The following is a 57,671-nucleotide window of genomic DNA, read 5'->3' as shown; positions in this document are numbered from 1 at the left end:
GGCAAGAACTGTTTTAACACCCAGTCACGATGCAGCTGTAAATCGGGCAGACCAAATCGCAGTGCGGTGACCAGCACTGCCAGCAGCATCAGAACAACTGAAAGAAAAACAGCGCCACCACGCACTATGCCACGCCAGTTCACTTACATCATCACCACGTCGTACTGTTCCTGATTGTATAAAGGTTCAGCCTGTACTTTGACCTGCTTGCTGATGAACACCTCAAGCTCAGCCAGACTGTGCGACTCTTCGCCGCGTAACGCTTCCGCTACGGCCGGTGAGGCATACACCACAAACTGATCCGCATCATACGCCCGGTTGACGCGCAGAATTTCACGCAGAATTTCATAGCAGACCGATTCCACCGTTTTCACCCGGCCGCGCCCTTTACATGCCGGGCATTCGGAGCAGAGTACATGCTCCAGACTTTCGCGGGTACGTTTACGGGTCATCTCGACCAGCCCGAGTTGGGAGAAGCCGTTCACACCGGTCTTCGCCCGATCTTTTGCCAGTGCTTGCTCCAGACTCTGCAAGACACGGCGACGGTGATCTTCACTCTGCATATCAATAAAATCGATGATGATAATGCCGCCGAGATTACGCAACCGCAGCTGACGGGCGATCGCCGCAGTGGCTTCAATATTGGTATTGAAAATAGTCTCTTCCAGATTACGGTGTCCCACAAACGCGCCGGTATTGATATCAATCGTGGTCATGGCTTCCGTCTGATCGATGATCAGATAACCACCCGATTTCAGTTCAACCTTACGTTCAAGTGCCCGCTGGATCTCGTTTTCGACATCATACAAATCAAAGATCGGTGACTCGCCGGAGTAATAATCCAGTTTCCCGATCATCTCCGGAACAAATTCTTCGGTGAAATGGCTGAGTTGCTCATACGTCTGGCGGGAATCAACCCGGATTTTATCCAGGTCATCGCCGACAAAATCACGCAGAATACGGAACGCCAGACTCCACTCCGCATACAGCACATGGCTGGTCGGATATTTCTGGCGACGCTCCAGCACCTTGCGCCACAAGCGTTTCAGGAAGATAGTGTCCTGCTCCAGCTCTTTTTCGCCAATGCCTTCGGCTGCGGTGCGAATGATAAAGCCACCCAGTTCATCCACATTCCGGCTGACAATCTCTTTCAGGCGTTCCCGTTCTTCTTCACTATCAATGCGCTGTGAAACACCCACATGGGCACTGCCCGGCATGAATACCAGGTAGCGGGACGGCAACGTGATATCCGTGGTCAGACGGGCACCTTTGGTACCCATGGGATCTTTCACCACCTGCACCATGATGTCCTGCCCCTGACGGACCAGTTCGGCAATATTCCCGGCCTGAAAGTGCTCTTTTTCTTTTACATCGACACATTCGGTATGCGGCACAATATCGGACGCGTGCAGGAAAGCGGCTTTATCCATTCCGATATCAACAAAGGCCGCCTGCATACCCGGTAACACCCGGCTGATTTTACCTTTGTAAATATTACCGACGATCCCGCGTTTAGCCTGACGCTCAATGTGTACTTCCTGCAACATACCATGATCCACCAGTGCGACCCGGGTCTCTGATGGTGTTACGTTAACCAGCAATTCGGTTGACATAGTTCAGCCTTAGTAATCTGAAGTCATGAGTGGCGACAATATTTTTGCAGTAACAGATCTGTTTCCAGTAACGGCAACCCCACTACCGCAGAATAACTTCCGCTGAGGTGACTGACGAATTTCCCGCCGATGCCCTGAATGCCATAAGCACCGGCTTTATCCGCCGGTTCTCCGGTTTGCCAGTAACGGCTGATCTCTTCCGGCGTTAATTTGCGGAACGTCACCTGTGAGTTGACCAGAACAACTTCACAGCCCTGTTCCGAAGAAAGCGCAACCGCCGTCATCACGGTATGGGTGTTACCAGACAGTAACTGCAATATACGTTGAGCATCGGCGAAATCCCGTGGCTTTTCCAGCACTTCTTGCTCAAACACCACAATAGTATCCGCGCCTAATACCGGTTTTTGCCCCCGGCAGGCTAACCAGCCGGCCTGCGATTTATCGCGGGCCAGACGTTGCACATAATCAGCAGGAGTTTCATCAGGTTGCTGTTGCTCTTCAACATCAACTGACAGAACAGTAAAGGGGTAATCCAGCAGCGCTAACAGTTCCCGGCGACGGGGAGAAGCGGATGCCAGATAAAGCGCAGCACTGGCCGACATAATACTTACCTGATATTGAAACGACGGCGGATATACCGCAGAAAAAGATAGACCGAAGGCCAGAGCAATGTTGAGCTCAGTGACGCCCAGACAAAGCGGGTGTTGAGACGGGGAGATGCAAACAGGTGTTCAACCCAGAAAATCAGCAGTTGTCCGACAAAAATCAGCGATCCCATCACCAGCGCCTGTTGCCAGACGGAGAAGTTACGGATCTTCTGGTATTGTGCTGCAACGACACAGGAGATCACCGCCATACTCAGCGCATGGATGCCCAGCGTTGAACCCAGCAGGATGTCCATGATCAGACCGACAATCCAGGCACTGACGACATTCAGGTGATGCGGCAGCGCAATCACCCAATACAGCACCACTAACGCCACCCAGTCCGGGCGGAACATATCTATAGCCACCGGCAATGGCACCATCGTCAGAATAATCGCGACGATCAGGGTTAAATAGATCGAACCTTTACCATGGCCGGTCAATGAACCACTCATTGTCTGCCCTCCTGATGCGGCACTTCAGCGGATGCTGTTGCTGATTTATTTTTGTCGGTCGCAGACATTGCCGGCTGAGCAGCAGAAACAGTCGCCGCGGAACTCATCACCGGCAGCGGCCCCATGGATTTGGCATCTTGCCAAAGCAACAGCACATAACGCAGCCGATCCAGTGTCGCCAGTGGTTCAGCCTTGATCTCGGCGAAGGGGCTCTGTTCCTCATTGGCAAACCGGGTCACTTTAGCGACCGGATAGCCTTCAGGGAAATGCCCACCCATGCCAGACGTCACCAGAATATCGCCGTCTTTGATATCCACATTCCGGGGCAGATTCTTGAGCGTCAGCTCATTGATATTTCCGGTACCGGAGGCAATAGCACGTAAATCGTTACGCAGCACCCGCACCGGCAAGGCATGGCTGATATCCGTGATCAGTAATACCCGGCTTGAGGTTTTCCCGACACTGACCACCTGACCGATGACACCCTGATCATTGACGACCGGTTGTCCTTCATAGACATGATGTTCGACACCTTTATCGATCACGACCTGATAGACAAACGGGTCAGAGTCTACCGACAGAATACGGGCCACCAGCTTACGGGAATCCTGAGTCACCGGAGAGCCCAGCAGTTCGCGCAGACGGCGGTTTTCCTGACTCAGTTCGGCCATCCGCAGCAGATCACTGCGCAACAGGAAAAGTTGCTGCTGCAGTTGCTGATTATCTTTCAGCAATTGGCTGCGTGAGCTTAGTTGCAGACTGGCCTCTTCGACCACATCGCGGGGAACGCTCGCCAGATGTAATAACGGGCTGGCAAAGGTGTTGATATAAAGACGCATGCCGTCAAACAGATGAAAACGGGCATCAGAAACGATGCCCGCCAGAGACAGCAGCACAGTGATAAATAACCTGAGTTGCAGGGATGGTCCCCTGCCGAAAATAGTCCGCATGATGCTATCAGCCAGGGGTTACCGGAAAGGCAACCCGGGCAAGCTCAATTATTCGTAATGGAACAGGTCACCACCGTGCATGTCGATCAGCTCGAGAGCTCGACCACCACCACGGGCGACACAGGTCAGCGGATCTTCCGCCACGACAACCGGAATACCGGTATGTTCCATCAGCAGACGGTCCAGATTACGCAGCAGCGCACCACCACCGGTCAGCACCATCCCTTTTTCGGAGATATCGGAAGCCAGTTCCGGCGGAGATTGTTCCAGCGCCACCATGACCGCACTGACGATGCCGCTCAGCGGTTCCTGCAGTGCTTCCAGGATTTCGTTAGAATTCAGGGTGAAACTACGCGGTACACCTTCAGCCAGATTACGGCCACGAACTTCGATTTCACGCACTTCTTCGCCCGGGTAAGCAGAGCCGATTTCGTGCTTGATGCGTTCTGCGGTGGATTCACCAATCAGGCTGCCGTAGTTACGGCGCACATAGCTGATGATAGCTTCATCAAAACGGTCACCGCCGATACGGACGGAAGAAGAATACACCACACCGTTCAGAGAGATGATCGCCACTTCAGTGGTACCACCACCGATATCAACCACCATAGAACCGGTCGCTTCGGATACCGGCAAGCCGGCACCAATTGCTGCTGCCATAGGTTCTTCAATCAGATAAACTTCGCGGGCTCCGGCACCCTGAGCAGATTCTTTGATCGCACGGCGTTCAACCTGAGTCGCACCGCAAGGGATACATACCAGCACGCGCGGACTTGGACGCATCAGGTTATTTTCATGCACCTGTTTGATAAAATGCTGCAGCATTTTTTCGGTAACAGAAAAATCAGCAATAACACCATCTTTCATCGGACGGATCGCCGCGATATTACCCGGGGTACGCCCCAGCATCATTTTGGCGGCATGGCCAACAGCAGCGACAGATTTAGCGGTACCACCGCGTTCCTGACGGATGGCAACCACAGAAGGTTCGTTCAGTACAATACCTTTGCCTTTAACATAAATCAGTGTGTTGGCGGTACCCAAATCGATCGACAGATCGTTGGAAAACAAACCACGGAGCTTCTTGAACATGATGCGGGTGATCCTGATTAATTACGGGATATGCGAAAAACGGCCCACTTTACCAATCCCGGCCCTGATCAGCAAGCATCTGGCACAGAAGATAACCGGATTCCACCTGATCTTTGCATAATCCGGCTATTATTGATTCCGAAACGCATCCAGCCGATAAATGCAGCGATCCTTGCCGTGATATTAACCATCCCGCTGACGCAAAGAGGAATAAAACTTAACCGCATGAAAACGAACCACATCACGTTATACTGTGACTGATATCCGAAATTACCCTATCAGGAAGGGCTGAATGGAACTTAAACAGCGACATCTGCAGCAAGCCTGTAACCAGGGATTACTGACACCGGAACAAGTGACTCCGTTATGGAATTACCTGCAGAATTTACCGGCAGACAGTGCCACGTTCCGGGCGACACATATCTTGTTTTATCTGGGTGGGCTGATTGCGATTGCAGCGATGAGTCTGTTTATGACACTCGGCTGGGATGCCTTTGGTGGTATCGGCATTCTGCTGATTGCCTGTGGCTACGGCGTGGCAGCCTGTCTGGTGGCGGACTGGCTGCTGTGGCGGCAGCGACAACCGATCCCGGCAGGCTTACTGGCGGCTCTCGCCGTTACCATGGTGCCGCTGGCGATATACGGCCTGCAGGCACAGCTGGGTTACTGGGATGACGCTACCCATACCGAATACCGCGATTTTCACCGCTATATCGACTGGCGCTGGCTGATGATGGAGTTGGGTACGCTGTTGTTCGGTACGATCCTGCTGTGGCGATACCGGTTGCCATTTATGGTGATGCCGCTGGCGGTGGTGCTGTGGTATCTGAGCATGGATCTGACGCCGTTTCTGTTTCAGGAAGAGGATTACAGCTGGCTCCGCCGGCAACAGGTTTCGATGGTGGTCGGCCTGCTGATGCTGGGACTGGCGTTTTATATTGATCTGCGCACCCGTCATACCCTCGATTTTGCCTGGTGGCTGTATCTGTTCGGACTGATGGCCTTCTGGGGTGGTTTATCCATGCAGCATTCCGACAGTGAGCTGAGTAAACTGGGTTATTGTCTGATCAACCTGCTGTTGATCACGGTCGGCGGTATGATTGGCCGGCGGGTGTTTGTGATCTTTGGCGGCATGGGCGTTGCCGGTTATCTGGGTTATCTGGCGTGGGATTTGTTTGAAGACAGCCTGACATTCCCGTTTGTATTATCACTGATTGGCTTAGGCATTATCTGGCTTGGTTTGCTCTGGCAGCGTCATGAAGCACAAATTCAGCGACAGTTACAACGTCATCTGCCTGCCGCGTGGCGCGAGCTACTGGCTCAGCGGCGATAAATATCGCTCCGGTTCCGGACGTGATCACGGACGGAACCGTCATCCAGCTATATCTGTTTTTTGCATAATGATTTCTGATTTTAGACGTCTAAACATCCAAATGTCCGTTGACATACCTTATAATGCCTCGTAGCATGAACTCCTGACAGCGCACCGCTATTCAGTCTGATTTTCTGTGGCCACCCTATCCTGGTGGATATTTGAGTAAATTACGGTTCCCTTATGATTAAGTTATCTTCCCTGTCAAAAGCGTACGGCGAAGGAAAAAACGCCTTTTACGCCTTGAAAGGTATAGAACTCGATGTTCCCGCCGGCCAGATCGTCGGCGTGATTGGTGCATCCGGTGCAGGGAAAAGTACCCTGATCCGCTGTGTAAATCTGCTGGAACGTCCCACACAGGGCCGTGTGGAAGTCGATGGTGTGGATCTGACCGCCCTGGATGATCAGGCACTGACGCTGGCACGCCGCAATATCGGCATGATTTTCCAGCATTTCAACCTGCTCTCCTCGCGTACTGTATTTGAGAACGTGGCACTGCCACTGGAACTGGCCAACTGGCCGAAAGAGAAAATTACCGCCCGGGTCAACGAGCTGCTGGATCTGGTGGGCCTGACCCATCGTGCGAAAGCTTATCCGTCACAGCTTTCCGGGGGTCAGAAACAACGTGTCGCAATTGCGCGCGCCTTGGGTCCGGCACCAAAAGTGTTGTTGTGTGATGAAGCCACTTCGGCGCTCGATCCGCAGACCACACAATCGATCCTGGCATTACTGAAAGAGATCAATCAGAAACTCGGCATCACTATTTTGCTGATCACGCATGAAATGGGTGTGGTCAAGAGCATCTGTGATTCCGTGGCGCTGCTCGATCAGGGCACTATTATTGAACAGGGTGAAGTCGGCTGGTTCTTTGCACATGCGCAGGCACCACTGGCGAAGGAATTTATCCGTTCCAGCCTGCATCTGGAGATCCCGGCACCGTATCGCGAACGGCTGCAGAAAGCGCCGGCGGACGGTTTTATCCCGCTGCTGCGCCTGGGTTTCAGTGGTAACACCATTGATACGCCGGCGATTTCACATGCCAGCCGTCAGTTCGGGATTGATGTAAATATTTTAAGCGCCAGCATTGAGCAGATCGGACATTCCCGTTTTGGTTTCCTGCTGGTTGAACTGCTGGGTGATGCGGCGGCACAACAAACCACCATCGCTTACCTGCAACAGCAACAGATAGATGTCGAGGTATTGGGCTATGTTCAGCAGCATGCATGAGTTGTTATTGCTGGCGCTGGGTGAAACCCTGTGGATGGTGTTCGCTTCTGCGCTGTTCGGCACCATTTTAGGGGTACCGCTGGGTGTGGCACTGCACATCACCAAGCCCGGACAGATTGCCGCCCACCCGATCTTTAACAAGGTGCTGGGAACCGTGGTAAATGTGGGCCGTTCCGTACCCTTTATCATTCTGCTGGTCGCAATTATTCCGCTGACCCGTCTGATTGTGGGCACCAGTATCGGTACCAATGCCGCGATTGTGCCACTGGCGATCGGTGCTATTCCGTTTCTGGCTCGTCTGGTGGAAGGTGCGCTGATGGAAATCCCGGCCGGTCTGATTGAAGCAGCACAGGCTATGGGTGCCACTCATCGTCAGATCATCCGCAAGGTGATGTTACCGGAAGCACTGCCCGGCATTCTGAATGCCATTGTGATCACGCTGGTTGCGTTGGTGAACTACTCGGCGATGGCGGGAGCCATCGGTGGTGGTGGTCTGGGTGACGTCGGTATCCGCTATGGTTATCAACGGTTTGATCCGGCGATTATGCTGATCACCGTCGCGATTCTGGTTATTTTAGTGCAATTGATTCAAAGCATTGGTGAGCGTTTAGTGAAACGCGTTGACCATCGTTAAGAATGTAACAACGCTGTTGCCGGTGGTGGCGCAGTCAATGATGAAACAAGGAGTAAACGATGAATTTATTCAGTAAAGCGATTTTAAGTGCCGCCATTCTCGGGATTGCATTAACCGGTTGCGGTGAGAAAAAAGATAACCACCTGAAAGTAGGCGCGATTTCCGGTGCTGAAACTCAGGTAGCAGAAGAAGCAGCAAAAATCGCTAAAGAGAAATTTGGTCTGGAAGTGGAAATCGTGCAATTCAGCGATTTCGCGACTCCGAACGTAGCGCTGAACGATGGCAGCATCGACGTGAACGCGTTCCAGCATAAGCCTTATCTGGATTCTCAGATCAAGGATCGCGGTTTCAAACTGGTGGCTGTGGGTAATACCTTCGTTTACCCGATTGCCGGTTACTCCAAGAAGATCAAAAACATCAGCGAGCTGAAAGAGGGTACGCAGGTTGCAGTGCCAAACGATCCTACTAACCTGGGCCGTTCACTGCTGCTGCTGCAGCAACAAGGTCTGCTGAAACTGAAAGAGGGTTCTGGTCTGTCTGCAACGGTACTGGATATCGTTGAAAATCCGAAGAACCTGAAAATCGTGGAACTGGAAGCCGCACAACTGCCACGCGCACTGGAAGATGTGGAACTGGCAATCATCAACACCGTTTATGCTTCTCAGGTTGATCTGCAACCAACCCGTGATGGTCTGTTTGTGGAAGACAAAGAGTCACCTTACGTGAACCTGATCGTGGCTCGTGAAAACAACCAGAACGATGAAAACGTGAAGAACTTCGTGAAAGCGTATCAGGACGAAGCGGTATTCAAAAAAGCGTCTGAACTGTTTAACGGTGGCGTAGTGAAGGGCTGGTAATTCCCTCCTTTCCGGATAGATACGACGGTCGGCATTCGCCGGCCGTTTTCTTTTCTGCAAACAGTTTCTCTCTGCCCCATAGGCAATAGCCGAAAGTTACCTATAATCCCTATAAACTTATTGTGCACAATTCATTATGACCGACGACAACATGCCGGATTTGTTACGACTGGATAACCAGCTTTGCTTTGCGCTCTACAGCGCCAGCAACGCAATTGTGCGGGCCTATCGCCCATTGCTGGACAAGCTGGATATTACCTATCCGCAATATCTGGTCTTGCTGGTGTTATGGCAGCAGGATGAGATCAGTCTGAAGCAGCTGGGGGAACAGCTGTTCCTCGATTCCGGTACGCTGACCCCATTACTGAAACGGCTGGAAAGCAAAGGACTGATCCGTCGCGAACGCAACGAGCGGGATGAGCGCTTGCGGGTACTGAAGTTAACCGCTGAAGGAAACGCACTGAAAAAACTAGCGGCGAACATCCCGGTACAGATGCGCGACCAGCTCAGATTGTCCGATACGCAATTGCAGTTGCTGAAAGCCCACTGTGAGCTGGTACAAAAGCAACTGCACGAGCAGGATGATTGCTAAACCAGCAAAACCTGAATGCCTCGTTGTTCCAGCGCCGCCTGATCGGCTTCACTGATACCATGATCGGTGATCACGATGTCGATCTTGTCAATCGGCACCACCACGTTCGGCGTTTTACGGCCAAATTTGCTGGAATCCGTCACCACAATGATCTGCTTCGCCGCCTGACACATGGCCTGACTGACCTGATAGGCCTCATTGAAGGTGGTCGTGCCCTGTTCGATGTCAAAACCGTCTGCGCCGATAAACAGTTTATCGAAAGTAAACGCGCGGAAAGCCTGTTCAGCCAGACCGCCATGAAACGAGGATGAACGTTTACGGTAGGTGCCACCCGGCATCAGCAGATTCATATTACAGTCACGGGAAACCGCTTCATTGATAATCAGCAGGCTATTGGTCATCACCGTTAAGGCTACCCGCTCAACCAGCCAGGGCACCATCTGCAGGGTGGTGCTGCCGTTATCCAGAATGATCGATTCGCCATCGTGCACCAGCGAAGCCGCCTTGGCACCGATACGCTGTTTGATATTCTGATTCAGCGCCGTCTTCTCATCCATGGTGCGATCTTCCGCGACCGGATGTGAAACGGCTTCAGCCCCGCCATAACGACGCGTAACCAGACTGGCCTGCTCCAGATACCGTAAGTCACTGCGCACTGTCGCGCCGGTGATATTGAAATGGCTGGCCAAATCATTAACGGTGGTGCGGCCATGTTCCCGCAAGTAGCGGACTAACATTTCCCGACGAATTCCGACGCTCATATCAGGCTCTCTGTATAAATAAACTACTTACAAAATACATGGAGATTTTCAAAATGAAAGAATTAAAATAATTACATTATCATTTTGTTGACAGCGCACAAATTATTGCCTCTCTTGTTGAAGGCTCCAGCTCAGATAGTATCTTTTCTGACAAAGGGATGCGGGCATGAATAACCGCAGATAATTTTTTTGGTCTGGCGAAAATAGTCAATCCTTTCATGATACTGGCATCAACGATCACATTATTAGCATCATGCGCTAAGACAACTAACGTTTTGGGTTTCCAGCGGGAGGACGTTTTGCCGATTTTCACCACACCTTTCAGACTCATCTCCTGCAGCATCCGGTTGAAGGCGCGCATCTGCAGAAAACCGGTTGCGATCTGTAAACTCCAGGCGATAACCGCACAAACAATCAGTATGTATGTCGCATCCATCTTTCACCTCGTATATGGAAAAAAGGCAGTGTAAAAACACTGCCAACATAACAGGCATCCTCAGGAGCTAAACCGGGACCCTATTTACCCTGAACGCAATAAAACTTAGAACATCACCTGGCCGCCAGTGATATTGATCATTTGGCCGGTGCAGTAGCTGGCTTCTTCGCTGGCGTAGAATTTCAGTACGTTCAGCACATCCTGATAATCGCAACCGCGTTTCAACGGTACTTTATCGATATAGGTTTGTTCAACCTGATCTTCCGGGATACCCAGTTTCTTCGCATATTGCGGCAGCAGAGACTGGAACATCGGGCTCTTCAGCAGGTTACCCAACATCAGGGAATGCACGGTGATGTTGTAGTCCGCCAGATCCAGCGCCAGGGATTGCGTTAAGCCAACACCACCGAATTTTGCGGCAGAATAACCGGAGTTATGTTTTGAGCCGACTTTGCCGGATTTGGAGTTGATCTGGATGATACGGCCAAAGTTCTGACGCATCATGATTTTCGACACGGCACGGGCACACAGGAAGTAACCGGTCAGGTTCACTTCGATAGACCGTTTCCAGGCATCCAGTGGGAAACTGTCAATTCTGGCCGCCTGAGCGACACCGGCGTTATACACCATGACATCGATACGACCGAAACGATCTTCGATCGCGCCGACCATACGCGCTACATCGGCTTCATCTGTGGAATTTGCCTGCACAGCCATGACATTGTCTGCCCCGAACTGTTCAGCAATCGCGGTCGCTGTCTCTTGTGCACTCTGTCCGTCCAGATCCGCTACCGCCACTTTGTAACCGGCTGCCGCCAGGCCGTTGCACAAAAAAGCACCAAGGTTACGACCGCCACCAACTACCAATGCCACTTTTGACATGTTAATCTCCTCAATTGCTAGTCTCGCTCCCCCCTGCAACGAGCGCCAACTCATGTGTTGCAGAGGGGGCAGTGAGTTTTAATTATTCAGTTTGAAAAATAAGTTCGGTTCCCAGCACCAGTGCCTCAGGGCATTGCCCTGCAACATGGACGGTGCCCGGGTATTCGGCTTCTGCGCCACCGTCAAAACGGATCGTGATATGGCCAAGTTCTGCAAGGTTCTGATTGACCACATCACCGACCGCGGTGATCGGATAGCGTGATGCGCCGAGCACAAACTGACCACCTGTCTTGATCTCACCTGTTAAATCCGCCGCCGGATGGATGAAGCAATAATCAGCAACATCAGCAGGGGCATTATCGTTAAACAGGATCATCATATTGTCATCCAGGGCATCTGCCGCATACTCACCGATATGAGTCACTTGGGTACGGTACAACATCGTCATTTCAAACCTCGACAAGTCTTACTGGTAAATAAAGAAGGATACAAACCAGGCCAGCAGTACGGTTGGAGCACCGGTTAAGAACCGTGAGTACAACACTGACGGTACGCCGATCTGGACAGTTTTAGGTTTCGCTTCGGCCAGACTCAACCCCACAGGGATGAAGTCACAGGCAGCCTGGGCGTTAATCGCAAACAGTGCCGGTAAAGCCAGTTGTGGCGGGATGTTCCCCATACCAATCTGTGTACCGACCAGAACCCCGATAACTTGCGCAATAACGGCGCCCGGGCCAAGGAACGGTGACAGGAATGGGAAGGAACAAATCAACGCCAGCGTGATCAGACCAATCGGACTTTTTGCCAATGGGATCAAGGCGTGTGCAATCACATCACCGATACCAGACGCAATAATCACCCCAATCAGCATCGAAACGAAAGCCATAAATGGCAGGATTGATTTCAATACCGTATCAATGGTTTCACGACCAGACTGGAAGAAGGTCGCCATCACCGAACCCATGCCGATGCCGATCTTGGCCAGCAGGCCATCACTCTGCTCACTCAGTTTTTTCGAGCTGTCATACTGACGGTACTCTTCCTGTGCCGGCGCTGCAGCAGGACGGGATGGCGCCACACCAGCCTGATCCTGCAGTTGAATGTTGTCAGGACGAACACCGGAAACATAAATGTCTTCCATAATATAGTCAGCCATCGGGCCGCTTTTACCGGTGGAATGAATATTCACCGTTGGGATCCGTTTTTTCGGGTACAGACCGCAGCGCAGTGTGCCGCCACAATCGATGATCGCAACCGCAGTTTCGGTATCCGGTACGGAGGATTTAAAGCCGTCCACCGCTTCCATGCCGGTCAGTTCAACCATGCGGTCCACGATGTCAGGACGCGTACCGGCGGTGATGTAAATGATCTTTTTGTTTTTATCGACCGGGATAGTCAGCGGGCCGCCCCAGCCACCATTGCCTTTGGTGATAACTAATGAATTTGCCATGATGTCTGCTCCTGAGCCTGATTAGTTAGCGTGCATGTGTACTTCGGTACTGAGACGGATGTTCTGCTGTCTTTCCACAAAGGCGGTCGTAAGGTCAGTCACCCAGCCACGGAAGAAGTTAGAGATCATACCGACAAACAGGTAGCTGATAGCCAGTGGTGCCAGTGGCAGACCCAGCGTTGTCAGACCATTGGCAATACCTAAGTAAACAAACAACTCACCCGGGTTGATGTGCGGGAACAGACCATTCATCGAATGGCAGCTGTAAGACGCCGCCGCATAATAAGACGGTTTGTAACGTTCCGGCATGAAGCGACCCAGACTCAGTGTCATCGGGTTCATAAATACGAAGGTACCGACCACCGGTAAGATCAGGTAACGGGAAACCGGGTTACCTGCACATTTCTGTGCCAGACGTTCCACACGTTCCTGTCCGATAAAGCGGATCAGCGCGTTCATTGCCACCATCAGCGAGATCAACAGCGGGAGAATGCCTGTCACCATGCTGACAAACACCTCGCCTCCTTTCTGGAATAGTCCGATAAACCATTCCGCTGCATGAATCACTAAATCCATGACGTATTCCTCAATTTGATTCCATCAGTGAAGGGACACACCAAACAGCGTAAGGATCATGATGTGTAGTTCAGTACAGGCCGTGATGATGAACGGGGTGTATCACGTAACCTGTATATTTATATTTTCACAATGAACGAACATTTGCATCTTTTGGTTTTCACATTGTGATGCAAGTAGCGTTTTTAGTTTGAAAGACATTGGCTATGAAATCCGGATGCGTCCCTTTGTCAGCCAACAGAACAGATTTAACTTTCGTTACTTAAATTAAAAGCCCACAAATAGCTTCTTACGAAACTTATTTCGTTTTATCTGACCGGAACAACCGTCAGACAGCGCATAAAAAATTAAGAACGCTGATTGTCTTAGTCACTATTATGAAAATAAAAAATGAAAACTGAATTTTCATTTTGAAAGAATATTTATGAATACCGAATCGCTACGATTTGCCCCACGCAAAGCCTCTTGCTAATATCTGGATAAATTCACAGTATCAGAGGCGTCCATGGAACTCTCTGCGATCCCGGTTTCAATGCTTAAAGGTGTCGGCAGCAAGTTAGCGGAAAAGCTGGCCCACCTGCGGCTGCACACCGTGCAGGATCTGCTGTTCCATCTGCCTCTGCGTTATGAAGATCGCACCCGCCTCTACCCGATTGCGGAATTAAGTGCGGATCACGCCTGTACTACCGAGGGGGTGATCCAGAGTTGTGATATTCAGCAGGGCAAACGGCGGATGCTGCTCTGCCGTATCAGTGACGGAAACGGCTCACTCACCTTGCGGTTCTTCCATTTCACCGCCGGACAAAAAAACGCTCTGGCTATCGGTCGGCGTATCCGCTGTTTTGGTGAAATCAAACGCGGCCTGCACGGGTTTGAAATTGTACATCCGGAATATAAGCTGCTGGATGACGATGCCCCGCTGGATACCGATGCCACGCTGACACCGGTTTACCCCACCACTGAAGGCTTGCGTCAGGCGTCATTACGCAATCTGACCGATCAGGCGCTGCAATTACTGAAAGAAAACGGCGTGAAAGAATTATTGCCGGAAGGTCTGTATCCGCGGCAGCTCAGCCTGAGTGATGCCTTGCTGTTATTGCATCGTCCGCCACCGGATATCTCGCTGGCACAATTAGAAAATGGTCAACATCCGGCGCAGCAACGGCTGGCACTGGAAGAGCTGATTGCCCACCACCTGACCGTACTGCAGTTGCGTTACAGCGTGCAACAACACCAGGCTCGCCCCCTGGCCACCGACTGGTCGCTGTGCGAACAACTGCTGGCGCATCTGCCGTTCAAGCCGACCGGCGCGCAGCAACGGGTGGTCAGTGAAATCAGCCATGATCTGACCCTGCCCCACCCGATGATGCGGCTGGTACAGGGCGATGTCGGCTCAGGGAAAACCCTGGTTGCGGCATTGGCGGCATTACAGGTGATCGCGCACGGCGGACAGGTGGTGCTGATGGCACCAACAGAGCTGCTGGCCGAACAACACGCCAATAACTTCAGTAACTGGCTGACACCGCTGGGTATCGAAACCGGCTGGCTGGCCGGAAAAATCAAAGGCAAAGCCCGCGAAAAACAGCTGGAAGCCATCCGCAGCGGACAGGTGAAAATGGTGGTCGGTACCCACGCCGTATTTCAGGATCAGGTGGAATTCCAGCAGTTGTTACTGGTGATTGTCGATGAACAGCACCGTTTTGGCGTGCACCAGCGCCTCGCTCTGCGGGAAAAAGGGGCGCAGGACGGCGTTTATCCGCATCAGCTGATCATGACCGCCACCCCGATCCCCCGCACTCTGGCGATGACCATCTATGCCGATCTCGATACCTCGATCATTGATGAGTTACCGCCGGGACGAACCCCGATCACCACTGTCGCGCTGCCCGATACCCGCCGCGAAACCGTGATTGAACGGGTGCGGCAGGCTTGTCTCGAAGGGCGTCAGGCTTACTGGGTCTGCACCCTGATAGAAGAATCCGAGGTACTGGAATGTCAGGCGGCAGAAAATACCGCCGAAGAATTACAACTGCTGTTGCCGGAACTGCATATCGGGCTGGTACACGGCCGCATGAAACCGGCTGAAAAACAACGCGTGATGCAGGAGTTTAAAGAGGGAATTCTGCATCTGCTGGTTGCAACCACCGTCATTGAAGTGGGGGTGGATGTACCCAATGCCAGCCTGATGATCATCGAAAACCCGGAACGTCTGGGTTTAGCCCAGCTGCATCAGCTGCGTGGCCGGGTCGGCCGGGGTTCGGTCGCATCACACTGCGTGTTGCTCTATCACGCCCCGCTGTCAAAAACAGCGCAGCAACGATTGGGCGTATTGCGTGACAGTAACGATGGTTTTGTCATTGCACAGAAAGATCTGGAATTGCGCGGCCCCGGCGAAATGCTCGGTGCCAAACAGACCGGGCTGGCCGATCTGAAAATCGCTGACCTGATCCGCGATCAGGCGTTGATCCCGCAAGTACAGCAGCTGGCCCAGCGAATTTTTCAGCAATATCCGGCTTGTGTCACACCACTGATCCGTCGCTGGTTCGGTGAACGCGATGATTATTCTCAAGCCTGATGTCATCCGTTACACTAAAAGACAAATCTGCCTTAGTTGTGTGTTCTGAATGGCTTTTTTCATGCATCGTGCATTCCGCTGGTTTCTCTATACCATTCTGGCGCTGGTCGCGGCGATCTGGCTGACCCTGGGTTTGCTGAAACCGGAACATCTGAAAGGACCGTTTGTCGCCTGGGTGCAACAGCAAACCGGTCTGCCACTGGAAATCGGCAAGCTCAATTATAACCCGCTGTATCCGAATATCGTGCTGGCAGAGAATGTCACACTGGGCCCTGACATCAAGATAGGAAAGATCTATCTGGAAATTGCCGGAGGCTCATGGTGGCAACGTCAGCTGCATATTGCCCATCTCGATATTATTAATCCGCAGATCACATGGCGGCCCGGCTTAACCCTGCCGCAACCGTTACGGCAACTGCAGGTTGATGATCTGACTATCGACAAGCTGCAATTCAGCTGGCCGAACGGTTCACTGGAAGGGGGCAGTCTGCATCTGACCAACTGGCAACCGATCCGTAATGGCGTGGTAATACCCCTGACCGAGGTTAACTTCGACGCCCGCGCTGATCGTCTGCAATATGCCTCATTATCGTTGGGCAAGACCCGGATAGAGGGAACCCTGACCGCAGAAAAACTCAGCGTCAGCGATCTGCAAAGCGATCTTTTCCATGGTGGAATGGCCGCCGAACTGACCTGGGATCTGAAAAATAACCGGATTGATTTTCAGCAACTGGCCCTGGCTAACTGGCAGCTCGATCTGCAGACTTTCCCGGCACTTCCGCTGGCACTACCTCAGATTTTTGCCGATCAGGTCACGCTGGAAAATGTCAGTGCGATTGATTTGTCAAAACGATTCGCCCTGAATCAGGCAACCGGGACCCTGGAAAAACTGCAGTGGCAGCCCGGACAATTACCGGCATTTGAATATCAGGGCAAACTGGGCGAATACACCAATGGTCTGTTCCAGCTGGCCGAGATGCAGGGCGAAGGACGGCTACGCGCCGAAGACTGGCAGGTACAGCTGACGGGCGAAGCTTATGCCGGCAAATTCTCCGCCGAACTGGAAGGTACCCGGCAGCCGGCAACATTGACCATCCACGAGTTACAGCTGAGTGATATGCAACCGGAGCTGCACCCCGGCTGGCGCGAATGGCTGGCGACACAACCGTTCCAGCAGGTCAATTTACGCCGGCTGGATATCAGTCACCTTTCACTGATCTCGTTTGATGACAGTGTGCCGCTCACCATGAAATGGCTCGACTTGTTTCTGACTGATCTGCGCTGGACACCGCAAGGCATACAAAGCAGCAATCATAAAGCCCGGCTGGAAGGCAGCTGGCTGGAGCTGGTCTGGCAAACGCTGGTCAGCCGTAAAACCGAATTTCAGGCGGAACTGGCAGAAAATAAAATTCAGCTGGAACACTTTAATACGCAACTGGAAGAGTCTGATTTTAATATCAGCGGACAATGGGGACTGGATGCTGACACCCCGCATCAGCTGAAACTGTCGCTGAAAAAATTCGATCTGGAACAACTCAGTGACATGCTCGGCCCGCGTTATCCTTTCGCTGGCAAATCGGATCTGACGCTGGATCTGCAGGCGAAAGGCAAAGATCTGACGACGATCCGGCAAAGCTTGCAAGGTAACGCCACACTGGATGTCCTGGATCTGTTTGTCGATGGCCTGAAACTGGACACTTATCTGGATGAACAACTCACACCGAAAGCCCCTGCGCCGCAAAGCTTTGAGCAACTGATTGGCAAATTACGGGGGGGTGATACCGCCTTTAATCACGTACATCTGCAATTACGGGCGGATAAAGGCGCACTGGATTTCAGTGGTTCTGCTTTTGAATCCATCACGCATTTGATTGGTGTCAAGCAGGGCTTTGATCTCGGTAAACAGCAATGGCAGTTACAGCTTGGCTTGCTCAACGAGCAAAATAAACCTGAGCTGTTAGGCAGCATGAGCGGCGAACTTACCACCCCGCAATTACGCTTCCGCCTGCCGGCGAATACCGTGGCAAGCTGGCCGACCAAGCCGATTAGTTATCCGCCGCAAGGCCGGCAAGGGTCATTGCGCGAATGAGCAACATTCCATTTGAAGAATTTGATGTTGCCGCGGCAACCAGTACCGGCGCGCTGATTTACTGGGAGCGGAACGGGGAACAATTACTGGAGATCAGGGCAGACAGACACTTTCGCTGGCTGTTACTGGATGGCGTGGTGCAATCCGTATTGCAACAGGCCACGCCCGGTGAGTTATGTTTGCCACATCAACGTATATTGCAGGCGTTGATGCCGGCACAGGCCGCGCAGGTGCTGCATCTGGGATTAGGTGGTGGTGACCTGCTGCGCTGGCTGCATCATCGCTATCCCGGCGTACAACAGACTGCGATTGATCTGAACGCACAGGTGATCGATATCTATCAGCGGTTTTTCCAGCAGGAAGAACAGCCGCATCTGCATTGTCAGGATGCGTTTGCCTGGCTCGGCAGCGGCCACCAGCAATATGATTTGATCCTGATCGATCTGTTCAGTGACGATGGTAGCCCGGCCGCACTGTTTCAGTCCGCGACCTATGAACATCTGCAGCAACATATCGCGCCGGATGGCAGGGTGATCGTCAATCTGCTGCCACGGACAGAGCAGGAGTGGCAGCAGGTACAACATTTGCTGGCGGGTTGCGGCAAGGTACACAGCCTGCGCATTGCCAATTACCGCAATTACCTCATCTGGACTGAGCCTAAACCTGCAGCCAGAAAGTCACCGGTCCGTCATTCACCAGACTGACCTGCATATCGGCCGCAAAGCGCCCGCTGGCAACCGGGATCTCTTTTCCCGCGATCTGAGCAATGAAATGCTCATACAAAGCTTCTGCCACAGCCGGATCGGCATTGCGTTCAGCAAAACTGGCGCGCATCCCCTTGCGGGTATCAGCGGCCAGCGTGAACTGTGAGACCACCAGAATGCTGCCGTTAACCTGCTGCACATTCAGATTCATTTTTCCATCCGCGTCACTGAACACCCGGTAGCCCGCCACCCGGTGTGCCAGTTTATCGGCTTTAGCCACATCATCATCACGTTCAACACCAAGCAACACCAGCAAGCCATTACTGATTTCCCCGGTTACTGCGCCATCGACCACCACACGGGCCTCACTGACACGCTGGATCAAAGCAATCATGCAAAATACCTCAGTTTCATTTTTGCTGTAGCTTAACGGAAATTTTCCGGAACAGAAAAAAAGAGCGGCGAGAGGAGACTTCTCGCCGCTAAAGGTCCGCTTAATTAAGCGTTTCTACAAAGGAACTCAGTGATGGACAGGATGATGGTGTGAATGCCAATCATCGCTGGCAGGAACGGTATCCCGGGCATGTCGGGTCAGATATAACAGCACCGAACTCCCCAGTAAGATCACCATTCCCAGACCCAGAATCGACGTGATGCCAAGGCTGACCAGCAGCGCAGAGCTGAAAGAAGCAATCAGCATCTGGCTGGCACCGGCCAGTGCAGTGGCCGTACCCGCGGTACGTTTATACGGCTCCAGCAAACTGGAGAGTGCATTCGGAAATGCCACCCCATTGCCGAAGGCAAACAGTGACAATCCCAGCATCATCAACAGCGCCGTATGCGGCAGCAGCAACATGCTTAAACCGGATATCAGTTGCAGCGCCGCTGCAGCCTGCAAGACGCTCTCTTTAGAAAAATAGTGACGGGTTTTACTGGCCAGCACACCACCCAGCACCAGCGAAACAGCGGGCAGCAAAGTCCAGCGGCCATAGGTATCCGCACTCATGCCCACCATGATCTGCATGATGAATGGCATGACAGAGATAGAAAATATGTTCAGCGCATACTGGATGCTCACCACACCGGAGTAACAGCGAAAGTGATCACTCTTCAGTAACAGCCAGTACTGGTGCACAAAATCAGCCGCATGCGCACGATCTTCTGCCGGTTCAGGTGCATGCGTCTCTTCAAAACGATAAAACAGCAAGACCCACAACAGCCCCAGATAACCGGCCATGGTGAAAAAGATACTGATCCAGCTGAAATGCGTGGTCAGGTAACCCCCGGCCAGCGGCGTGATAGTCGGCACAAATGCCATCACAATGCCGAAATACGCCATCGCCTGCCGCAGATGCGCACCTTCATAACGATCACGCAGCGACACACGGGCAATAACAGAGGTGCAGCCGGCACCAATACCTTGCAAAACGCGACCGAGAATAATCAGCGTGGCGCTTTCATGAGCAAACAAACACAGTAGAATACCGGAGAAGGTAATCATCAGACCGGCCAGTAATACCGGACGGCGACCATACATATCTGATAACGGGCCATAGAACAGCTGCGACGGGCCAAAACCCAGCAAATAAGCAGAGACCAGCCATTGTGTCATTTGTGAAGAGACATGCAGATCCTGCTGCATCGCAGGTAACGCGGGCAACAACAAGCTCATCCCGGTCTGACCAACAGCAATCAGCAGGCACGCATAAATCACGGGGATCCATTTCTCGCGGCGGCTTAATGCTTTTTGCTGAATGATCGGCGGTTGTTGAATGGTTAACGTATCTTTATAGTATGCGCTGCTACTACTGTCACTGCTCATGATTGTTCTCTGGTTCTTAGCGGGAATACATAGCCCGAACCATGAAAGTATATTTTCATGGTGAAAAACTCTGCGAATACTGAGATTGGCGGTGTTTTTTATAATTATCCGTAACAAAGTAGAAAACTGTCTAACGACTAATTTTCATAGCCAGTGATAAGAAAAACTTTTCACCAGATTTGGCGCAAATTATGCAGCACTCGTCTGAAGGCAGGCGGTATAAGCATCGGCGTTTCAAGGGGTTAATGTGAACGTTCGTTTTCTGGAAACATTTTTGTGGGTTGCCCGACTGAATAGCTTCCGTCTGACTGCGGAAAAATTGTTCACTACCCAGGCTTCTATTTCCAACCGGATAGCCGTCCTGGAAGAAGAACTGGACGTCAAACTGTTCGTGCGTGACAGCAAAGGGGTACGCCTGACACCGGATGGTGAAAAGGTGCGGGAATATGCCGAGCAGATAGTCGGCAAAGCTCATGCCCTGCGCATGTCACTCAGTCAGGCCAACGGCTATGAAGGCAAAGTCCGTATCGGTGCGATCGATTCCGTCGTACATACCTGGTTTATCGAATTGATATCCTGGATCACCGAGCATTATCCGCATCTGGAAGTGGAAATCAGCGTTGACGGCGCGCGCGGGCTGGCAAACCAGCTACAGAAAGGCTATCTGGATATCGCGTTTCAGGCCGACCAGATTCGTTTGGAGTCTATTCGTAATCTGGAACTGGCCCGCTATCCGATGCGCTGGATTGTGGCAGCCAACTCTCCCTATAACCGTCAGTTCACGTCACTGCAGGAGCTGGCAAAAGAGCGGCTCATCACCTTTGTCGCCAACTCTCGTCCGCATCAGGATATTCTGAGTCTGCTGCATGTGAATGGCATCACCTCCCCCCGGGTCAGCTGTGTAAACTCCTTCGCGGCCATGATCCGGCTGATCGAAGATGGATTCGGTATCGGAGTGATCCCGCCGGCGCTGGTACGTGAACAACTGGCGAACGGCTCGCTGATCATCCTGAACATAGACAACACTCAGCCGGGTTCGCTGTCAATGCTGACGCAGGCCGCCTCGTGGCGTACCGGTCCGGGCTTGGATCACTGCGAAGCCATTGTCCGGCAGGCCCAGCATATCGTGCAGCGCTTCTGTAAGATCATCGGACCGGAACGGGGTATCGCGGCAAACAATTCCGCCCCGACCTGAGAAGCAGATAGTCTGCCGGTCGCAAATGGGGTTACCATAGATTGATATTCATCTCCGGAGCCCGCCATGCAGTTTTTCCGTCGTTTACAGGACATTCGCGCCATCAGCTTTGATCTTGATGACACGCTCTACGACAACCGTCCGGTAATAGAAAATGCTGAGCAGTGGATGGTGGAGCATATGCGCGACCAGTATCTCGCCAGTGCCATGTACGACCGGGCATGGTGGCTGCAGTTAAAACATGAACTGCAGAAAGCCGATCCGTCACTGCACGATGATGTCAGCCGCTGTCGTCTGATGATGCTGGAAGTCGGTCTGCAACGGGGCGGTATGCCAATCGAAGAAGCACAGGCTGAAGCCAAACGCTGTTTTGCCGAATTTCTCGAAGTGCGCTCCCGGGTCACCGTACCTGACGCATCTATTGAAGTGCTGAAGCAGCTCAGCCGCCATTTCCCACTGGTGGTGATCACCAACGGGAACGTCCTGCTGGAACGGATCGGACTGGATGGTCACTTTAAGCATGTGCTGAAAGCGGGTAATGGCCGGAAGATGAAACCGGCACCGGATATGTTCCGCATGATGGCCGCCCAGCTTAAATTAAAACCGCAGCAGATCCTGCATGTCGGTGATGACGTCACTACCGATGTATTCGGGGCGATAAGAAACGGCTATCAGGCTGCCTGGGTTAACGCACAGGGACAGGACTGGCGTACATTACACACGCTGCCACACCTGATGCTGCAGGACATCCGCGATCTGTTAAAGCTGCTGCCAGAAGCAAAATAACTGATGAATCAATCTGACTATCTGACCGGCTTGCTGCTGGCAATTCTGGCCGCGACCGGTTTTGCCTGCAAGGCGATTTTCGTCAAGCTCGCCTACCGCTATGGTGTTGATGGCACCACGCTGGTGACCATCCGCCTGTTATTGGTCTTACCATTAATCGCCACCATGCGTCTGCTGCGAAAGTCACCGGCCACTGCCTTATCATGGCATGACCGCGGCATGATCATTCTGCTGGGCTTACTCGGTTATTACTTATCCAGTCTGCTGGATTTTCTCGGGCTGGAAACCGTCAGTGCCAGTATCGAACGCCTGATCTTGTGTTTATACCCCACGCTGACCGTGTTGCTTTCCGCCTGGCTGATGAAAACCAGCATCAGCCGTCGTATGTGGTCGGCAATGGCGCTGACCTATTGCGGCATGGTGCTGGTGCTGACGCCTGATTTTGCCGGTGCACGGCTGGATCTGCTCGGAATATTCTTTGTGGTCGCCAGTACGGTCACCTATGCGTTTTATCTGACCTGGAGCCCTGCTGTCATCAGGCGGATTGGCGCCATGCGTTTTGCCGAGCTCGGCCTGACCATCTCGGCACTGGCGATGTTTGTACATTATCTGCTGACCCGCCCTGTAGAGACATTGCTCCATCAACCCTTACCCGTCTGGGGTTATGGCATGATCATGGCGCTGGTCGCCACCGTGTTACCTATTTATGCGCTGGCGGCGGCGATGGCGCGCATCGGCGCGGGGAAAACCGCGCTGATAGGCAGCGTTGGCCCCATCCTCACCATCTTCCTGAGTATCGGTATTCTGGATGAACACCTGAGCCCGGTTCAGTGGGCAGGTGTCTGTGTGGTGTTAACCGGGATCTGGCTAGTCGGACAGCGAAAAACCTGACGGACCGCGCAACGACACCATCAATTTCGCAAACCCCCGCGCATATTCACGATGGGTCAGCTGGTCGATCTGCGGCCAGCGTTCCATCGGCAGAAAAGCATATTCCCGACTGGTCTGTACCTCACTGCCATGCAACGCGACCCAGCGCGGGTTGTAGCGCCGCTGAGCAGTTTTATCCCAGCGCAACGCCTGCACCATCGCACGTTCCATTTCGGCCGGATGACTGAGCGCATACGCGGAAATGCCGGTGCCAAACTGTTCGCTGAGTTTGGTTACCCCTTGCTGCACCGACGGATCCAGCGACTTGTTAGCATCGCTGCGGGCACGCAATTGCGCGGTATAGAACCAGAACATCGCATCGTGATAGTGCTGTTGCTGATACAGCTGATAGGCCAGCGCAAACAATACCGGCGGTGTCACCTCATTCGGCTTGGTCTGCACAGCAATTACCGTCTCCGGCTTTCCCTGCAGCAGCTCATCGACCTGCCGCCGCGTGGTTTCCAGCGGTAATAACCGATATTCCCCCTGCGGTTGCAACACCGGAGAGGCGGCTTCTTGTGCACATCCGGCCAGAAGACTGACCAGCAATAATCCACCTGCTTTCTGCCACATAATACGTTCCTGTTCTGCCAGCAAAGAGTAATACATGACTCCCGGATCCGGCGCCAATTACCGGGAAATGTGTCCGAAGGCTTTGCCCTGCCGGATCAGGCTTGTTAGACTGCGGACATGCGGCCGCCGGGAGCGGGCGACCCACCAGCCAATTGTAAAGGATATTAAGATGAAACACCTTCACGTACTGCTGCTGTGCGGCGGTGGCGGCAGTGAGCATGAGATTTCTCTGCTGAGTGCTAACTATCTGGAAAGCCAGCTGAAAGAGCTGGCCGAAGTCAGCGTGACCCGCGTTGAACTATTCCCGGATCACTGGCAGACCAACGATGGCCGTTCCTGCCATCTGGGTATGGATCGTCAGCTGCATTTCGCCAACGAAGCCAAACCCGTTGATTTCGTGGTGCCTTGTATTCACGGCTTCCCTGGTGAAACCGGTGATATTCAGTCGATGCTGGAATTGATCGGCCTGCCTTATCTGGGCTGTGGCTCCGAAGGCAGCAAACTTTGCTTTAACAAAGTCAGTACCAAGCTGTGGTTATCCGCGCTGGATATTCCGAACACGCCGTTTCTGTTCCTGTCTGATAACAATGAAGCCGCACATGCGCAGGCACATACCGCATTCCGTAACTGGGGCGCCGTATTTGTTAAGGCCGCCAGTCAGGGCTCTTCCGTGGGTTGCTATAAAGTAACCGATGCCGCCAAACTGTCTGAAGCGGTGAATGCCGCCTTTGGTTATTCCGATCAGGTGCTGGTTGAAAAAGCCGTTCGCCCACGCGAGCTGGAAGTCGCCGTTTACCGTTATAACGACCAGCTGGTCGCAACCCGTCCGGGTGAAATCGCCACACCAAGCGACAGCTTCTACAGCTATGAAGAAAAATACAGTTCAGGCAGTAATTCAACGACTTATCTGGAAGCGCCGGGTCTGAGCGATGCACAGATCAGCACCATTCGTGAATATGCACTGAAAGCCTTCACTCAGCTGGGCTTAAAAGATCTGTCGCGTATCGATTTCTTCCTGACCGAAGATAACGAGATCCTGCTGAACGAAATCAACACCTTCCCGGGGATGACCCCGATCTCCATGTTCCCGAAACTGCTGGAACATCATGGTGATAACTTCAAACAATTCCTGGAAGGCATTATTCGCAGCACAGTGAAATAATTTCGCCGGATACAGAAAGACAAAGGGCCGGTTATGACACCGGCCCTTTTTATTGCGCTTTTTTATTATGCCCGGTCGCGTTCCAGCAGCGGTTTCAGGAAACGGGCAGTATGCGATTCGGCACACTCAGCGACCTGTTCCGGTGTGCCTTCCGTGAGGATCATCCCGCCACCCGAGCCGCCTTCCGGTCCCAGATCGACAATCCAGTCCGCGGTTTTAATCACATCCAGATTGTGTTCGATGATCACAATGGTATTACCATTATCACGCAGTTTTTCCAGTACATTCAGCAACTGTTGAATATCGTGGAAATGCAGACCCGTGGTTGGTTCATCCAGAATATACAAGGTCTGGCCGGTATCGCGTTTCGACAACTCTTTTGCCAGTTTGACGCGCTGCGCTTCACCACCGGAGAGTGTTGTCGCCGACTGACCGAGGCGAATATAAGACAGCCCCACCTCCATCAGCGTCTGTAACTTCCGCGCCAGCGCCGGTACCGCATCAAAGAATGCCCGCGCATCCTCGACCGTCATATCCAGCACTTCGTGAATGGTCTTACCTTTATATGTTACTTCCAGTGTTTCACGGTTATAGCGTTTGCCCTTACAGACATCACAGGGTACATACACATCCGGCAGGAAGTGCATCTCCACCTTGATCACGCCGTCACCCTGACAAGCCTCGCAACGCCCACCTTTGACGTTAAACGAGAAACGCCCCGGCGCATAACCCCGCGAACGCGCTTCCTGCGTCGCCGCAAACAACTCACGGATCGGTGTAAACAGCCCGGTATAGGTTGCCGGATTCGAACGCGGCGTCCGACCAATCGGGCTCTGGTCGATATCCACAACCTTGTCCAGATAGTCCATCCCCTGAATATCCAGATACGGCGCTGGCTTCTCAACCGTGGCACCGTTCAAATCACGGTGCGCAATACGGAACAAAGTATCGTTGATCAACGTCGATTTACCGGAACCGGACACCCCGGTGACACAGGTCATCACGCCGACAGGAATATGCAAATCGACTTTTTTCAGGTTGTTACCACTGGCACCCAGCAGCTTCAGCCATTTGTCACCGGTGGGACGACGCTCTGCCGGGATCGCAATCTTCTTGCGTCCGGAGAGATATTCACCGGTCACTGAATCCGGATTTGCCATGACCTCAGCCGGTGTGCCCTGCGCCACAATCACACCGCCATGCACCCCTGCCCCCGGACCGATATCGACCACGTAGTCCGCATGACGAATGGCATCTTCGTCATGTTCAACCACGATTACGGTGTTACCGAGATTACGCAGATGGAACAGAGTACCCAGCAAGCGTTCATTGTCACGCTGATGCAGACCGATGGACGGTTCATCCAGCACATACATCACCCCGACCAGGCCGGCCCCAATCTGGCTCGCCAGACGAATACGCTGTGCTTCACCACCGGAGAGTGTTTCCGCGGAACGGGACAAGGAAAGGTAGTTCAGGCCGACATTCACCAGAAAACCGAGACGTTCAATAATCTCTTTCAGGATTTTCTCGGCAATTTGCGCCCGCTGACCGTCCAGCTGCAGGTTCCGGAAGAAGTTCAGGGCTTCCCCGATCGACATTTCGGAAACCTGCGGCAACGTCACGCCCGTCACATACACATGACGCGCTTCCTGACGCAAACGGCTGCCCTGACAGCTCGGACAGGGCTGATTGGCGATATATTTCGCCAGCTCTTCGCGCACACTGTTGGATTCGGTTTCGCGGTAGCGACGCTCCATATTATGCAGCACGCCTTCAAACGGGTGATTGCGCACCACCACATCACCACGATCGTTCATGTAACGGAATTCTATCGCGGTGTGGCCACTGCCGTGCAGCACCACTTTTTTCGCTTGCGGACTCAGCGCATCAAACGGTTCATCCAGATCAAACTTGTAATGATCAGCGACCGATTTCAGCATCTGGAAGTAATAAAAACTGCGTTTATCCCAGCCACGGATCGCGCCGCCGGTCAGACTCAGTTCCGGATTGGTCACCACTTTATGCGGATCAAAATATTGCTGCACACCCAAGCCATCACAGCTCGGACAGGCACCGGCCGGGTTGTTGAACGAGAACAGCCGCGGTTCCAGTTCACTCAGGGAATAGCCGCATTCCGGACAGGCGAAGTTCGCGGAGAAAATCAGCGGTTGCGCTTTGTCATCGTCCATATCCGCAACATAAACCAGTCCGCCGGATAAATGCAGTGCCGTTTCAAAGGATTCAGCCAGACGCAGTTGCAGATCCGGCCGGACTTTGAAGCGATCGACCACCACTTCGATGGTATGTTTCTTCTGCAGTTCCAGTGTTGGCGGGTCAGAAAGATCACAGACCTCACCATCAATGCGGGCGCGGATATAACCCTGCGCGGCCAGACTTTCCAGCAGCTGCTTATGCTCCCCTTTACGGTTACGCACCACCGGCGCCAGAATCATCATCTTGCGGTTTTCCGGCTCCGCCAGCACCCGATCCACCATCTGGCTGATCGTTTGTGCTGCCAGCGGCAAGTCGTGTTCCGGGCAACGAGGTTCACCTACGCGGGCATACAGCAAGCGCAGGTAATCGTAGATTTCGGTGATAGTGCCGACGGTGGAACGCGGGTTATGCGAAGTGGATTTCTGTTCGATGGAGATCGCCGGCGATAAGCCTTCGATATGATCCACATCGGGTTTTTCCATCAGGCTTAAGAACTGACGTGCGTAGGCAGAAAGGGATTCAACATAACGGCGCTGCCCCTCCGCATATAATGTGTCGAAAGCCAGCGATGATTTGCCAGAACCGGAAAGACCGGTGATTACAATCAACTTGTCACGCGGCAGCGTCAGATTGATATTTTTCAGATTATGGGTACGTGCGCCCCGTATCTCGATCTTGTCCATAGAATGCCAGCTGTGAACCATATCAAAACTTAAGTATGGCATAGCCAGCACTGGATGAATAGCCAGTATTGCTGCAAATATGTTAATGTCCGGCCCGCAAACTATTTACGGCCTGTCATAGCTGTCGATCTGACTTTAGGGACGATTATTGCTAAGATAGGTAGCTATAGAATTCGAATTTTTACGGAGCAGATCATGGCCAGAGGCGTAAATAAAGTCATCATCGTTGGCAATCTGGGTCAGGACCCGGAAGTGCGCTATATGCCAAACGGCAATGCGGTAGCCAATATCACTGTTGCCACCAGCGAAAGCTGGAAAGACCAGCAAGGTCAAATGCAGGAACGCACTGAATGGCATCGGATCGTGCTGTACCGTCGTCTGGCTGAAATCGCTGGTGAATATCTGCGTAAAGGCTCGAAAGTTTATCTGGAAGGTCGTCTGCAAACCCGTGAATGGCAGGATCCGCAAGGCCAGAAACGCTACACCACCGAAATCATCGCCAATGAAATGCAGATGCTGGATGGTCGTGGCGCAGGTGCTCCACAACAAGGTGGCAATATGGGTGCTCCGGCACAGCAACCACAACAAGGTAACTGGGGCCGTCCATCCGCTCCGGCAGCAGCAGCTCCACAGGGCGGCGCAACCCCGGGTTACGCACCGCAGCAAGCCGCACCACAAGGTAGCTATACTCCGGCACCAGCACCGGCACAGCAGCAGCCAACCTATAACGAACCGCCAATGGATTTCGATGACGATATTCCGTTCTGACGAATACCTTAGAGTTAATTTGTAAAGATTAGATATAAATAATATTTTATTTCAGTAACTTATAACAAAGTTTACCGTTTTTCACATTGAAGTTCTGTAAACTTTTTTAGTTATACTTAGGTTATGTCATACCTGTAGAAGGTGCGAACAAGTACTCTATTCCCTGAACCGATGACTTGTTCGCATATTTCTTAGCGCCTTAAACTATTTACTAGCTCCACAGCTTTTTGGGTCAATTCGGTAATGGTTGCCCAATCGCCCGTATTGATGGCATCGGCTGGCAACATCCAGGTGCCACCCACAGTAGCAACACAACCTAAAGCAACATAATCTGCTACGTTTTTCGGGCTCACGCCACCTGTGGGGCAGAATTTCACTTGTGCCAAGGGGGCTGCAATTGCTTTCAGTGCAGCAGCGCCGCCATTCGCTTCCGCTGGGAAGAACTTCAGGTGATCATAACCCAGCTCTAAGGCGGTCATGATTTCCGAGGGTGTCGCCACACCCGGAATCAACGGGGACGGACCTTTTTTCGCATGCTCCATCAGCGTACGGGTATAGCCGGGAGAGATGATAAACTTCGCCCCCGCTTCAACCGCTGCATCATATTGTTCCGGTGTCAGTACCGTTCCAGCGCCAACCTGCGTTTCAGGTAATGCGGCCGCAATGGCACGGATTGCATCGAGTGCAGCCGGGGTCCGCAGGGTAATTTCAAACACGGTGATCCCACCTTCTGCCAGTGCTTTTGCCATCGGCACTGCATCTTCCACACGTTTGATCACCATTACCGGAACCACCGGGGAAGCAGCGAATACCGCTGCTGGTTCAACTTGCCAGCTCATACAGGCTCCTGTCTGTTAGCCCAAATAATTAAAAATCGTTGCGCCTTGCTCCGCACCGGAAACAACCTGACGGAATACGGAAAACAGTTCGCGGCCTGAACCAAAATGCTCACGGGTTAAGTCCACCTGAGCCGGTGCACGCGCCTGAATGTCGGTCAATACATCGATTTTGCCATTGGCAGCATCCACTCGAATGACATCACCGGTAGCAATTTTAGCTAATGGTCCGCCACGTTGTGCTTCCGGTGACATATGGATCACTGCCGGTACTTTCCCTGACGCACCAGAAAGGCGACCATCAGTGACTAAAGCTACCTTTAAGCCGGCTTTCATCAGGTTACCCAGAACAGGCATCAGTTTATGTAACTCCGGCATCCCGTTCGCAGCCGGGCCGTTGAAACGCACGACAATCACCACATCAGAAGTAAATTCACCTGCGTGATAGGCTTTCTCCACATCGTGTTGAGACTCAAACACACGGGCAGGCGCTTCAATAAAGTGATGTTCCGGTGCAACCGCACTGATTTTAATGACGCCACGACCGAGGTTTCCGTCGACGACTTTCAGACCACCCTGCGCACTAAAGAAGGTGCCCGGCAAAGCAATGACTTCCGGATTTTTGGAATCCGTTGCTGGTCGATAGACCACTGCACCACCATTCAGATGCGGCGTCTTGAGGTAATCTTCCATACAACCAAACACAGGGGTGGCATCCATATTCAGCAAACCCCGTTCCGCCAACCCTTTCATGAGAGTCGGCACACCACCTGCGTTTTGGAAATCGTTGATATCTGCCGGTCCATTTGGGTACATTTTTGCCAACAGTGGAACGACCTGCGAAAGCGTATCGATGTCATCCCAAGTCAGGATATAACCAGCCGCTGCGGCAACAGCAACCAGATGCATGGAATGGTTGGTACTGCCACCAGATGCCAGCAACACAACCAGACCATTGACGATAGATTTCTCATCCATCACCTGCCAGAGCGGACGATACAGCGTACCACTGTCTGCTTGTGATGTGATATGCAATACAATTTGTTCAGTAAGTGCGGCTCGTAACTCAACACTTGGCGGCAGGAACGCAGAGCCAGGGAGCATCAGCCCCATCGCTTCAAACACCAGTTGGTTGGTATTCGCGGTACCATAGAACGTACAAGTCCCTGAGGAATGGTAGGCACCACATTCCATTTTTTGCAGCGCGTCCTTGCCAACTTCTCCCGCGGCATATTTCTGACGGACTTTCACTTTCTCATCGTTACTGATACCGGTTGGCATCGGACCGGCCGGGACAAATGCCGTTGGCAGATGACCAAACGACAACGCGCCCATGAGTTGGCCCGGAGCAATCTTATCGCAAATCCCTAACAGTAGCGTGGCATCAAACGTATTGTGACTGAGCGAAACCGCGGTCGCCTGTGCAATGACTTCACGGGAAAACAGCGATACATCCATCCCCTCCTGACCTTGCGTCACACCATCACACATCGCAGGCACACCACCGGCAACCTGGGCACTGTGACCGACGTTGCGAAGAGCGTCCTTAATGAACTGCGGATAGACATCATAAGGCTCATGTGCACTCAGCATGTCGTTATACGCAGTGATGATGCCGACGTTCACCTTGGTGAAATCCAGAATGGTGCTCTTTTGCATTGAAGAACATGCCGCCACGGTATGCGCCAGATTCCCGCAAGAAAGATGTGTCCGGGTTTTCCCGTTTTCTGCCTGCGCTTTCATACGCGCAACATAACGACTGCGGGTTTCATGACTCCGTTCGGCGATCCGGCGGGTCACCTGCTCAATCACATTTTTCATACTGCCCTCTCAAAAATCTTATTCGCCACGTTGATGGATTGCTGTCACACAACGGTCCACCACTTCATCAAAATTGCCATCGATATCAATATGGATCACATCCGGTTCGGAAGCGTCCGGGGATTCCAGTGTTTCAAATTGGTTCTTTAACAGTTCAACCGGCATGAAATGTCCTTTGCGGGCCTGCATCCGAGCCAGCACCAACTCGAAATCACCCGCCAGATGCAGGAACGCGACATGTTCATTGCCTTCTCGGATCAGATCTCGATATTTCTTTTTCAGTGCAGAACAAACGATGATCCCAGTTTCATTCTTCTTCTCAAGACTGAATGCGGCATCACGGATACGTTCTAACCAAGGAGAGCGGTCATCATCGTTTAATGGCTGTTTATTGGACATTTTCAAAATATTATTACGAGGGTGAAGATCATCACCATCGATAAATTTTGCGCCGATAACTTTCGCCAATGCCGCACCAACGGATGATTTACCCGTACTGGATACACCCATCAAGATGATTCCGTTTGCTTTAAAAAAATCATTCATATTTACACCCTTTAAACTAAATGGTTTCACCTAAATAAATTTGATAACCTAACTCGATAGAGTGCGAATTAAAATTTTCATTTGTGATCTTATTTAGAAGAATCTCTGCTGCGGTTTTACCAACTTGAAATCTTGGTGTCACGACACTTGCAATACTAGGTATCATTCTTCTACCAATTTCTAGACCATTAAAACCAGCAATTGAAAATTCATCAGGAACGGAAATTTTATTTTTTTTGCAATAAAGAAGAACACCGACAGCAATATCATCATTAGTACATATAGCTCCATCCATGCCAGGATATTTTTCAAATGCTTCCTTACAAAGATATTCACCAATTTCAATAGATGAAATCGTTTTTGGAGATATAATATAAGGCTTCAGGCCATATTCTCTAACACCCAAAGTATATCCTTGAAACCTAAGCTCATCCCTTCTATCATCTTGCGATCCAAAATAAACAACTTGCTTTCTTTTTTTGTTTTCAATCATTGTTTTGGTCATATCAAAAGATGCTTTTTTGTTATCATAACCGACTTCCATATCTAAACATGGACCTTCAGAATCCATAACCTCAACGATTGGTATATTAGATGAACGTAAGTATTTGACAGCTTTGATACTATGATTCTTTTCGCATAAAATAATTCCATCTATATTGTACGATAGTAGATTTATTATCTTCTCCTCTTCTTCCTCAGGTGAATAGTTATAATTCGCTATTAGGGTTTGATATTGTTTTGGTGTGGTAACTGATTCAATCCCAGCTAATAAATCAGAAAACAAATGGTTCCTAAATGATGGAATAAGAACACCTATCGTATAACTTTTTGTATTCAACAACATAGATGGTGCTCTATTAGGAATATAGTTTATTTCCTCCATGATTTCAGATATTCGTTTTCTAGTTTCTGGAGCAACCAAATTAGGTGATTTAATATAGCGACTTACTGTCATTTTTGTGACATCTGCCAGATTTGCAATATCTTGTAGAGTTATTCTATGATTTTTCATTACATCACCAAAACAGGAAGTACTACTAAACCTTCCTCTTCAAATAGTTTTTAGTGTAAAAAAGAGTTTAAAGATAAGACACCGATTAAACCCAAGACTGATATCAGTGTTTCCATAACAGTCCAAACACGAATTGTTTCACCAACACTTAAATTGAAATAACCTTTAAATAACCAGAAACCAGGATCATTAACATGCGACGCAATCACACTACCAGCACCTGTGGCAAGAACCATCAGAGCAGGATCTGCATGGGTTAAAGGAATTAAAGGTAGAACGATACCAGCAGTTGTAATTGCAGCGACCGTTGCAGAGCCAAGAGCAATACGAAGCATTGCTGCAACACACCAACACATCAATAGAGGTGATAATGATGAGCCACGCATAATGTCTGCAATGTAAGTACCGACGCCACTATCAACTAATACTTGCTTAAACGCACCACCGCCAGCGATTATGAACATAATCATAGATATAGCGCCGATAGAGTCGCTGATAATATCCATTACAGAATCAATTTTTTTGCCATTTCTCATACCGAGGAAAAATATAGCAAGAATAATTGCAACGAATAAAGCAACAGCAGGATGACCAACAAACTCTAGAGATTGTCTTAATAGATTATCTTTCGGTAACGTCATTTCACAGATGGCTGCGGCACCCATTAAAACCACAGGAATAATTGCAACTAATAGGCTGATCCCAAAACTTGGCATTTCTTCTTCAGTAAATACTCGAGGATTGAACAAACCCTTCGGTGGTTCTTTCTCAAAATTCTTAAGAAATTTAGAAAATAATGGACCTGCAATAATTACTGTTGGAATTGTAATTATTAAGCCATAAAGAAGCGTTGTTCCTAGATTTGCGCCAAAGATAGTTGCAATTGCTGTAGGACCTGGATGTGGAGGTAAGAAACAGTGCGTAACAGATAGCGCTGCGACCATTGGAATACCAACATATAAAAGAGGCATGCCTGCTGCGGCTACAATAGTGAAGACTAATGGAAGCAATAAGACAAAACCAACTTCATAGAACATGGCTAAGCCAACAGCTAGCCCAGTGATGACTAATGCCCACTGAACATATTTTTCACCGAATGTCTCAATTAAAGTCGTTGCGATTCTCTGTGCAGCACCAGTATCTGAAATCAACCTCCCGACCATTGCTCCAAACCCAAGGATCATGGCCAATCCCCCTAAGGTTCCACCAATTCCTGTTTGGATTGATTTCACAACTGTAAGCGGCGTCATTCCTTCACCAATGCCGACTAATCCAGCCACTAAGATCAAAGCGATGAAACCATTTACTTTGAACTTAATCATTAGTAAAAGTAACAAACAGACACCAATTCCAATTACAACTAAAGGCATAATATTCTCCTTAATAGGGCAGTTATAAAATAACTGCCCTGCAACTTTTAAACTGCGACGAGCATTCCACCGTCAACAAATAACAAATGTCCGTTCACGAAATCTGAAGCCTTAGAGGATAAAAATACTGCTGCACCAATTAATTCTTCAGGATCACCCCAACGAGCAGCAGGTGTTCTTTTGGTTAACCAAGAAGTAAATTCTTCATTCTCAACTAATGCTTTAGTCATTTCAGTTTTGAAATAACCAGGAGCAATACCATTGATTTGAATATTATATCTTGCTAATTCAACACACATACCTCTTGTCAACATCTTTACAGCGCCTTTAGATGCAGCATAAGGAGTAATTGTATCTCTACCTAATTCACTTTGCATGGAGCAAATATTAATGATTTTACCTTCTTTTCTGTTAATCATTTTTTTCGCAACTGCTTGTGAAACCAGAAAAACTGCTGTTTGGTTAACAGAAATAACATCATTCCATTCTTGTTCAGGGAATTCAGTAAACGGATGGCGTCTCTGAATTCCAGCATTATTAATTAATACATCAATAGCACCAATATCAGATTCAATTTTATCAATTGCTTTGTCTACTTCATTTTTCTTGGTTACATCAAACGCCATTGGATATGCGGTATAACCTAAATCACGCAACTTGCTTACAGCTGTTTCAGCTTTTTCGTGTGTTACATCATTTACAATAATTTCGGCACCTTGATCTGCAAGACCTGTTGCCAACAGAAAACCAATTCCTTGTGCTGAACCAGTTATTAAAACCTTTTTATTTGAAAGTGAAAATAAATTTTTCATCCTAAGCTCCTTTAAAAATTAATTGTACTTTCGCTGCCAAAGATTTATTTGATGCAAAATCCAATGCAGTCTCTAATTCTTGAAATGGGAATTCACCGCTTAATAGTGGAAGTGGATTTATTTTATTTGAATCTAACCATGATACTGACGTGTAAAATTCCTCATTAAAACGAAATGCACCAACAAGCTTAATTTCTTTTGCAATCAATTGCATGATAGGGAATTCAGGAATATCCCCCCCCATACCTACTTGAACAATGGTTCCCTTGGCCCGGGTAACTGAGAGGCAGTTTTTTAAAGAATCAGGATGTCCGGAAACTTCAAATGCAATATCAAAGAAACCCTTTTCATTTTTATACTCATCTAAATTACTATTTACAGTATTAATGAATTTTGTACCCCCCATTTTTTTTGCAAGTGATAATGATTTTTCACTAACATCGACGCATACAATTTCTTTTGCACCTAACACTTTAAGTGCTGATACCAGCAAACATCCAATTGGGCCGACACCAGAAACAATTATATTTTTATTTTCTACATTTCCGGCTTGTTTAGCTGCATGAATAGCAACAGCAAGGGGCTCAGCAAATGCCATACGTCTTTCATCAGATTTTTCGCCAAATGGTACGCATTGACTAGAATCAACTATTTTATATTGAGTAAAACCACCGTTTACATGTGGAAAATACATTGCGCTTCCAAAAAACCTCATATTGACACATTGATTTTCATTGTGCTCTTTACAATATTTACATTTACCACATGGCTTACTTGGATTAATGGCAACTCTCTGATTTAATTTCAAACCATTAGAATCTGTTTCTTTAATAATCCCAATAACTTCATGACCTAATATCATTGGTTGTTTAACTTCAAAATTACCAACTTTCCCATTGTGATAATAGTGAAGATCAGAACCGCAAATGCCACCTCGAGTCACCTCGACTAATGTTCCATCCTTTTCATAAATAACATCCTGAGATACTACGCTTACATTTTTTTTACCATTAACAACGCATGAATTTGTTTTTAACATCTTTAAAGCCCCACTCACATCAAGAAAGTGATGCCATATAACGATAAAATTTGACTCATTTTTGTGAGATGAATCACTAAAATTTGTGTTACGTAACATATGTTACGCATAACGTGATGTGACATAGTGCTTGTTACAAAAAATGTTACCGTTGGCGTTTAGATATTATTTTCAACATCAAAAAAAATGTATTCATCTAGTATAATCGATGCCCTAGATAATTTAAGAGCAGTGAAATCATCAGCGACAGATAATGATTTTTTATCCTTTATATCGAATTAGATTACTAGTGGGAGTCACTATCCGTTGCACTGAAAAGCCGAAACCAGGAGAGAAGAGCTCCCCCTTTCTGGTTCTATTCCACATAGCGACACCAAAAAAAATTCTGGTACTTTTTACTGGGCCATCAATGCCTGTTTACAAAGCAAGAAAACTCATTTTTAAATAATCTGACGATTTCAAAATATAAGCTGAACAAGCTGGGTTCATAAACGAAAAGATGATCTTATGAAGGTAAGTCCATTCATTGTTAGACATGCCATTCGGTGACGATTACTGACCTGAACGTTCTAATTTGCTTCAAGGGCCGGATGCGTCTAAAACAGTTCAGATCTCATACTAATCTATCCAAAATATGTAAAAAAATCTTGCATAAAAACCTTTAAACTTTACAAAAATCATTACATGAAATTAGATAACTAAACATAGTTAATTGAAATATAATAATATTTTTAGATAAATAAATTATCAGGTGAATTTAACCGTTCTAAGGTTTAGCCAAAACAATCGTCTATATACCGCAAACAAGGCCCTGATCATTCAGGGCCTTGTTTTTTTCGGCCTTTTTCTCATCCGTTTCTGTGATTCATCACACAACAATTCAGAATAATCGGGATACCATTTATATAGTTCACCAAGTAAACTATATAGGCAGTAACGTTAGATTACCTGCACATAATTAGACAGAACTCACACACAAGGGGCTACGTAAATGGCAAAGAAACAGCAGAAAAAGTCATATAAACATAAGTACCTGGCAGGCAGTCTGATCCTGGGGATGATGTCAGCCAGTATCATTTCTTCGAGCGTCAGTGCAGCAGAAAACATTGATATGTATTCCGGCCACCCCCGCATGTTTGTCCTGACGGATATGGGGAACGAACCGGATGATCAAATGTCGATGGTCCGCTTACTGACCTACTCCAACGAGATTGATCTTGAAGGGTTAGTCGCAACGACTTCGACATGGCAGCGCTCAAAGCGTGAAACCGGGACGATTAAGGGCATTATCTCAGCCTATGACGAAGTCAGACCCAATCTGATGAAGCACGCGGCAAACTGGCCAACGAAGTCTTATCTGGAAAGTCTGGTTACTAATGGTCAGCCGGGCTATGGCATGGCTGATGTGGGCAAAGGCAAGTCGTCTCCCGGCTCTCAGGCTTTGATTGCTGCAGTCGACAAGGCAGACGAGCGCCCGGTATGGGTAACAGTCTGGGGCGGTGCGAACACACTTGCTCAGGCGCTGTATGATGTAAAAGCGACCCGTTCTGCGGAACAGCTGAAGCAGTTCGAAGCCAAGCTTCGCGTCTATTCGATCTCAGATCAGGATGATGCCGGTCCCTGGATCCGCAAAGAATTTCCAAACGTATCCTATATCGTTAAACCCTCTTCACCCGATGGCGGTGAATATGCGTCCGCAACCTGGACGGGTATAGCCGGGGACGAATATTACAAAAACGGCGCCGGAGCCGATTTCAGCAAGGTCGCCAACGAATGGCTGGATGTGAATATCCGCAGCAAGGGTCCGCTCGGCAAACACTATCTGAAATATGCCTTCATTATGGAAGGTGATACACCGGCTTATCTCGGTCTTACTGATAACGGCCTGAATAGTTTCCGTAGCCCAAGCTGGGGTGGTTGGGGTGGCCGTTATATCTACCGTCAGCCATATGGTGAAAGCCGTTCTATCTGGACTCAGGGGGGTGACTGGTTCCCTCGTGTAACATCTGCCGATACCGTTGTGGGTGCCGATGGAAAAGAATATACCTCTGACCAGGCGACAATCTGGCGCTGGCGTGATCAGTTCCAGAATGATTTTGCGGCCCGCATGGACTGGACCATCAAATCTTTCGACGATGCCAACCACCACCCGGTACTGAGTGTGAATGGCAACGAAGGAAAAGAGGTTATCTATATCAATGCCAAGCCGGGCGACAGCATTTCGCTTGATGCGTCCGCCAGCCACGATCCCGATAAGAACGCACTGACTTATAGCTGGTTCCATTATAAGGAAGCGGGATATAGCGGCGAAGTCGGTAAACCGGGTCTGGCCGACATTACCGTGCTTTCTGCGGATCAGAGCAAGACAACGGTCAAAGTGAACAAGACTTGCCGGGATGTCTGGCTTCCAGACGCAAAAGCGCCTTGCGATGAGGGCGGCGAGGCTCACGTTATTCTGGCGGTGACCGATAATGGACAGCCAGCGCTGACCAGTTATCGTCGGGTTGTCATCAAAGTGAAAAACTAAAAGCAAGTAACACGACGCCTGCACAAAGAGCTCTTTTTTGTGCAGGCGTCGTCTGTTTCATACCAGATAGGATTCGTTGGTCAGTTCAATCAGCCCCTGAAAAGCCACATTATCATCAGGTTCCCGCAGAATATGGGTAGATCCCGCACCATAGCGATAATCACTGTGCCCGGCCAGATAAGTGTCAATCTCTTCCTTGAGTAATGGATAGAAGACGCTGATTTCACCGTTCAGAATGACAGTCTTGATATTAAAAATAGTAATCAACTGACTCAAGACATGTCCCAATACCCTTCCCACTTCCCGAATAATCTGTTCGCACAAAATGTTATGCCGACTCAATTCCTGATTAATGTGCTCAAGCTGTTTCGCTATGGTGTCACGCGGAAAATTCTGCGGATCCGATTTGTTGATCTTGCCAATAATGGCGTGATAGGTCAGATAGGTTTCAGCACAACCCCGGGCACCACAGTAACAAAGCGGCCCATGTTCAGAATAAGTAACGTGACTGATTTCAGGTGCAGTCCCTTGAGGCCCCAGAATAATCTGTTTATCAATGACAATACCAACGCCGACACCATAACCGAGAAGAACGGTAATAAAGCTGTCATGCTGCGGATATAGCTGCTGGATGCGATGAGATGAGCAATAAGCGATATTAAAAATTTTGCTTTCAATACCGGTTGCTGCAGTAATCGCTGCGGTCAGATTAAAATGCTTATCTTTAAATAGTTGACTGTAAAATACTGTCCCGGATGCCTGGGCCAGCTTTCCTTGCGTGGCGACAGTAATAATTTTAATTTCTGTTAGTGAAAGCTGATTCTGCTCACAGAGCCGAATGGAAATTTTTTTTATCAGATCAACAAAAAACTCTACTGATAATGCGCTCTCTGGCCGGGTTAAATCCCAGATCTGTTGATAGTTATCGATAATAGTATTGGTTTGATCGATCAGATTTCCGCAGATATTTTCTGTGGAGACGTAAAAACAGATGCTGTGATTAACCCGGGGCTTTAACTGTAATAGTGTCTGTGGCCGTCCATCTGATCTGTGCCGAGATTTGGGCTGGAGAACATCTATTTCTTCTATAATTCCATCATTCAGCAATTGCTGCGTTATTTTGGTTAAGGATGACTTTACCAGCCCCGTTTTTTTTGCGAGTTCCACTCTGGAATGAGAATGCTGTCTCAGCAGATTGACTACTCTGTTTTTTCCATTGATATCCATTTTCACATCTCTTGGCACAGCATCTGACCTGCATTGAACACATAATTCAGACAAAAGAGCTTAACATGGTATGTTGTTGGAAATCCTAGGCCTTAAATTTTTAACTTCAAATATCAGAGAAATGATCATGACCTATCCGCTATCCCCTGAAGAATTTCAAACCACCCTGGCTCAGGATGCAGAGCAACGTTACCACCATTTTTTACAGCAGGCTGTGCTGCACAATGAAGTTTGGATCCTCAAAGATGATGAGGGCTGTGTGTCACTATCAACTGATGATGAGGAATGTATTCCTGTCTGGCCGCATCCTGATTATGCCAAAGCCTGGGCTGGCAATGACTTTGCAGCGTGTGAACCTTATGCTGTTCCACTGAAAACCTGGCTGGATCGCTGGGTAAAGGGGATGAGTGAAGATGGGGTTGCGGTTGCGGTCTTTCCATTAGCGGATGCCGATGGTGTCGTCGAAGATCCGGCAACCATGGCCGATGATTTGCTGCGCAAGATGGCAAAACTGAATCGCAAGAAGTAATACGTCCGACAGTTCTGTTGACAGTCGCACCGGCTGACCGCCAGAATGAAGATTAACCGTGACCGGGGTGCTGCCTGGCAGCTGAGAAATACCCGTTGCACCTGATCTGGATCATGCCAGCGTAGGGAGTTCACGACGGGTATCTCCGTCCTCCTTTTGCTGCGCATTTTGTCTGCCATTTTGAAGGAGGACTTATGCCGCAAGCTCTGCCCGCAACGATTGTTGCTACCCATCTCGAACGAATTCGCCGATCTGTACCCCTCACCCATGTCATCACCAACGATGTCGTGACCGGTTTTACCGCCAATGTATTACTGGCTCTGGGTGCGGCTCCCGCCATGATCACCGCCCCCGAAGAAGCTGGCAGCTTTGCGGCTATCGCGTCTGTACTTTCTGTTAATGTGGGCACGCTGACATCCGCTCAGGCCGCGACCATCCGCATCGCCGTTCAGTCGGCGAATCAAGCTGGCACACCATGGGTGCTGGATCCCGTTGCAGCAGGTGTTTTGCCTTACAGAACTGAATTATGCCGTGAACTGCTGCAACAACACCCGGCAGCCATTCGTGGTAACGCTTCAGAAATCATGGCGCTGGCGGGTCAGGCTGCTGCAGGTAAAGGTGTCGATAGCGCCAACCAGAGCGATCAGGCCATTGAGGCGGCACAGGTACTGGCCAAAAGCAGCGGTGCCATTGTCGCCGTCACAGGTGAAATTGATTACATCACCGATGGTGAGCGTGTCGTCAGTATCAAAGCCGGTGACCCGCTGATGACCCGCGTGACCGGCACCGGCTGTGCGCTTTCCAGCGTCGTCGCGGCTTTTATCGCCGGGTGTGAAGAAAAAGACCGGTTAGATGCTGTCGCCAGTGCGTGTGCGGTTATGGCAATTGCCGGACAACGTGCCGCAGCGAAAGCAAAAGGTCCGGGAAGTTTTGTACCGGCGTTTCTGGATAACCTTTATCTGCTGGATGCCGTGACCATCGCCGAGGCACTGGCATGAAACTGGATTTATCCCTTTATCTGGTGCTGGACCCGGTGATGTGTGGCGGTTTTGACGCCACCATCAAGCTGACACAGCAAGTGCTGGATGCGGGTGTTACCGTTATCCAGTTACGGGCACCGCAGTGGAAAAAACGTGACTGGCTGCGATTATCACAGCAGATCCTGCCGATGAGCCGTGAAGCGCGGGTGCCGTTTCTGATCAATGATCATATCGATATTGCCCTGGCCTGTGATGCGGATGGCGTACACCTGGGACAAGGCGATCTGCCTCTGGCAATGGCGCGTCAGTTATTAGGACCCGACAAAATTCTGGGTCTTTCCATATCCAAAGCGCACCATCTGCAGGGTGATGATTGCCTGCTGGCTGATTATTTAGGTATCGGCCCGGTATTTCCGACCGGCACCAAGCAGGATGCGGATCCTGCTATCGGTTTAGCGACCTTCCGTGACTGGATGACCCAAATCCACCAGCCGGTGGTTGCAATCGGCGGGATCGGCGCCAGCGAAACTTCCGATATCATCCGGGCCGGAGCAGACGGGATTGCGGTGGTCTCCGCGATCTGTGCCGTAGCAGATCCGGCGCTGGCAACCCGCACATTAGGACAACTTATTCACGAGGCCAGACCATGATCCCCCATACTTTAACCATTGCCGGCTCAGACTGCAGTGGCGGTGCCGGCATTCAGGCCGATTTGAAAACTTTTTCCGCACTCGGCACTTATGGCATGAGTGTGATCACCGCCCTCACCGCGCAAAATACACAAGGCGTACAAGCGGTACACGCCGTACCGGCAGCCTTTGTCACGGCACAATGTCAGGCGGTGTTCAGCGATATCCGGGTTGATGCAGTGAAAATAGGCATGCTGGCAGATACCGCCATTATTGCCGCAGTTGCAGAAGCTCTGCGAGAATGGCGACCGGCTTGTGTGGTGCTGGATCCGGTCATGGTGTCCAAAAACGGGCATCGTCTGCTGGCTGACTCTGCGATAGATGCACTGCGCCGGCACCTGCTGCCGCAAGCCAGTATTGTTACTCCGAATCTGCCGGAAGCGGCCGCCTTGCTCGGCTGTGACGAGGCGACAACAGAAACAGAAATGGTGGAACAGGGACGCAATTTACTCAAGGCGGGATGTCAGGCGGTGCTGATGAAAGGCGGTCATCTGAGTGGCAGCAACAGCCCCGACTGGCTGATCACACCACAAGAGGCAATTCCGTTTACAGCGCCACGGATTCAGACCAAGAATACGCATGGCACTGGCTGCACATTGTCCTCTGCAATTGCCGCTTTATATCCGCGCTATAAAAACTGGCCGGAAACCATATCTCACGCCAAGACATGGCTTTCCGGTGCATTAGCGCAGGCTGATCAGCTGGATGTCGGACACGGCATCGGCCCGGTGCACCATTTCTATCAGTGGTGGCAGTAACCGGCCTGGCAGATCCGGTGGAATACCGGATCTGCTGTCTATCAGGCAGCAGCATGCGCCTGCAGCCACTGAATTAATGCGGTTTCAGGCATCGGACGGGCAAACATATAGCCCTGCATCTGGCGGTAACCAATCGCTTGCAGCTCTTCATATTCGGTCTGATTTTCAACACCTTCCGCAATCAGATCCATGTGCATGCTGGTTGCCATATCAAAGACCGCTTGTGACAGTGTAGTATCCCCTTCGCCGAGCATCACGACAAACGAACGATCCAGTTTTACCGTATCAAAGGGTAAATCACGCAGGCGCGCCAGTGAGGAATAACCGGTACCGAAATCATCCAGATGCAGACTGACACCGGCTTCCACGAATTGCCGCATCGTTTGCTCTACCTGTTCCGGGTACAGCAGCATTGCCCCTTCCGTCAGTTCCACCGCCAGTGCCGTTGATGGCAGATCATAGGCGGCGATAGTTTGCAGCATGGTAAGAGCCAGATGGCGATCAGCAAACTGTAACGGCGAAATGTTGATCTGCAGTTTGAGCTCGGGATAGTGCTGGCGGAAATGGCGCAGTGCCGTTAATCCTTTTTCCAGCAATTGCATGGAAAGCTGATTAATTAACCCCAGGTCCTCGGCCAGACGGATAAACCCCAGCGGTGGAACTGATTCATTATTGCGCCGCCAGCGGGCCAGCATTTCGACCGCCACGACATTACCACTGCCGGTATCGATCACTGGCTGAAAATGCGGTTCAATACTCTGTTCGGCGATAGCACGGCGCAGCTCCTGTTCCAGCGTCATACGTTCCGACGCAACGCCGCTCATGCCTTTCTCAAACAGACGGACACACGATTTGCCATCCCGTTTCGCAACATACATCGCCAGATCAGCATGACGCATCAGTTCTAAACCATCCGTTTCACCATCCCACTGGGCTACCCCAACGGAACCGGAAACACTCAACCGATGCTGACCAAAATGGATCGGTGCCACCAGTGTTTCGATCAGCCGTTCCGCGAGCAGATGTCCCTGTTCAGCGGTCGTATGCGGCATCAGCACAGCGAACTCATCTCCGCCCATGCGGAACAACTTATCCTGCCGGCGCATCACCTGCCGCATCCGTTGCGCCACTTCCTGCAGCAGCAAATCGCCGGCGGCATGTCCGAGACTGTCATTGATCAGCTTGAAACCATCAAGATCCATCAACAGCATGCTCAGTGGTGTTCCCAGCTGGCAAGTCTTCATCATTTTGCTGACCTGTTCTTCCATACCGCGCCGGTTGCCTAAGGCCGTCAACGTATCCGTAATACTGAGGTCATGCATATTCTTTTGTGCAGCCTGAACTTCATCCATCAGTTCATTGAAGGTCCGCGCCAGCAAATCAAGCTCGTTCTGTCCTTCCACCGGCCAGTAAATCCGCTCCCCCTGCGTACGGCGCGATGCCAGCTCAGCAAAGGTTTCAATTCGTTCGACCACCAGCCGGTTCAACAAGCGCTGCAGAACCCAGGATGTAAATAGCAGCACCAGCAGCAGACCAAGAGCAAACAGTGCCATCATCAGATAACGTTGCTGCCAGTTAACGTCTTTGCTGACCTGCAGCCAGATATCCGGGGTTTGCCAGCTGGTTAAGCGCTTACTGGCGGTTTGCTCTGTGTGATATAACGGCGCGGTTATTTTCTGTACCGGCATTTGTGCGGATATCTGTAGCTGACTTTCCGCGAGCTGCTGCAGACGCTGTAAATAAGTTCCGTCCAGATAGCGGCCAAAAATCATCAGGCCGCTGTGCGGCTGTTCCAGCGAGGAATCAAATATACCGGACACAGCCAGTAATAATGGGCGGCCATTGGCGGCAGTCAGATAGGTTGATTGCATCTTCTCACCGTTCCTCTGCTGCCAGTCAGGTAATTTGGCCAGCAGAGACCACAGTAACGGGGTATGAATTGCCGGGGTTGCCGTGATATTGGAATAGGCGGGATTAATTTCCGAAGAAAACAGCGTCTTACCCGGAGCGGCCATAATCGCAACAAAATCCAGTTGCATCACATTAAGCGATTGCTGGGTAAAATTATCGGTTTCAAATTTCCGGTTGGGCTTGCTGACATAGTCATACGCGTCATCCCAGACAGCATAATCATTTACCGCACGGCTAAGACCATCACGCTCATTTTGCAGCAACAGCTCAACTTTGGTTAATTCCGCTGCCACCTGTTCAGCATCTGTTTTGAGATAAAGCCAGCTAATAATACCAATGCAGCTGGCCGTCACCAGAAAGGCCAACGCAATAACAATCAAGCCAACTCGATTCACAATCTGCTTATGCAGCCGGGTCATATGCATTATTTTCTTCACTCACGAGAAGTCCATTATTGAGTCAGCCAATTCAATACACATGACCTTGCCGCCATATTTAATTAAAAGGCAGGAAAATCAGACGCAAACGACACATGTATTATGCAGATCAATAATAAATGAAATCCTCGCCCGGCAAACAGACATCCGTTCAGAAATTGAAATAAAAATTAGCTAGCGGAGCAGTGTATCCATGATTTCAACCTTGGCAGGAACCAGCTTATACAAATAAACCGGCCGCCCCACAGAACCATAAAAAATGTCGGTATCCAGCACACCGATCTCTGCCATATACACCAGATATTTACGGCAGGATACGCGCGAAATACCAATCTCATTCGCCATTTCCTCGGTGGAAAAGCCCTGTCTATGCCCCTGCTTGATCCATTCCCATACTGCTTGCAGCGTCAACCGGGTTAAGCCTTTCGGCAGCCTGAGCTTTTCTGATGCTGGGCGACTGTTACTGCGCCGGATCAGGTTATCCAGTTCGGACTGATTTAACTCTTCCCGCTGTGCCAGCATCTGACGCTCTTCCCGGTAGGCGGACAACGCCTCCTGAAAACGGGCGAACTGAAACGGTTTGATCAAATAATCGACCACGCCATACCGTAACGCTTTTTTAATGGCCGGCATGTCACTGGCAGAAGAAATCATGATCACATCAATATTGTTTGGCATCTGGCGGATCACCGGTAACAGATCAAGACCGTTATCCTTCTGCATATAAATATCCAGCAGTACCAGATCGATCGGCGGCTCACTCTCCAGCAGTTTCTGTTTCGCCGCCTGAATCGTGGATACAGACCCCAGCCAGCGGAAACCGTCCACCTGTTCCAGATAACGACGGTTCAGTTCAGCCACCATAGGATCATCATCGACAATCAGTACATTAATCACAAACCACACTCCTTGCTGGCATAAGGTAGGGAAACAATAAAACGCGTGCCTTCACCGGGTTTAGACTGACATTCAATGGTGCCGCCCAGCTTTTCCAGGCTCTGCCGGACCAAGAACAAGCCAATCCCCCGGCGGGTGCCTTTTGTGGAAAAACCATGCTCAAAGATATGCGCGGCCACGGCAGGCTCTATGCCCTGACCATTATCACTCACAGTACAGCGCAGATGACCATCATCATGATCAAAAGTCAGGACGATAGCCGCCGAATCACTGCCCTCAAGCGCATCCATCGCATTTTCCAGCAGATTGCCCAGCACAGTGACCAGCTCATGTGTCACTTCCGATTCTGCTGATTCCGGCAGATAACTGGTTGGTGTGACATTAACATCGATGCCGATTTCACGCCCGCGATTCATTTTCCCGAGAATAAATCCGGCAATGACCGGATCTTTAATCTGACGGATCAGTGAGCCCACTTCGGCATGATAATAATTGGCGGTATCCATGATGTAGTTTTCCAGCTGATCATAAGCCCGGATATTGACCATACCAAGAATGACATGCAGCTTGTTCATGAATTCATGTGCCTGCACCCGCAGCGCCTCGGCGTAATGCGAGATCCCGCTCAGCCGCTGCAGCAGCTGGCTGATTTCGGTTTTGTCACGGAACGTCACCACCGCGCCGGTGACTTTGCCATTGACGCGCACCGGTACACTGTTGGTCAGCAGGGTACTGCCGTTAAATTCGATCTCTTCATCCTGCCGGGCCTGTCCGGTTGCCAGTACCTGTCGCAGATGCAGCAATGCCGGCCAGTGTTTGCTGCTTTCTGTCAGCAGCAGATTCTCCAGTTCCCCATTCTGCCGCAGCAGACGTTTTGCTTCATCATTGATGAGCGTGATTTTTTCGTCGGCGTTCACAGCGATAATGCCTTCACGGATGGATTGCAGCATGGCATTGCGCTCTTCCAGCAGACTGGCAATTTCTGATGGCTCCATGCCGAACATGATTTTTTTGATCTTCCGCGCCAGAAAAAAGGCGCCGAACGAACCGACAAGACCACCGAACGCAATCGCCCAGTATGCAAACCAGCGATTCGCCGCAATAATTTCCTGGATCTTCTCGGTCGAGATCCCGACTGCGATCGCACCGATCTGCTGATGCCGTGCATCAAATAACGGACTGATGATACGCAAGGATGGCCCCAGCGTACCTTTTGCCTCGGAGATCGATTCCTGACCATGCAGAGCCTTGACCTCATCACCACCAATAAAATGCTTACCAATCAGTGACGGATCAGGATGCGTATGCCGGATCCCCTGCATATCCATCACCACGATAAACAAGAGCTCGTTTTGCTGCCGGACCTGTTCGATATAGTCCTGCAGTGCCGCTTTGTCTCCCCCGTTACTCAGCGCGCTGGCAATGAATGGGGCAGCCGTCAGCGTATGCAAAACCGCTTTTGCCTTGTCTTCCAGACTGAATCGGGTTTGTTCGGTTGATTGTGTCAGATAGACGGAATGCACAACAAATAAGACTAATGCAATGACGGAACAGACTAATAACGTAATAGTGGTGCGTAGTTTTAGCGGCGGGGTTTGCTTTAACACTGACAATTTTTCCTTACTTTGTAATGACGCCTATTCTACCTGCGTCACAACACCGGGATTGTTAGATCCCGCACGTTCCACCGCTACCCCTGAATAAATAGTGTGGAACGTGCGCTTTTATATCCCTTGATTAAACAGTAAGACTTTCCAGTTTATTGTTTCTGATTCTGGCCATACCAGTACGGTGAGCCGTTTCAACCACCGCATCTCTCACCCGTTTCACCACCTCTTTATTGAAGATGTCCGGAATGATGTAGGTTTCTGACAGTTCTTCATCAGAGACCGCTGACGCAATGGCTTTCGCGACTTCCAGTTTCATCTCTTCAGTGATCTGACGGGCACCGCAATCCAGCGCACCACGGAAGATCCCCGGGAAGCACAGCACATTGTTCAGCTGATTCGGATAATCAGAACGTCCGGTTGCCATGACACGGACATACGGTGCCGCTTCTTCCGGTGAAATTTCCGGCGCCGGATTTGCCATCGCAAACACGATCGGATCTTTCGCCATCGTCTTCAGATAATCGACTTTCAGCACGCCCGGGCCAGACAGACCGATAAACACATCCGCCCCTTCAATCACGTCAGACAATGGACCCTGCAGATTGTCCGGATTAGTCAGACGCGCATATTCGTTCCAGCTCTCGTTTGAATACGGTTCACCACGGTGAATCGCTCCGTTGCGATCAACCCCAATCAGATTTTTCACACCGGCATTCAGCAGCATTTTGGAAACAGCAATCCCCGCCGCACCAATCCCCACCAGAACCACTTTCACATCAGCGATGTTTTTCTCACACACTTTCAGTGCATTGAGGAAACCGGCCAGCACAGTCACCGCCGTGCCGTGCTGATCATCATGGAACACCGGAATATCCAGCTCCTGCTTCAGGCGTTCTTCAATTTCGAAACAACGTGGCGCAGAAATATCTTCCAGATTGATACCACCGAACGTAGGTGCCAGCGCCTTCACGATCATGATGATCTCTTCCGTGTCTTTGGTATCCAGACAAATCGGGAAGGCATCCACACCGGCAAACTGTTTGAACAGCGCCGCTTTACCTTCCATGACCGGCATCGCCGCTTCCGGACCGATATCACCCAGACCCAGCACCGCCGTCCCATCAGAAACCACGGCGACCGTATTTTTCTTCACGGTCAGGTCATAGGCGCGTTCCGGATTATGCGCGATCTCCATACAAACCTGCGCGACCCCCGGGGTATACACTTTGGCCAGATCGGCCATGGTGTCGATACTGTGTTTCAGCGTGGTTTCCAGTTTACCGCCAAGGTGCAGATGGGTTATTTCATCCATAAACTGAATATCCGCCTCACCAAAGCGATTTTCCAGATTATCTTTTATCTGTGCGATACTGGTCAGATCATTAACATGGAAATGCACTAATACTGATTTATCTTTATTTTCTTTGTACGCCGCTTCAATTTTCTTGATTTCGCCTTTATTAGATTCAATACCCTGAATGATTTCATTCACATATTTAATCTTCTCACCACCGATAGCACGAACAATATAATTGTGATGTTTAGCCGCATTAATAGTCATAATATTCACTCTCAGAATTAGTCAGATATTAATTTGTTTTATTCAGCCGTATTAACTTCAGATATTAGTGCCACATCTGCAGAAGAATGGTTGCGCCAATTACTGTTGCCGCGCCGCCGATACGGGTTGAAATTTGTGCGAATGGCATTAAAGACATACGGTTGGCAGCAGACAGAATGGCTACGTCGCCAGTACCACCCAGACCACCACGGCAACCGGTAACAATGGCTGCTTCTACCGGGTACATGTTGATTTTCATGCCAACATAGAAACCTGAAATAATCATTGAAACCACAATCGCGATACAAGTCAGAACATAAGGCAGAGAGATGATGGCAGCGACGTCTTTCAGCGGAACATACAGCATGCCCAGACCCACCATCAGCGGCCATGTCAGGTTACCGGCAATGAATTTGTACAGCTGGAATGCACCGGTTTCCAGTTTCTCAGGGATCAGTTTCAGCGCTTTGGCACTTGCCGCAGCCAGGATCATGATAATTGGACCAGGGATACCGATAAAGTGCGCCAAGACAGTACCAACGATAAAGAAGGAGCACGCCATCAGCAGGCCGGCGCCCATGATAGAGAAGTCGATTGGTTTATCCGCGGCAGAAGGCATATTGGCCAGATTTTCGCTGGATTTAACCAGAACACCATCGCCACTGTAGGCCGGATTACGGTCACCAATACGCTTTAGCAGACCCGCAGCGATGATAGCCACGATATTACCGATAACAGCCGCAGGGATCATTTGTGCCACGAAAGTACCGGCTTCCGGACCCAGAATGCCTGAATAAGCAATGGATAACGGCAGAATACCTTCACCAACACCGCCGCAGATAATAGGCACGATGATGTAGAAAATCGTGTGATGTACGCTGTAACCCAGTGCGACACCGACCAGCAGACCGGTAGCAATCGCCACCACAGTACCGATAATCATCGGAATAAAGATACGGGCCAGACCATTGACCAGCGTCTGACGATGCATCCCCAGCATACTGCCGCAGACCAGAATAGAGATATACAGATACAGGAAGTTGGCTTTCTTCATCAGCGTGGTGACTGAATCCAGCACACCAGACGGCAGTACCTGCCAATAGACCAGGAATGATGGAACCATCAGTGCCAGAATAGCCGGACCACCGATATTTTTCAGAATTGGCAATTTCATGCCTAATTCACTCAAAATTAAACCCAGTACCATAATAACGGCAAAACCACCAATTAAATCATTTGGCAGATTTCCTGTTTTTGCCGCCATTAAAACAATAAACGATAACACAAGGTAAACGGGCAATGAAATAACCCCAACCTTGATATCCATTAATTTACCAAAAACGCCGGGCTCTCTTATTTGCCCGCTTCCCTCTAGTACAGATGATGGATTTGTTTCGCTCATCTTTATTTCTCCTTAGCAGTGTGGTTGCTATTTGTATTTGTTCTGGTGTAAGCAAACTATATAAGGTTTCGGCATGGATAATATTTAACGGAATTAATGTGCCAATTATGAAATTAAAGTAAGCAGACAATAACCAATAGCTTGTGATAGAGAAAAATCAGGCCGATATTTATATATATTTGTCTGTGACGGAGATAACGCTTACTGCGGTTTATTTACACAAAATGTGGGGACATTCAAAGATCAGCAGGATCTGCCGGGGATGGTTTACGATCGCGCTTAATGGCGATACAGTAAGCTATGCTCGCTCCCATTTGTGACTCAGCAAGGGCCCGATATGTATACTTTGTTCTATGCACCGACGCCGAACGGCAAGAAAGTCACCCTGATGCTGGAAGCACTCAACGTGCCCTATCAGGTCATTCCGATCAACATCCGTAAGGGTGATCAATTCCTGCCCAGCTTTCTGGCCATCTCCCCGAATAACCGTATCCCGGCACTGATTGATCATGACACCGGCATTGAGATTTTCGAATCCGGCGCCATCCTGACATATCTGGCGGAGAAACATGGTCAGTTTTTACCCGCCAATGGTTCAGACCGTTATGCCGTCTTACAGTGGCTGCACTGGCAAATCGGTGGCCTCGGGCCAATGGCCGGGCAAAACCACCACTTCAACCATTATGCGGCAGAGATAGTACCGTATGGTATTAAACGCTATACCGAAGAGACGGCGCGGTTATATGGGGTGTTAAATAAACAACTGGCTAATAAAACCTATGTCGCGAGCGATGAGTATTCGATCGCCGATATGGCGATCTATCCCTGGATCACACTATACGAACATCAGAAGCAGGATATCTGGCAGTTCCCGCATATTGCACGCTATCTGGAAACCATGGCGGCCCGTGATGATGTGCAGCGTGGCATGCACAAATATGCCGATTTCGACTGGGAAACCAGCCTGACCGAAGCACAGCTACGGGAATTATTGGAACAACATCTGCAGGGATGAACCCGCCTTTACAGGCGGGTGTTAGATGATATGTTTACTCTACGCCGCAGGGAGCATAACCCGCTTGCGGCAACTGCAGATATTGCCGTAAAAAATCATCAAAGGACTGATGATCATCCGCTTCCAGTTCAGCCTGTTTCAGTAAAGAAGCCTGCGCCTCATCAGTAAAGTAGTTGGCTTCCCAGTATTGCAGCGGCGCGTGCTGCAGTTGCTGATGAAACAACTCCGCTTGCTGACGACCAAATTCCGCGTTATCCAGATCATGCTGCAATAAATGCGTTAATACCTGCGCAGACAAGGTTTTATCCGGATCAATCAGCTTATCTCGCTGAGCCTGTAATGCCAGCTGGTAATGAATCCGGCCATTAGCCCGATCCAACAGCTGAGCCACAAGCTGCAATTCATCAAACAGCTGTTCACCCCATACGCGCAATGGTAATTCACCTTCTGCGGTCATTAACTGTAACCCCGGACGACGGCCTTCCAGAGCAACATGACTCATGTTGTGACGATTCCGCTCAATTTCAGCTGCATCCAATACCGGTGAAGGACGAAGCAGACACCAGACCAGAAACAGATCCAGGAAGCGTAGCTGCTGCAGTTCAACACCGAACGGTGTGAACGGATTGATATCCAGAGTCCGTAATTCAATGTAATCAATGCCCCGCCGCTCCAGCGCCACCACGGCACGCTCACCGGAACGCGGCGTCCGTTTCGGACGGATCGGTGCATACAACTCATTTTCCAGCTGCAACACATGATCATTCAGCTGACGGTATTCATCGCCGACCTTAATTCCCATCGCGGCGAAAGCTTCATCTTTAGTATCCAGCGCACGACGGACTGAGGTGAGATAGTCCGGCAAATTATTGTGGCTGATATTCAGACTGGCTTGTGACTTGTTGGTATACCCCAAATCGGATAACCGCAGCGAAGTCGCATACGGCAGATAAAGTGTACCTTTGCCAACCCGTTCAAATGGCAGCCCGGTATCACGCCCCTGCAGGAATGAACTGCACAGCGCCGGCGACGCACCGAACAGATAAGGGATCAGCCAGCCAAAACGGTACACGTTACGGATCAGCCCCATATAACTGTCGGAAATCAGTTTGCACTGACAGCATTCCGGCTGCTGCAGCGATAGCCATTCATTCCAGAAGCTGTCCGGCATGGAAAAATTGAAATGCACTCCGGCAATCACCTGCATCATGCTGCCATAACGGTGATGCAGCCCCTGGCGATAGAGCGTTTTCATGCGGCCGGTATTCGAACGGCCGTATTGTGCCAGCCGGATAGACTCTTCCCCGCCAATAAAACAGGGCATCGACAGCGGCCATAAACGCTCATCACCGATGTTTTGCTGGGTAAAACGATGGATATCACCAAGCTGCGCCAGCAGAACATCTAATGAATCAGAGACCGGTGTAATGAACTCCATCAGACTTTCAGAATAATCAGTGGTGATATTGGCATTTGTCAGCGCAGCACCTAACTGACGAGGATGATCCAGCGGAGATAAACGTCCCTCCGGGGTAATACGCAACGATTCACGTTCAATTCCACGCCGGATCCCCCGCACAGCAAATACCCGTTCCGGTGTACTCAACTGTTCGATGATTTCTGACAAAGAAGGCGACAACGACATAGAAGACCTCATGGCTGGACGATGATTGCAACAAGAGATAAATCGGCAATCATGTCATATGGATACATGATAATATCAGTTGAGCATAGCGCGCTGCATCACAGACGTCACGTCAGGCATATCATCTAATCCGAATAAACTATCCGATAATCTTTCTCAGGCGCTACTTTAATCACTTTCTCCGGCGCTTTCGCCTGCGGCACCTTACCGATGCCGGCACTGTGTGCTCCTGCCGGTTTATGTGGTAATGCTGCGGATTCGCTGCCTGCAGATAATGCACTGCCGCCCTGGTTCATCGTCACCATCGGGCCGCTTAATGTAATGCCACATGGATCGAGTTTGATAAAACTGCCGCCAGCCTGTAACGTCAGTTCCGTCCCGGCATGGTAGATAGCCTGATTCTTACTCTGCCAGACTACGTTTTGCCCTGCCTGAATCAGGCACTTTTGTTCAATATGCTGTTCCTGACTACCATGGATGGTGCAGTGCTGGTTTAAACCGACTTCTTTCTGAGTATCAGCTTCTAAGGTGATGTGCTGCTCACCCTCTATTTCCCGATAGTCATTACCACCAATAGCGCTTTCATGTGCGCCATTGATTTGGGTATGGCTGCAGCTCAGGATTTTGGCATCCCAGTCTTTTTCTGCCTGCCAGCGCAGTTCTTCTTTGCCTTTTTTATCTTCAAACCGCAGTTCGTTGGAACCACCACCACCCGGGCTTGAGCAGGTCCGGATGCCGCTGCGGGTCATATGGACAGGCAACTCCCATGCAGTTTGCTGTTCACCGTTATGCAAACAACCGGTTATCAGCGGTTTATCCGGATTGCCGTCTTCAAAGCTGACCTGTACCTCCTGACCAATACGCGGCAATCTCACAACACCATAACCATTGCCGGCCCAATCGTGCATAACGCGGATCCAGCAGCTGGTGCGTTCATCCTCTTTACCTTCTCTGTCCCAGTGAAACTGCACCTTGATGCGCCCCAACTCGTCGGTATGAATCTCTTCACCTGCAGGGCCCGTCACGCAGGCCGTTTGTATGCCGCACAACAACGGTTTTTCTGGCGCAAAATCAGGTCGCCACGGTGTATCCCACGGCACAGCACTGAACTGACAGCTCAAACTTGATTGCCCGCCACTGAACTCCTCCAGCACTTGCGGCTGCTCACCGCTTAAGCTGACTTCAGTAAGCAGCCACTGACTGTTGAATTCCGCCCGACCATGTCCACGGATCGGTAACAACCAACCGGTACGCAGCTGTGACAGGTTACCGCGCCCCTGAGCGGTGATACGGGTGCGCTGCAGTGATTCCAGGTGACGTTCAGCGATCTGTTGTGCCGAACTGATACTCTGTTGCTCAGCACTGCGGTAATCATAGTGATTCAGGTGATCACGCCAGGCGCTGTCATTCCTTTTCAGGGATGGACTACCCGCTGCCGGTGATGTTTTCTGTTCTGCATCGGTCAGTTGAAGTGGTTTATGTAGGTCAAAATAACGCCGGGAGATCATATTGACTGAAACAGCATGTCTGACCTGAAATGATTGCAGGGTATCCTCATCTGCGGCCTGACCCGTACCTGGTTTATACGGTACAGCAGCAAGCCCGGTGCTCCAGCCTGATGGATGATCAGCAAAGATCAGCTTGCTGCCACCTTCATCATGCGCAAAGTGGTAATGGATACCCTCTTCGCCCAGCAAACGCGTGATAAATTGCAGATCGCTTTCGCCATACTGAACACAATAATCGCGGGCAGTATATGTTCCGCTTAATTTCCACTGCACCTGATCGCTGGCGACATGCTGTTCCTGCAGAAGTAGCCTGATGATATCGGGCACACTTTTTTGCTGGAAAATACGCTGATTCCGGCCCAGTCCAAGCCAGGACAGCGAAGGACGCATCACCAGTTGATATTGTGTCAGTCGTTTACCTTGTGTCTGCCGCCGGAATTGCCACACCTGACCGTGGTAATAACTCCTGCCTGCACACCCCGATAAGGTTAACGTGGCCGCACTACCCACCATTTTCTCCGGTGATATATTTTCCGCTTCGCTGACCAGCGTAATATCCAGCTCCCATGGACAATTCAACGATTCCTGCGCCGTAAATCGTAAAACCTGTACGTCTTCATCGTGACCGCTCAGGGTAAGAAAAAAGCGCGATTCATTAGCGCTGAATAAACCACGGACACTACTGCCGAGGCTGGACAGCGCATCATCCGGGCTATCTGATACAAACATCGTGCTCTTTCCTTATTTTTATATAAACCAGTTATTCTTAAAGTCATTTTCAGTCAGTCCGGACAACACCTTATGCAGCCAATCAAGATTGCAACTGCGTTTGTGATGTGACCACATGAGCCCTTGTTGCAACGCTTTATCTAAAGCATGTCGCCGGTGAAAAACGGGCGTAATGACGTCGTTGCGGGCAGCAGCTTCATCCGTCGTATCTTTAAAAGGGTGCTCTCCGCTGAATAAGCGGTAAATGACACAACAGACCGAAAAAACATCAGTTGCAATACTTGGGATATGTACGTCAAACAGTTCAGGTGCGGCATAACGGCAACTGCACGCCCGGATAACCTCACGATGATTCGCTGCAGGCCGGGAAAGCCATCGGCTGATGCCAAAATCAAACAAAGTCAGATGATTATCAGGAGAAATAATAATATTGGTGGGTTTTATATCGCCATGAACAACGCCTTGTTCATGGCAGTAACGCACGCCATTGACCAGTTGTCGTGCCAGCTTTAATGCTACAACGGCAGGAATGCGCTGCCGGTAAAGCAATTCCTCAAGCTGCAACCCCTCAATCCAGTCCATAACCAGAAATGCTTTTTGCTGCTGACGACAAACATCGAAATGACGAATAGCCACCAGATTAGGATGCTTCAGACAGGAACCGAGCTCATATTCGGTAAAGAGTAATTTATCCGCGTGAACATGATCCGCCAGCGCAGTGCTGGTCATCTTAACCGCAATAAAATGACTCGCCGCACCAAAGGTCTGCAGCATCGTGTCTACGCCACGATAAACAACGCCCATACCACCAACACCGAGAATATTTCCCAGCTTATAGCGCCCGGCCAGCATAGAATAGCCGGCAGATAATTGCGGTGTAGTCACATCAGTTGTCACTTCACTTAACAGAGCTATATTCATCCCGCGCCTCTGTTGCCATTATTATTTTGTGCTGTAGTTTTTAATTATTCCGCACAACAACTGCGGTCACGTTATCTTTTGCCGCCCCCGCTAATGCATGCTGCATCAGCGCCTGAACTGCTTTTTCTGGTTCAGCGAAGCTAAGGCACCGTATGATAATCCCGGCAGATAATCCCCGATAGAGTCCATCCGTACAGAGTAACAACATATCGCCGGAATACAGTTCAAACTCGACACTTTCCAGTACCAGTTCTCTGCTTACGCCTATCGCCCGGGTAACAATATTGCTGTGCGGATGCTGTATTGCTTCTTCCGCCGTCAGCCTTTTTGCATCCACCCATTGCTGCACCAGACTATGATCTTCGCTGATTTGAAACAGCACGCCACACCGTAATAAATAGCAGCGGCAGTCTCCTGCCCAGATGCAGGCAGCGCGACCAGATTGAGCAACCAATGTCATCACGGTCGAACCCATGATCTGCTGAGGATCAACTAATGTCCGCTCACAACTCAGATGAAAATTAACCCATTGCAGCGCAGTGGCGACATGCTCCAGCCGCCGGTCAAGATCGCCGCCAGCCGGGATATCAAGCAGCGATTCCGCGACCAGCTGACTGGCCAGACCACCCAGCTGATGCCCACCCATGCCATCAGCCACTGCCCAGATACCGTTTTCCGCATGAATCAGGTATGTATCTTCATTATCCGTCCGCACATTCCCGGCACTGGTCGCCGCAGCGGACGACCAGCATTTTCCTGAACTCCGTCTCAGCATGACTGACTCACAGACGGTCTGATAGTGCAAAACCAGTCAGTAACGTGCGTTTCAGCGGATTCGGGC

General features: G+C 50.2%; 53 protein-coding genes and 1 riboswitch (2 of these 54 cut by a window edge). Of the genes, 19 read left to right on the top strand and 34 right to left on the bottom strand.

Annotated features, from left to right (window positions below; genetic code table 11):
* The 6 genes in view from TOLA_RS01365 to TOLA_RS01340 are tightly spaced (at most 48 nt apart) and all read right to left on the bottom strand, a layout consistent with a single transcriptional unit that may run on beyond the window.
* On the bottom strand, positions 1 to 143 hold the start of the coding sequence (locus TOLA_RS01365; protein WP_041609440.1) for a YhdP family protein. It extends 3,676 nt beyond the left edge of the window; 143 of the gene's 3,819 nt are visible here — the first part of the coding sequence; its start codon is at positions 141 to 143; its stop codon lies off the left edge, out of view.
* The gene (gene rng, locus TOLA_RS01360) at positions 144 to 1,613 is read right to left on the bottom strand and encodes a ribonuclease G (protein ID WP_012728486.1); all 1,470 of its coding nucleotides are present in this window, start codon (positions 1,611 to 1,613) and stop codon (positions 144 to 146) included.
* A 23-nt stretch (positions 1,614 to 1,636) separates the two neighbouring features.
* Entirely contained in the window at positions 1,637 to 2,215 is a 579-nt protein-coding gene (locus TOLA_RS01355) for a Maf family protein (RefSeq protein WP_012728485.1), read from the bottom strand.
* 5 nt (positions 2,216 to 2,220) lie between these two features.
* Positions 2,221 to 2,712 carry a rod shape-determining protein MreD gene (mreD, locus tag TOLA_RS01350; RefSeq protein ID WP_012728484.1) on the bottom strand — a complete coding sequence of 164 codons (492 nt, stop codon included), beginning with the start codon at positions 2,710 to 2,712 and terminating at the stop codon, positions 2,221 to 2,223.
* Positions 2,709 to 3,662: a rod shape-determining protein MreC gene (gene mreC / locus TOLA_RS01345; protein WP_012728483.1), complete on the bottom strand. Its 954-nt coding sequence runs from the start codon at positions 3,660 to 3,662 to the stop codon at positions 2,709 to 2,711. The genes mreD and mreC overlap by 4 nt, the downstream gene beginning before the upstream one ends.
* A gap of 48 nt (positions 3,663 to 3,710) precedes the next feature.
* The gene (locus TOLA_RS01340; RefSeq protein WP_012728482.1) at positions 3,711 to 4,754 is read right to left on the bottom strand and encodes a rod shape-determining protein; all 1,044 of its coding nucleotides are present in this window, start codon (positions 4,752 to 4,754) and stop codon (positions 3,711 to 3,713) included.
* Between the two features lie 292 nt (positions 4,755 to 5,046).
* Here TOLA_RS01340 and TOLA_RS01335 point away from each other — a divergent pair, with 292 nt between their 5' ends.
* The 5 genes from TOLA_RS01335 (at position 5,047) to ohrR (ending at position 9,436) form a co-directional block, all read left to right on the top strand.
* A complete protein-coding gene (locus TOLA_RS01335) occupies positions 5,047 to 6,087 on the top strand; it encodes a DUF2157 domain-containing protein (RefSeq protein ID WP_012728481.1) in 1,041 nt (346 codons plus the stop codon).
* A gap of 222 nt (positions 6,088 to 6,309) precedes the next feature.
* Positions 6,310 to 7,353: a methionine ABC transporter ATP-binding protein MetN gene (metN, locus tag TOLA_RS01330; protein WP_012728480.1), complete on the top strand. Its 1,044-nt coding sequence runs from the start codon at positions 6,310 to 6,312 to the stop codon at positions 7,351 to 7,353.
* Entirely contained in the window at positions 7,334 to 7,987 is a 654-nt protein-coding gene (locus TOLA_RS01325) for a methionine ABC transporter permease (RefSeq protein ID WP_012728479.1), read from the top strand. The genes metN and TOLA_RS01325 overlap by 20 nt, the downstream gene beginning before the upstream one ends.
* A gap of 59 nt (positions 7,988 to 8,046) precedes the next feature.
* The gene (gene metQ, locus TOLA_RS01320) at positions 8,047 to 8,844 is read left to right on the top strand and encodes a methionine ABC transporter substrate-binding lipoprotein MetQ (RefSeq protein ID WP_012728478.1); all 798 of its coding nucleotides are present in this window, start codon (positions 8,047 to 8,049) and stop codon (positions 8,842 to 8,844) included.
* 136 nt (positions 8,845 to 8,980) lie between these two features.
* Positions 8,981 to 9,436, top strand: a complete 456-nt coding sequence (ohrR, locus tag TOLA_RS01315) for a transcriptional regulator OhrR (RefSeq protein WP_012728477.1) — start codon at positions 8,981 to 8,983, stop codon at positions 9,434 to 9,436.
* On the opposite strand, the gene srlR is transcribed toward ohrR, so the two are convergent.
* The 6 genes from srlR to srlA form a co-directional block, all read right to left on the bottom strand.
* Positions 9,433 to 10,197, bottom strand: coding sequence for a glucitol operon DNA-binding transcriptional repressor SrlR (gene srlR, locus TOLA_RS01310; RefSeq protein ID WP_012728476.1), 765 nt, complete (start codon positions 10,195 to 10,197; stop codon positions 9,433 to 9,435). The genes ohrR and srlR overlap by 4 nt on opposite strands.
* Before the next feature lie 79 nt (positions 10,198 to 10,276).
* Positions 10,277 to 10,633 carry a transcriptional regulator GutM gene (locus TOLA_RS01305; protein ID WP_012728475.1) on the bottom strand — a complete coding sequence of 119 codons (357 nt, stop codon included), beginning with the start codon at positions 10,631 to 10,633 and terminating at the stop codon, positions 10,277 to 10,279.
* A 105-nt stretch (positions 10,634 to 10,738) separates the two neighbouring features.
* Entirely contained in the window at positions 10,739 to 11,515 is a 777-nt protein-coding gene (gene srlD / locus TOLA_RS01300; protein ID WP_012728474.1) for a sorbitol-6-phosphate dehydrogenase, read from the bottom strand.
* 82 nt (positions 11,516 to 11,597) lie between these two features.
* Positions 11,598 to 11,963 (bottom strand): PTS glucitol/sorbitol transporter subunit IIA, encoded by a 366-nt coding sequence (locus TOLA_RS01295; RefSeq protein WP_012728473.1) that lies wholly within the window; start codon positions 11,961 to 11,963, stop codon positions 11,598 to 11,600.
* An 18-nt stretch (positions 11,964 to 11,981) separates the two neighbouring features.
* The gene (gene srlE, locus TOLA_RS01290; protein WP_012728472.1) at positions 11,982 to 12,965 is read right to left on the bottom strand and encodes a PTS glucitol/sorbitol transporter subunit IIB; all 984 of its coding nucleotides are present in this window, start codon (positions 12,963 to 12,965) and stop codon (positions 11,982 to 11,984) included.
* A 21-nt stretch (positions 12,966 to 12,986) separates the two neighbouring features.
* Positions 12,987 to 13,541, bottom strand: coding sequence for a PTS glucitol/sorbitol transporter subunit IIC (srlA, locus tag TOLA_RS01285; protein ID WP_012728471.1), 555 nt, complete (start codon positions 13,539 to 13,541; stop codon positions 12,987 to 12,989).
* Positions 13,542 to 14,046: 505 nt separating this feature from the next.
* On the opposite strand from srlA, the gene recG reads away from it, so the two are divergent.
* The 3 genes from recG to TOLA_RS01270 all read left to right on the top strand — a co-directional run bounded on the left by recG (position 14,047) and on the right by TOLA_RS01270 (position 18,909).
* Positions 14,047 to 16,116, top strand: a complete 2,070-nt coding sequence (recG, locus tag TOLA_RS01280; protein ID WP_012728470.1) for an ATP-dependent DNA helicase RecG — start codon at positions 14,047 to 14,049, stop codon at positions 16,114 to 16,116.
* 61 nt (positions 16,117 to 16,177) lie between these two features.
* Positions 16,178 to 18,205, top strand: coding sequence for an AsmA family protein (locus tag TOLA_RS01275; protein ID WP_041609439.1), 2,028 nt, complete (start codon positions 16,178 to 16,180; stop codon positions 18,203 to 18,205).
* Positions 18,202 to 18,909 carry a fused MFS/spermidine synthase gene (locus TOLA_RS01270; RefSeq protein WP_012728468.1) on the top strand — a complete coding sequence of 236 codons (708 nt, stop codon included), beginning with the start codon at positions 18,202 to 18,204 and terminating at the stop codon, positions 18,907 to 18,909. The genes TOLA_RS01275 and TOLA_RS01270 overlap by 4 nt, the downstream gene beginning before the upstream one ends.
* On the opposite strand, the gene dtd is transcribed toward TOLA_RS01270, so the two are convergent.
* Together dtd and TOLA_RS01260 are read right to left on the bottom strand one after the other, a co-directional pair.
* The gene (dtd, locus tag TOLA_RS01265) at positions 18,863 to 19,303 is read right to left on the bottom strand and encodes a D-aminoacyl-tRNA deacylase (protein WP_012728467.1); all 441 of its coding nucleotides are present in this window, start codon (positions 19,301 to 19,303) and stop codon (positions 18,863 to 18,865) included. The genes TOLA_RS01270 and dtd overlap by 47 nt on opposite strands.
* A 126-nt stretch (positions 19,304 to 19,429) precedes the next feature.
* The gene (locus TOLA_RS01260; protein WP_012728466.1) at positions 19,430 to 20,731 is read right to left on the bottom strand and encodes a multidrug effflux MFS transporter; all 1,302 of its coding nucleotides are present in this window, start codon (positions 20,729 to 20,731) and stop codon (positions 19,430 to 19,432) included.
* Positions 20,732 to 20,978: 247 nt separating this feature from the next.
* Between TOLA_RS01260 and TOLA_RS01255 the strand changes: the two genes are divergently transcribed.
* The 3 genes from TOLA_RS01255 to TOLA_RS01245 all read left to right on the top strand — a co-directional run bounded on the left by TOLA_RS01255 (position 20,979) and on the right by TOLA_RS01245 (position 23,603).
* Positions 20,979 to 21,926 carry a LysR family transcriptional regulator gene (locus TOLA_RS01255; RefSeq protein ID WP_012728465.1) on the top strand — a complete coding sequence of 316 codons (948 nt, stop codon included), beginning with the start codon at positions 20,979 to 20,981 and terminating at the stop codon, positions 21,924 to 21,926.
* Between the two features lie 66 nt (positions 21,927 to 21,992).
* Positions 21,993 to 22,712 carry an HAD-IA family hydrolase gene (locus TOLA_RS01250; protein WP_012728464.1) on the top strand — a complete coding sequence of 240 codons (720 nt, stop codon included), beginning with the start codon at positions 21,993 to 21,995 and terminating at the stop codon, positions 22,710 to 22,712.
* A gap of 3 nt (positions 22,713 to 22,715) precedes the next feature.
* Positions 22,716 to 23,603 carry a DMT family transporter gene (locus TOLA_RS01245; RefSeq protein ID WP_012728463.1) on the top strand — a complete coding sequence of 296 codons (888 nt, stop codon included), beginning with the start codon at positions 22,716 to 22,718 and terminating at the stop codon, positions 23,601 to 23,603.
* Here TOLA_RS01245 and TOLA_RS01240 read toward each other — a convergent pair.
* On the bottom strand, positions 23,580 to 24,251 hold the full coding sequence (locus TOLA_RS01240; RefSeq protein WP_012728462.1) for a hypothetical protein: 672 nt from the start codon (positions 24,249 to 24,251) through the stop codon (positions 23,580 to 23,582). The genes TOLA_RS01245 and TOLA_RS01240 overlap by 24 nt on opposite strands.
* 133 nt (positions 24,252 to 24,384) lie before the next feature.
* Between TOLA_RS01240 and TOLA_RS01235 the strand changes: the two genes are divergently transcribed.
* On the top strand, positions 24,385 to 25,377 hold the full coding sequence (locus TOLA_RS01235; protein WP_012728461.1) for a D-alanine--D-alanine ligase: 993 nt from the start codon (positions 24,385 to 24,387) through the stop codon (positions 25,375 to 25,377).
* A gap of 65 nt (positions 25,378 to 25,442) precedes the next feature.
* Here the strand turns inward: TOLA_RS01235 and uvrA are convergent, their stop codons facing one another.
* Positions 25,443 to 28,277 (bottom strand): excinuclease ABC subunit UvrA, encoded by a 2,835-nt coding sequence (gene uvrA, locus TOLA_RS01230; RefSeq protein WP_012728460.1) that lies wholly within the window; start codon positions 28,275 to 28,277, stop codon positions 25,443 to 25,445.
* A 192-nt stretch (positions 28,278 to 28,469) separates the two neighbouring features.
* Here uvrA and ssb point away from each other — a divergent pair, with 192 nt between their 5' ends.
* Positions 28,470 to 29,045: a single-stranded DNA-binding protein gene (ssb, locus tag TOLA_RS01225; RefSeq protein WP_171804925.1), complete on the top strand. Its 576-nt coding sequence runs from the start codon at positions 28,470 to 28,472 to the stop codon at positions 29,043 to 29,045.
* Positions 29,046 to 29,236: 191 nt separating this feature from the next.
* On the opposite strand, the gene TOLA_RS01220 is transcribed toward ssb, so the two are convergent.
* Genes TOLA_RS01220 through idnD form a run of 7 tightly spaced genes read right to left on the bottom strand, consistent with a single transcriptional unit; the run spans position 29,237 to position 36,583 of the window.
* Positions 29,237 to 29,884: a bifunctional 4-hydroxy-2-oxoglutarate aldolase/2-dehydro-3-deoxy-phosphogluconate aldolase gene (locus TOLA_RS01220; protein WP_012728458.1), complete on the bottom strand. Its 648-nt coding sequence runs from the start codon at positions 29,882 to 29,884 to the stop codon at positions 29,237 to 29,239.
* Positions 29,885 to 29,899: 15 nt separating this feature from the next.
* Positions 29,900 to 31,702, bottom strand: a complete 1,803-nt coding sequence (gene edd, locus TOLA_RS01215; protein WP_012728457.1) for a phosphogluconate dehydratase — start codon at positions 31,700 to 31,702, stop codon at positions 29,900 to 29,902.
* A gap of 18 nt (positions 31,703 to 31,720) precedes the next feature.
* Positions 31,721 to 32,248 (bottom strand): gluconokinase, encoded by a 528-nt coding sequence (locus TOLA_RS01210; RefSeq protein WP_012728456.1) that lies wholly within the window; start codon positions 32,246 to 32,248, stop codon positions 31,721 to 31,723.
* Positions 32,249 to 32,264: 16 nt separating this feature from the next.
* Positions 32,265 to 33,263, bottom strand: a complete 999-nt coding sequence (gene idnR, locus TOLA_RS01205) for a DNA-binding transcriptional regulator IdnR (protein ID WP_012728455.1) — start codon at positions 33,261 to 33,263, stop codon at positions 32,265 to 32,267.
* A gap of 50 nt (positions 33,264 to 33,313) precedes the next feature.
* Positions 33,314 to 34,633 (bottom strand): gluconate:H+ symporter, encoded by a 1,320-nt coding sequence (locus tag TOLA_RS01200; RefSeq protein WP_012728454.1) that lies wholly within the window; start codon positions 34,631 to 34,633, stop codon positions 33,314 to 33,316.
* Positions 34,634 to 34,680: 47 nt separating this feature from the next.
* On the bottom strand, positions 34,681 to 35,445 hold the full coding sequence (idnO, locus tag TOLA_RS01195; protein WP_012728453.1) for a gluconate 5-dehydrogenase: 765 nt from the start codon (positions 35,443 to 35,445) through the stop codon (positions 34,681 to 34,683).
* A 1-nt stretch (position 35,446) separates the two neighbouring features.
* Positions 35,447 to 36,583: an L-idonate 5-dehydrogenase gene (gene idnD / locus TOLA_RS01190; RefSeq protein ID WP_012728452.1), complete on the bottom strand. Its 1,137-nt coding sequence runs from the start codon at positions 36,581 to 36,583 to the stop codon at positions 35,447 to 35,449.
* 892 nt (positions 36,584 to 37,475) lie between these two features.
* On the opposite strand from idnD, the gene TOLA_RS01185 reads away from it, so the two are divergent.
* On the top strand, positions 37,476 to 39,011 hold the full coding sequence (locus TOLA_RS01185) for a nucleoside hydrolase-like domain-containing protein (protein WP_012728451.1): 1,536 nt from the start codon (positions 37,476 to 37,478) through the stop codon (positions 39,009 to 39,011).
* Between the two features lie 57 nt (positions 39,012 to 39,068).
* Here the strand turns inward: TOLA_RS01185 and TOLA_RS01180 are convergent, their stop codons facing one another.
* Positions 39,069 to 40,238: an ROK family protein gene (locus TOLA_RS01180; RefSeq protein ID WP_012728450.1), complete on the bottom strand. Its 1,170-nt coding sequence runs from the start codon at positions 40,236 to 40,238 to the stop codon at positions 39,069 to 39,071.
* A 127-nt stretch (positions 40,239 to 40,365) separates the two neighbouring features.
* Between TOLA_RS01180 and TOLA_RS01175 the strand changes: the two genes are divergently transcribed.
* From TOLA_RS01175 to thiD, 4 genes are all read left to right on the top strand, one after another.
* Positions 40,366 to 40,767 (top strand): DUF2750 domain-containing protein, encoded by a 402-nt coding sequence (locus TOLA_RS01175; protein ID WP_041609595.1) that lies wholly within the window; start codon positions 40,366 to 40,368, stop codon positions 40,765 to 40,767.
* A 53-nt stretch (positions 40,768 to 40,820) separates the two neighbouring features.
* A riboswitch (TPP riboswitch) is annotated at positions 40,821 to 40,913 on the top strand.
* A gap of 48 nt (positions 40,914 to 40,961) precedes the next feature.
* A complete protein-coding gene (gene thiM / locus TOLA_RS01170; protein WP_012728448.1) occupies positions 40,962 to 41,765 on the top strand; it encodes a hydroxyethylthiazole kinase in 804 nt (267 codons plus the stop codon).
* Entirely contained in the window at positions 41,762 to 42,397 is a 636-nt protein-coding gene (thiE, locus tag TOLA_RS01165) for a thiamine phosphate synthase (protein WP_012728447.1), read from the top strand. The genes thiM and thiE overlap by 4 nt, the downstream gene beginning before the upstream one ends.
* Positions 42,394 to 43,194 (top strand): bifunctional hydroxymethylpyrimidine kinase/phosphomethylpyrimidine kinase, encoded by an 801-nt coding sequence (gene thiD, locus TOLA_RS01160; protein ID WP_012728446.1) that lies wholly within the window; start codon positions 42,394 to 42,396, stop codon positions 43,192 to 43,194. Before thiE ends, thiD begins: the two co-directional genes overlap by 4 nt.
* 41 nt (positions 43,195 to 43,235) lie before the next feature.
* Here the strand turns inward: thiD and TOLA_RS16275 are convergent, their stop codons facing one another.
* The 5 genes from TOLA_RS16275 to TOLA_RS01135 all read right to left on the bottom strand — a co-directional run bounded on the left by TOLA_RS16275 (position 43,236) and on the right by TOLA_RS01135 (position 51,012).
* Positions 43,236 to 45,530 carry a putative bifunctional diguanylate cyclase/phosphodiesterase gene (locus TOLA_RS16275; RefSeq protein ID WP_012728445.1) on the bottom strand — a complete coding sequence of 765 codons (2,295 nt, stop codon included), beginning with the start codon at positions 45,528 to 45,530 and terminating at the stop codon, positions 43,236 to 43,238.
* A 186-nt stretch (positions 45,531 to 45,716) separates the two neighbouring features.
* Positions 45,717 to 46,439 carry a two-component system response regulator DcuR gene (dcuR, locus tag TOLA_RS01150; protein WP_012728444.1) on the bottom strand — a complete coding sequence of 241 codons (723 nt, stop codon included), beginning with the start codon at positions 46,437 to 46,439 and terminating at the stop codon, positions 45,717 to 45,719.
* Positions 46,436 to 48,046, bottom strand: a complete 1,611-nt coding sequence (dcuS, locus tag TOLA_RS01145) for a DcuS/MalK family sensor histidine kinase (protein ID WP_012728443.1) — start codon at positions 48,044 to 48,046, stop codon at positions 46,436 to 46,438. The genes dcuR and dcuS overlap by 4 nt, the downstream gene beginning before the upstream one ends.
* Before the next feature lie 130 nt (positions 48,047 to 48,176).
* On the bottom strand, positions 48,177 to 49,610 hold the full coding sequence (locus TOLA_RS01140; RefSeq protein WP_012728442.1) for an NAD(P)-dependent malic enzyme: 1,434 nt from the start codon (positions 49,608 to 49,610) through the stop codon (positions 48,177 to 48,179).
* 64 nt (positions 49,611 to 49,674) lie between these two features.
* Positions 49,675 to 51,012, bottom strand: coding sequence for a 2-hydroxycarboxylate transporter family protein (locus TOLA_RS01135; protein ID WP_012728441.1), 1,338 nt, complete (start codon positions 51,010 to 51,012; stop codon positions 49,675 to 49,677).
* A 337-nt stretch (positions 51,013 to 51,349) separates the two neighbouring features.
* Between TOLA_RS01135 and TOLA_RS01130 the strand changes: the two genes are divergently transcribed.
* Entirely contained in the window at positions 51,350 to 52,027 is a 678-nt protein-coding gene (locus tag TOLA_RS01130) for a glutathione S-transferase N-terminal domain-containing protein (RefSeq protein WP_012728440.1), read from the top strand.
* A 34-nt stretch (positions 52,028 to 52,061) separates the two neighbouring features.
* Here the strand turns inward: TOLA_RS01130 and gshA are convergent, their stop codons facing one another.
* The 5 genes from gshA to tssM form a co-directional block, all read right to left on the bottom strand.
* Entirely contained in the window at positions 52,062 to 53,672 is a 1,611-nt protein-coding gene (gene gshA, locus TOLA_RS01125) for a glutamate--cysteine ligase (protein WP_012728439.1), read from the bottom strand.
* A gap of 125 nt (positions 53,673 to 53,797) precedes the next feature.
* Positions 53,798 to 55,909 (bottom strand): type VI secretion system Vgr family protein, encoded by a 2,112-nt coding sequence (locus TOLA_RS01120; RefSeq protein ID WP_012728438.1) that lies wholly within the window; start codon positions 55,907 to 55,909, stop codon positions 53,798 to 53,800.
* An 18-nt stretch (positions 55,910 to 55,927) separates the two neighbouring features.
* Positions 55,928 to 56,830 (bottom strand): serine/threonine protein kinase, encoded by a 903-nt coding sequence (locus TOLA_RS01115; protein ID WP_012728437.1) that lies wholly within the window; start codon positions 56,828 to 56,830, stop codon positions 55,928 to 55,930.
* Positions 56,831 to 56,870: 40 nt separating this feature from the next.
* The gene (locus TOLA_RS01110) at positions 56,871 to 57,605 is read right to left on the bottom strand and encodes a PP2C family protein-serine/threonine phosphatase (RefSeq protein ID WP_012728436.1); all 735 of its coding nucleotides are present in this window, start codon (positions 57,603 to 57,605) and stop codon (positions 56,871 to 56,873) included.
* A 7-nt stretch (positions 57,606 to 57,612) separates the two neighbouring features.
* A protein-coding gene (gene tssM, locus TOLA_RS01105) for a type VI secretion system membrane subunit TssM (protein ID WP_012728435.1) crosses the window boundary here: on the bottom strand, positions 57,613 to 57,671 show its final stretch. The gene runs 3,463 nt beyond the window's last position; 59 of the gene's 3,522 nt are visible here — the last part of the coding sequence; the start codon falls outside the window, past its right edge; the stop codon is at positions 57,613 to 57,615.

This window comes from Tolumonas auensis DSM 9187, from assembly GCF_000023065.1.
GTDB classification, from domain to species: Bacteria; Pseudomonadota; Gammaproteobacteria; order Enterobacterales; family Aeromonadaceae; genus Tolumonas; species Tolumonas auensis.
This window is presented reverse-complemented; position numbering and strand designations above follow the sequence as displayed.

Bases quoted from the DNA above. Each gene is read 5' to 3' on its own strand.
- rng (WP_012728486.1), bottom strand. From the start codon at position 1,613: ATGTCAACCGAATTGCTGGTTAACGTAACACCATCAGAGACCCGGGTC.
- TOLA_RS01355 (WP_012728485.1), bottom strand. From the start codon at position 2,215: ATGTCGGCCAGTGCTGCGCTTTATCTGGCATCCGCTTCTCCCCGTCGC.
- mreD (WP_012728484.1), bottom strand. From the start codon at position 2,712: ATGAGTGGTTCATTGACCGGCCATGGTAAAGGTTCGATCTATTTAACC.
- mreC (WP_012728483.1), bottom strand. From the start codon at position 3,662: ATGCGGACTATTTTCGGCAGGGGACCATCCCTGCAACTCAGGTTATTT.
- TOLA_RS01340 (WP_012728482.1), bottom strand. From the start codon at position 4,754: ATGTTCAAGAAGCTCCGTGGTTTGTTTTCCAACGATCTGTCGATCGAT.
- TOLA_RS01335 (WP_012728481.1), top strand. From the start codon at position 5,047: ATGGAACTTAAACAGCGACATCTGCAGCAAGCCTGTAACCAGGGATTA.
- metN (WP_012728480.1), top strand. From the start codon at position 6,310: ATGATTAAGTTATCTTCCCTGTCAAAAGCGTACGGCGAAGGAAAAAAC.
- TOLA_RS01325 (WP_012728479.1), top strand. From the start codon at position 7,334: ATGTTCAGCAGCATGCATGAGTTGTTATTGCTGGCGCTGGGTGAAACC.
- metQ (WP_012728478.1), top strand. From the start codon at position 8,047: ATGAATTTATTCAGTAAAGCGATTTTAAGTGCCGCCATTCTCGGGATT.
- ohrR (WP_012728477.1), top strand. From the start codon at position 8,981: ATGACCGACGACAACATGCCGGATTTGTTACGACTGGATAACCAGCTT.
- srlR (WP_012728476.1), bottom strand. From the start codon at position 10,197: ATGAGCGTCGGAATTCGTCGGGAAATGTTAGTCCGCTACTTGCGGGAA.
- TOLA_RS01305 (WP_012728475.1), bottom strand. From the start codon at position 10,633: ATGGATGCGACATACATACTGATTGTTTGTGCGGTTATCGCCTGGAGT.
- srlD (WP_012728474.1), bottom strand. From the start codon at position 11,515: ATGTCAAAAGTGGCATTGGTAGTTGGTGGCGGTCGTAACCTTGGTGCT.
- TOLA_RS01295 (WP_012728473.1), bottom strand. From the start codon at position 11,963: ATGACGATGTTGTACCGTACCCAAGTGACTCATATCGGTGAGTATGCG.
- srlE (WP_012728472.1), bottom strand. From the start codon at position 12,965: ATGGCAAATTCATTAGTTATCACCAAAGGCAATGGTGGCTGGGGCGGC.
- srlA (WP_012728471.1), bottom strand. From the start codon at position 13,541: ATGGATTTAGTGATTCATGCAGCGGAATGGTTTATCGGACTATTCCAG.
- recG (WP_012728470.1), top strand. From the start codon at position 14,047: ATGGAACTCTCTGCGATCCCGGTTTCAATGCTTAAAGGTGTCGGCAGC.
- TOLA_RS01275 (WP_041609439.1), top strand. From the start codon at position 16,178: ATGCATCGTGCATTCCGCTGGTTTCTCTATACCATTCTGGCGCTGGTC.
- TOLA_RS01270 (WP_012728468.1), top strand. From the start codon at position 18,202: ATGAGCAACATTCCATTTGAAGAATTTGATGTTGCCGCGGCAACCAGT.
- dtd (WP_012728467.1), bottom strand. From the start codon at position 19,303: ATGATTGCTTTGATCCAGCGTGTCAGTGAGGCCCGTGTGGTGGTCGAT.
- TOLA_RS01260 (WP_012728466.1), bottom strand. From the start codon at position 20,731: ATGAGCAGTGACAGTAGTAGCAGCGCATACTATAAAGATACGTTAACC.
- TOLA_RS01250 (WP_012728464.1), top strand. From the start codon at position 21,993: ATGCAGTTTTTCCGTCGTTTACAGGACATTCGCGCCATCAGCTTTGAT.
- TOLA_RS01245 (WP_012728463.1), top strand. From the start codon at position 22,716: ATGAATCAATCTGACTATCTGACCGGCTTGCTGCTGGCAATTCTGGCC.
- TOLA_RS01240 (WP_012728462.1), bottom strand. From the start codon at position 24,251: ATGTATTACTCTTTGCTGGCAGAACAGGAACGTATTATGTGGCAGAAA.
- TOLA_RS01235 (WP_012728461.1), top strand. From the start codon at position 24,385: ATGAAACACCTTCACGTACTGCTGCTGTGCGGCGGTGGCGGCAGTGAG.
- uvrA (WP_012728460.1), bottom strand. From the start codon at position 28,277: ATGGACAAGATCGAGATACGGGGCGCACGTACCCATAATCTGAAAAAT.
- TOLA_RS01220 (WP_012728458.1), bottom strand. From the start codon at position 29,884: ATGAGCTGGCAAGTTGAACCAGCAGCGGTATTCGCTGCTTCCCCGGTG.
- edd (WP_012728457.1), bottom strand. From the start codon at position 31,702: ATGAAAAATGTGATTGAGCAGGTGACCCGCCGGATCGCCGAACGGAGT.
- TOLA_RS01210 (WP_012728456.1), bottom strand. From the start codon at position 32,248: ATGAATGATTTTTTTAAAGCAAACGGAATCATCTTGATGGGTGTATCC.
- idnR (WP_012728455.1), bottom strand. From the start codon at position 33,263: ATGAAAAATCATAGAATAACTCTACAAGATATTGCAAATCTGGCAGAT.
- TOLA_RS01200 (WP_012728454.1), bottom strand. From the start codon at position 34,633: ATGCCTTTAGTTGTAATTGGAATTGGTGTCTGTTTGTTACTTTTACTA.
- idnO (WP_012728453.1), bottom strand. From the start codon at position 35,445: ATGAAAAATTTATTTTCACTTTCAAATAAAAAGGTTTTAATAACTGGT.
- idnD (WP_012728452.1), bottom strand. From the start codon at position 36,583: ATGTTACGTAACACAAATTTTAGTGATTCATCTCACAAAAATGAGTCA.
- TOLA_RS01185 (WP_012728451.1), top strand. From the start codon at position 37,476: ATGGCAAAGAAACAGCAGAAAAAGTCATATAAACATAAGTACCTGGCA.
- TOLA_RS01180 (WP_012728450.1), bottom strand. From the start codon at position 40,238: ATGGATATCAATGGAAAAAACAGAGTAGTCAATCTGCTGAGACAGCAT.
- TOLA_RS01175 (WP_041609595.1), top strand. From the start codon at position 40,366: ATGACCTATCCGCTATCCCCTGAAGAATTTCAAACCACCCTGGCTCAG.
- thiM (WP_012728448.1), top strand. From the start codon at position 40,962: ATGCCGCAAGCTCTGCCCGCAACGATTGTTGCTACCCATCTCGAACGA.
- thiE (WP_012728447.1), top strand. From the start codon at position 41,762: ATGAAACTGGATTTATCCCTTTATCTGGTGCTGGACCCGGTGATGTGT.
- thiD (WP_012728446.1), top strand. From the start codon at position 42,394: ATGATCCCCCATACTTTAACCATTGCCGGCTCAGACTGCAGTGGCGGT.
- TOLA_RS16275 (WP_012728445.1), bottom strand. From the start codon at position 45,530: ATGCATATGACCCGGCTGCATAAGCAGATTGTGAATCGAGTTGGCTTG.
- TOLA_RS01140 (WP_012728442.1), bottom strand. From the start codon at position 49,610: ATGACTATTAATGCGGCTAAACATCACAATTATATTGTTCGTGCTATC.
- TOLA_RS01135 (WP_012728441.1), bottom strand. From the start codon at position 51,012: ATGAGCGAAACAAATCCATCATCTGTACTAGAGGGAAGCGGGCAAATA.
- TOLA_RS01130 (WP_012728440.1), top strand. From the start codon at position 51,350: ATGTATACTTTGTTCTATGCACCGACGCCGAACGGCAAGAAAGTCACC.
- gshA (WP_012728439.1), bottom strand. From the start codon at position 53,672: ATGTCGTTGTCGCCTTCTTTGTCAGAAATCATCGAACAGTTGAGTACA.
- TOLA_RS01120 (WP_012728438.1), bottom strand. From the start codon at position 55,909: ATGTTTGTATCAGATAGCCCGGATGATGCGCTGTCCAGCCTCGGCAGT.
- TOLA_RS01115 (WP_012728437.1), bottom strand. From the start codon at position 56,830: ATGAATATAGCTCTGTTAAGTGAAGTGACAACTGATGTGACTACACCG.
- TOLA_RS01110 (WP_012728436.1), bottom strand. From the start codon at position 57,605: ATGCTGAGACGGAGTTCAGGAAAATGCTGGTCGTCCGCTGCGGCGACC.